Here is a 57,671-nt window from a genome sequence, read left to right as displayed (position 1 = left end):
GTCCTTTTTCGTCGGCGTCCAGCTGATGCCTGATCCGTACGGCGCCGGGTGCGTCCATTTCGGTTCGGTAACGCGAGCTTCTATGCTTAGCTGGAGCCTTTGTAAGTTTGGGGGGCGAGTAGTCGTGAGGAAACCGGTATAGATGAGTAGTGTTCTGACAATCCGCGGTGGCGTCCCGTTGACCGGACGAGTGACCGTTCGCGGTGCCAAGAACCTGGTGCCAAAAGCCATGGTGGCGGCGTTGCTGGGCAGCGAACCATCGGTGCTGAGGAACGTGCCGGAAATCAAGGACGTCGAGGTTGTCACCAGCCTGCTGAAGTTGCATGGTGTGACCGTCGCGAAGGATCCGGTGACGGGTGACCTGACCTTGGATCCCAAGGACGCCAAGACGGCGTCCAGTACAGCCATCGACGCCCATGCCGGGGACTCCAGGATTCCCATCCTGTTGTGTGGACCCTTGATCCACGCCATCGGCGAGGCCTTCATCCCTGACCTGGGCGGCTGCAAGATCGGCGACCGGCCCATTGACTACCACTTGAACGTGCTCCGCCAGTTCGGCGCCGTGGTGGAAAAGCGCCCGGGCGGCATCCACATCTCGGCACCCCACGGCCTCCATGGAGCGAAGATCTCCCTGCCGTATCCGTCAGTTGGCGCCACGGAGCAGGTGCTGCTCAGCGCAACGCGTGCCGAGGGCATCACTGAACTCATTGGGGCCGCAACGGAGCCCGAAATCATCGACCTCATCGCGGTCCTGCAAAAAATGGGTGCGATCATCAGCGTCCAGACGGACCGCACCATCAGGATCGAAGGTGTCAAGGATCTTCGGGGATACAACCACCGGGCTCTGCCGGACCGCAACGAGTCCGCTTCATGGGCGTCCGCTGCGCTGGTGACCCGGGGCGATATCTTCGTCGAAGGCGCGTCCCAGCGCGACATGATGACGTTCCTGAACACGTACCGCAAGGTAGGCGGAGGGATGGACATCGGCGACGACGGCATCCGTTTCTACCACCAGGGCGGCAAACTCTCTCCGCTCGTCCTGGAAACGGACGTACACCCCGGCTTCATGACGGACTGGCAGCAGCCCCTCGTCGTCGCCCTGACGCAGTCCGAAGGCGTGTCGATCGTCCACGAGACCGTCTATGAGAACCGGTTCGGGTTCACGGAGGCCCTGGCCCGGATGGGCGCGAACATCCAGGTGCACCGTGAGTGCCTGGGAAGCGTCCCGTGCAGGTTCGGACAGCGGAATTTCCTTCACTCCGCGGTGATCTCGGGCCCCACCCCGCTTCGGGGCACGGACATCGATATTCCGGATCTCCGGGGCGGCTTCAGCCACCTCATCGCCGCGCTGGCTGCCACGGGCACCTCCCGGGTGACTGGCATCGACATCATTAACCGCGGTTATGAGCGCTTCACGGAGAAGTTGGCCGGCCTGGGCGCCGATTTCGATATCACCACCACCAAGTAGCGGGGGATCCTTTGAAGGAATCGGCCAAGAGCCGTGCCACGTTCATGCTGCTGGCGGGCCTCGCACGCCCGTTGATGAACCTCTTGATGGCGAAGAAATGGGAAGGCGTGGAGAACCTTCCACCCGGTGGCTTCATTGCCGCGCCCAACCACTGCACCGAAATCGATCCCATCGTGATCGGGCACATGGTGTACAACCAGCAGCGTCCGCCCCACTTCCTGGCGAAGAAGGGCCTTTTCAAGGTGCCCGTGCTGGGGGCCTTGCTGCATGCCACCAAACAGATACCGGTCGAACGCTCGACGGCGGGAGCCAACCGCTCGCTGCAAGTGGCCAAAGAGGTGGTCGACGCCGGCGGTGCCATCATCATCTATCCCGAAGGAACGTTGACCCGGGGCCCCGATCTGTGGCCGATGAAGGGACACACCGGGGCGGCCAGGCTTGCGCTGCAGACAGGTGCGCCCGTGGTGCCGATGGCCCATTGGGGTGCGCAGGAAGTCTTCCCTCGCTACGCCAAGCGTTTCCACATCTTCCCGCGCAAAACGGTGCGGGTGCTCGTCGGGAAACCGGTGGACCTCAGTGCTTTTGCCGGCCGGCCCATGGACCGCGCCACACTGACCGAGGCAACTGAAGTGATCATGGATGCCATTACGGGGCTTCTGGCTACGCTGCGCGATGAGCCGGCTCCCGCAGAGCGCTGGGATCCGGCCGTTCACAAACAGTCCAAGCACGGCCGCTTCGTTGAGCGCGGATCCTCTGACGCACCGGAACCTGAGGAAGGTAAATGACCATTCTCCAAAACCCTGTCCAGACGCCGGACATCGTGGCGGTTTTGGGTGCCGGGTCGTGGGGCACCACGTTCGCCAAGATTCTTGCCGATGCTGCAGCGGCGGCCGGCGTCGAACGCACCATCCGGATCTGGGGCCGCCGGCCCGAGGTCGTGGAACAAATCAACTCCCTCCACCGCAACGGGCAATACCTGAAGGACATCGAGCTTCCGGCAAGCGTCGCCGCGTCAACGGATGTGGCGGAGGTGCTCAAAGACGCAACCCTGGTGGTCCTCGCCGTGCCGGCCCAGTCCCTGCGGCCGCAACTGGGTGAGTGGAAGCCTTTGTTGGCCCCCGACGCAGTGGTGGTGTCCCTGATGAAGGGTTTGGAACTGGGCACCGATGCCCGGATGAGCGAAGTCATTGCACAGGAGCTAGGGCTTCCAGCTTCCCGGGTAGCAGTGGTTTCAGGCCCCAATCTGGCCATGGAAATCGCCAGGGAACAACCAACCGCGTCCGTCGTGGCCTGCAGTGATGCAGATACCGCCGCGGCGATTGCTTTGTGCTGCACCGCACCCTACTTCCGGCCCTACACCAGCACGGATGTCGTGGGTGTGGAGATCGGCGGGATCGTCAAGAATGTCATCGCGCTTGCCGTGGGGATTTGCGAAGGCCGGCAGATGGGTGACAACACCAAAGCTTCGGTCATCACGCGAGGACTTGCCGAGACGTCCCGGCTTGCCCTGGCCCTCGGCGGAGAAGCGCACACCATGGCCGGGCTTGCCGGGCTGGGTGACCTGGTGGCCACCTGCTCGTCAGCGTTGTCGCGAAATCACACTGCCGGCCGCTTGCTCGGCGAAGGGCTCAGCCTTGAACAGGTCGCAGAGCAGATGACGCAGACGGCCGAAGGCATTAAATCCGGTCTGGCCGTGCACGAGCTGGCAGGCAAATTGAACGTTGAAATGCCCATCACAGCAGCTGTTGTTGCGGTGCTGGAAGGCAGAATGTCCGTTGATGACCTGGGACCACGATTGTTGGCCCGGGCCCTGAAGTCCGAAGGCGACTACTGATGGCGATAAATAACTCCAACACTGCGTCGGGCCGCCCCCGCGTAGCGGTTCTCTTTGGTGGGCGCTCCAGCGAGCACGCCGTCAGTTGTGTCACTGCGGCAGGTGTCATGGGCGCCATCGACAAAACCAAATACGAGGTCATCCCCATTGGCATCGCCAAGTCGGGGCAATGGGTCCTGGCTTCCGGGGATACCAGTCAGTGGTCCCTGAGCTCCGCGGCGCTTCCCGAAGTAGCGCCGTCGGGCCAGACGGTTACGTTGGCTGAAGTCGGTGGGGAACACCAGCTCATCGTGACCGAACCCAACGCCGTTCCCCAGGAGCTGGGCTCTGTGGACGTTGTGTTCCCGCTGCTTCATGGGCCGTGGGGCGAAGACGGAACCATTCAAGGACTCCTGGAACTCTCCGACACACGCTACGTGGGCGCCGGCGTCCTGGCCTCCGCGGTGGGGATGGACAAGCACTTCATGAAGGTGGTGTTCGAATCCGTAGGCCTGAGCGTCGGCCCGTACGTTGCCGTCACGGACCGCGAGTGGCTGACCGATCCCGAAGCTGTGCGGAAACGCGTGGACAAGCTCGGGTTCCCGGTGTTCGTCAAGCCTGCCCGGGCAGGTTCGTCCATGGGAATCTCCAAAGTGGATTCCCTGGAGGGCCTCGACGCCGCCATTGAAGAAGCCCGCCGACATGACCTGAAGCTGGTCATCGAAGCCGGCATTGTGGGTCGCGAGATCGAATGTGCCGTTCTCCAGGGACGCGGCACCGACGCCCCCCGGACCTCCATGCCCGGGGAAATCGCCGTGGCCGCCGGGGAGCACCAGTTCTATGATTTTGCCGCCAAATACGTTGAGGATGGAGCGGCAGCATTGAGCTGCCCGGCCGAGATGCCTGAAGAAGCCATCAGCCGGGTACGGGAACTGGCTGCAGTCGCTTTTGACGCAGTTGGAGCTGAAGGACTCAGCCGTGTGGACTTTTTCTACACCCCTGCCGGTGAGCTGATCATCAATGAGATCAACACCATGCCGGGATTCACGCCCAAGAGCATGTACCCGCAAATGTGGGCGGCGTCAGGCCTGGCCTACGGCGAGTTGATCGACGAACTCATTCAGCTGGCGCTGACACGCAAGACGGGTCTGCGCTAACCGGCGGGCCTGCAGAACCGCGACTACTTGCTGGTCGGCAGGTTCTGCAGGTCTTCCTGGCCTACGCATTTGCCGGTCGCCTTGATTTTTCCTACCGCAGCCGCGAGCTCGGTCAGGACAGTGGCGGAGCTGATGTTCGCCGCTTCCAGCTTGACTGGATCGATCAGGATCTCGGTGGCTGGTTCGCGGCCAAACGTGGTGAGGGTGTAGACGGGATCGCCTTCCTTGATGACCCAGTCGATGTTGTTGACGCTCACGCAGCGGTCGGTAGTGGGTCCAGGAACATTCACTCCGCACCGAAGGATGACCTGGGAGGGGTCGCCCCATGCCGCCGTGGCTTGGCTGTTGGTCTTGCGGAGCGCGGCATCGCCGATCTGATCGGGCAGGGCAACCATCATCGGCGCGCAGGCAGGATTGGCGGCGTCTGTGGCAGCTGTGACATCAACGGCGGGAGAACAAGCCGACAAAGCAAGGGCGGACGCAGAGGCCAAGCAAAGGGCCACGGCTGTCCGGCGGAACGTCTTTCGGTGCATTCATCCAGCCTATCCCGCGTGGACCGCGGGGCAGATTCGCGTATTCCGGGTCACATTCCCGCACATGCCATGGAACAGGTACGCGGCATTATTCTGTCGGAGGATCGCGATAGCGTAGAGCCGTGCCCGCAGAACACTTGACCGTCCAAGACCTTTCGGAATCCGAGCTCCTCGCCAGGATCTTTCCGCGCCTGAACCACAGCCCCGGAATCCTGCTGGGTCCGGGGGACGATGCTGCCCTGATCGCGTCCCCTGATGGCCGCACCCTGTTGTCCATCGACACCCAAACCCAGGACCAGGATTTCAGGCTGGAGTGGAACAACGGGTACCGGACCACCGGCTACGACGTCGGATGGAAGGCAGCAGCGCAGAACCTGAGCGATATCAATGCCATGGGCGGCAGCGCGACCTCCTTGGTCGTCAGCCTGACCATGCCCCCGGCCACGCCGGTCGAGTGGGTCGAAGCCTTCGCCGATGGCCTTACCGCGGCAATCATCGGGCTGGGCGTCCCGGACTGCTCCGTTGCAGGTGGGGATCTCGGAAGGGGTCGCGAGCTTGCGGTGACTGTCGCCGTCGTCGGGACGCTCGGCGGACTGCCGCCGGTACTTCGATCGGGCGCCAGGGCCGGGGACGTCATTGCGGTTGCGGGGACCTTGGGGCGGGCTGCGGCCGGCTGGGCGCTGTTGGAGAGCGAGGTTCCCATCGACAACCTGGGCCTGGAATTGCGGGGCTTGGTCGACAGCCAGTGCCGGCCGAAACCCCCTCTGGCGGCGGGACCATTGGCTGCCCAAACCGGTGCCACCGCGATGATGGACATCTCCGACGGACTTCTTCGCGACGGCGGCAGGCTCGCTGCGGCCAGCAACGTGATCCTTGATTTCGACCCGGTGGCCCTGAAAGCCCATGCCCTGCCGTTGGAACCAGCGGCTGCCTCGCTGGGCTGTGACGCGATGCCCTGGGTCCTTGGCGGGGGAGAGGACCACGGATTGCTGGCTACGTTCCCGCCCTCAATTCAGCTGCCACGGGGGTTCACTGCGATAGGCTCAGTTCAAGCCGTTGTCGAGCCGCCAGGCAGCGGCGTCCGGATCGCCGGGCAAGCTGCTGACACCGTTGGATGGGATCACTTTGCAGACTAAGATCGCCGCGAATGCGCACGCCATGAAACGTTGGCTCGGCAAGGCGGAGGTGGTCCTTGGCAACCATAGCGATCGCCTGAACGCGATCAACATCTTCCCTGTTGCCGACGGCGATACCGGCACCAACCTGTACCTCACGGTTCGTGCAGCGGTGTCGGCCCTTGATGGCCCCGCGCCTGACTCCACCGAGACCGGCAGCGACGTCGGCGCGGTTTTGTCGCGTGCCGGGCAGGCCGCCATGGAACAGGCACGGGGAAATTCGGGAACGCTGTTCGCCGTCTTCCTGTGTGCCGCTGCCGAGCCGCTGGCAGGTAAATCGCGGCTGAGCGCGCCGTTGCTCGCCACAGCCCTGAACAGGGCCCAAATCCGGGCCTGGTCGGCCTTGAGCGAACCTGTCGCCGGGACCATGCTCTCGGTCCTGGAAGCGGCCTCGGACGCGGCCCAGGCCGTTGATGCCTCCCAAAACTCCGACGACAGCAACCATGCCCTGGGCCTGGCGCTCGACGCCGTCGTGGAAGCGGCCTTCCAAGCCGTCGTCCGCACGGAGGACGAACTCGCGCAGTTGCAGGAAGCCCATGTGGTGGACGCCGGTGGTGTTGGCATGCTGCTGGTCCTGGACTGCCTCCGTGCCGCTGTCCTGGGTGAAGAACTGCAGGACGAACTCCTGGACGGACTGCACGGCTACAAGCTGCAGGACCCCCACATCCATGAGCACATGCCGGCCGATGACGGCGTGGAAGTCATGTGCACCATCAATCTTTCGCCGCTCAATGCAGCCATCCTTCGGCAACGCCTGGACGAGATGGGTGATTCGGTCATCATGAGCCAAGTGGGCGGCGCGCGGGGCCAGGATGACGATGACGATGAATCCACGGTCGAAGCAAGCTACCGGTGGAGAGTCCATGTCCACGTCCCCGATCCCGATCCGGCGGTAGCACTGATTCGTTCGCTGGGGGAGCCTACGGACATTGCCGTCAGCCAATTGGCCCTGCCGCGCGGCGACGACCAGGATCCGGCATCGCAGGAGCCCAGCGTTACAGGCCAGTCACGGCATGATTACTGAGCTGGAACTACCCCTCGAGCGCAGAATCGGCAAGCGGTCCGCAGCAGTCATTGAGAAGCATCTGGGACTCAAAACCACGGGCGCCTTGCTGAACTACTTTCCGCGCCGGTACTTGAGCCGTGGCGAGCTGACGCCCATCAGCAACCTCCCGCTGGACGAGGAAGTCACGCTTATTGCCCGGGTCCTGTCCAACAGCACCCGCCAAATGCGGGCCCGTCGAGGCTCCATCACGGACGTGGTGGTGACAGACGAAGCCGGCGGAAGCAGTGTCCAAGGCACGTTGAAGGTCAGCTTCTTCAATGGTTTCCGGGCCAAGGCGGAACTCCAGCCAGGTCGCCGGGCCATGTTCTCCGGCAAGGTAAGCCGCTATGGCGGGGCACTCGGCCTGACCAACCCGGACTTCCTGTTGCTGGACGAGGACCCGGAAGCCGAGGGCTCCATGGATCCCGAAAAGCTTGCCGCCATGCCCATCCCGGTCTATCCCGCGACCGCCAAGCTGACGAGTTGGTCCATCCACAAGGTGGTCACCGCTTTGCTCGAGACCATGGATCTTGATGCCCTGGAAGATCCCCTTCCGGCAGGCATCGTCCGACGGGATGGGCTGCTGAGCGTGGCCGAAGCCTACCGCCTGATCCATTCACCGGAGACTGCGAACGACTGGCAAAGGGCTCAGGAGCGCTTCCGGTACCAGGAAGCACTGGTCCTGCAAACGGCCTTGGCGCGGCGACGGGCGCAGCTGGCAGCTGAGGAAGCCACGGCACGCCGACCCCGCGCCGACGGCCTGCTCAGCGCCTTTGACCGGAACCTGCCGTTCACCTTGACGGCTGGACAGTCCGCCGTCGGAAAGACCCTTGCTGAAGAACTGGCACGGGACTCGCCCATGAACCGGCTGCTGCAGGGCGAAGTGGGTTCGGGAAAAACGATCGTTGCCCTTCGTGCCATGTTGCAGGTGGTGGATGCCGGTGGCCAGGCTGCACTGTTGGCACCGACCGAAGTCTTGGCAGCCCAGCATTTCCACTCCATCCGCCGGACCTTGGGGTCGTTGGCTCGGGACCATGTTTTCGGTGGAGCAGGAATGCTCGGCGGGGACTCGTCGCAGGAGTCCGTCCAGGTGACGCTGCTGACCGGTTCCATGCCCACCGCGGCGCGCAAGCAAGCCATGTTGGACGCTGCCTCGGGAAACGCCGGCATCGTCATCGGCACCCACGCTTTGCTGAGTGACAAGACCAGCTTCCAGGACCTCGGCCTTATTGTGGTCGATGAACAGCACCGTTTTGGCGTGGAGCAACGTGACGCCCTCCGGGCAAAAGCCCAGCGTCCACCCCACCTGCTGGTCATGACGGCGACGCCTATTCCCCGCACAGTGGCGATGACGGTGTTTGGAGACCTTGAAACCTCCATCCTGGATGAGTTACCCGCCGGTCGGGCCCCCATCACCACGCATGTGGTGGGACTGGTCGAGAACCCCGGCTGGGTGGACCGCATTTGGAAGCGGTCCCGGGAAGAAGTCGAGTCGGGCCATCAGGTGTACGTGGTGTGCCCCAAGATCGGAACGGACGACGACGGCGACTTCAGTCCGGGAGAAGCGGAACCCAGCGACGCGGACCTCGCGGACGAAGGATCGGCACGGGAGCTCGCATCGGTGACGGCCGTCGTCGAAAGCCTCTTGCAGGAGCCGGCTTTGGCCGGCGTGCCGGTAGCGCCACTCCATGGGCGGCAGGACCCGCAGGTGAAGTCCGAGACCATGGCATCTTTCGCGGCCAACCACGTCAAGGTGCTCGTTTCCACCACGGTTATCGAGGTGGGGGTCGATGTCCATAACGCCACGCTGATGGTGATCCTGGACGCCGACCGCTTCGGAATCTCACAACTTCACCAGCTCCGTGGCCGGGTGGGCCGTGGCGGACTGCCCGGCACTTGCCTGCTGGTGACCACGTTGGAGCCCGGACACCCGAGCCGCCGGCGGCTTGAGGCAGTGGCGTCAACCACAGATGGCTTCGAACTTTCCCAGGAAGATTTGAAGCTCCGACGTGAAGGCGACATCCTGGGTGCCTCGCAATCCGGCGGGCGTTCCACGCTGAAGTTGCTCCGGGTCCTGGAACATGCCGAGATCATCGCCCGCGCACGCGCCGACGCCCAAAGCCTGGTAGCCGAGGACCCTGCCCTCCAGCACCAGCCGGCACTCGCGGCAGCCATTGACGAATACTTGAACCCCGAGAAGGAGGCGTTCCTTGAACGCGGTTAGAGTTCCAGCCACCAGCGACCAGTGCGGTGCGTCAGCTACGGACGTGCCCCTGTGAGCCGGATCATTGCCGGGGTAGGCGGCGGGAACCCGCTGACCAGCGTCCCGGGGACCGCTACGCGGCCAACGACGGACCGGGTGAAGGAAGCGCTCTTTTCGCGCTTGGAGTCCCTGGCAGTCATTGACGATGCCCGGGTCCTTGACCTGTATGCCGGCTCGGGGGCCTTGGGCATTGAAAGCGCCAGCAGGGGTGCCCGCAGCGTGGACCTGGTGGAGTTTGACGCCAAAGCGAGTGACGTGTGCCAGCGCAATGCGGATTTGGTGAACCAACTTTTGGGCGCCCGAAAGGTCGCTGTCCACCGTTCCAAGGTGGAGTCGTTCCTGGAACGTGCGCGGGAAGCCGAGTTATGGGACCTGGTGTTCCTTGATCCGCCCTATCCGTTGGAAGAACCGGCCTTGACTGCTGTGTTGGAAAAGTTGGTGCCCCATGTGGACGAAGGCGGCGTGGTGGTCGTGGAGCGCAGTTCGCGCAGCCCCGAGCCCGCGTGGCCCGAGGCTATGGAATGCTTCGCGGACAAGAAGTATGGCGAAACCAAGTTGTGGTTCGCCGAACCGTCCTAGGTCCGGGGCTGCAACGCTAGCCGGCAATCCGATCCAGGTCCATGCCGGTGAGGACCGTCGCTGGATGCGGGCCACGGGCAAGCAACTCCGCCGTCCACTCCGGAGACCACCTCGTGCCAGTACCCACAAGAATGATATTTCCGGGGTATCTGCCGTCGAACATGCCTGTTTCGGCGACGGCGGCGACGTCCGGCATGGCCTCGCGCAGGGCGGTCACCTGGCTGCGCACCAGGGTCAGAGCCGGCTCATCTCCGACATTGACGATCAGGACCCCGCCAGGACGCAGCCGCGCTGCGGCTTCTTCGTAGAACTCCCGGCAGGCAAGATGTGCCGGAGCTTCGGGACCGGAGAAGATGTCGAGAATGACGACGTCGAACGCCGCGCCCGCGTCCAGCTCAGCCAAGGCATCCCGGGCATCGCCGATGTGGGTCGTCAAGTGGGTGCCCTCAGGCATGGGCAATTTCTGGAGCACGAAGTCGAGCAGCTCGCGCTCCAGTTCCACCGCGTACTGGTGGGAGCCGGGGCGGGTCGCCTGGATATAGCGGGCAAGGGTCAAAGCGCCTGCACCCAGGTGCAGGGCGCTGATGGGCGCTCCGGGAGCGGCAGCCAAATCCACCACGTGCCCGATCCTGCGCAGGTACTCGTAGAAGATTTCCCCCGGGTCCGCGAGGTTGACGTGGGATTGCTCAGCTCCGCCGATGCTCAGCACGAAACTGCCCTCAATGAGCGTATCGGCCTCGATGGTGGCGTGTTGTCCCGTGGTCCGGAGGTACCGTGAGGCGACGTGGCGGCCGGGTCCGGTGGTACTCAGAGCCGGTCCTTGAGTGAGGCGAGGCGTCCCGCGGCTTCTTCCAGGACGTCGGTCTTTTTGCAGAAGGCGAAGCGCAGCAAGCTTCGGGTGCGCTCAGCTCCCTCAGGATGGCAGAACACAGGCACTGGAATAGCGGCTACTCCAACCAACCCCGGAAGTCGCCGCGCGAGGTCCACGGAATCGCGGATACCCAAGGGGGAGGTGTCCACGTTGATGAAATAGGTGCCGCTGGGTTGGTATACCCCGAACCCGGCAGCACGCAGCCCATCGGCCAGGATGTCGCGTTTGTGCTGGAGTGTCTCCGCGATGCCTGCGTAGAACTCGTCCGGAAGGCCAAGACCCACGGCAATGGCCCCCTGGAAGGGGGTACCCGAGCTGTAGGTCAGGAACTGCTTGACGGTGCGAACGGCCGATACCAGCTGCTCCGGTCCGCTGAGCCACCCGATTTTCCAGCCAGTGAAGGAGAAGGTCTTCCCGGCGGAGGAGATGGTGATGGTCCGCTCGGCGGCTCCCGGAAGGGACGTGATGGGGATGTGGCGAACGCCGAAGGTCAAGTGTTCGTAGACTTCGTCGCTGACGATGATGGCGCCGTACTTGGCGGCCAGCTCCACGATCTTCGCCAGGACATGATGGGGAAAGACCGCGCCTGTGGGGTTGTGGGGATTGTTCAGGAGCACAAGCTTGGTCCGGGTACTGAACGAGCTTTCGAGAGTTGACAGGTCGGGAAGGAAATCCGGGGCCAGCAGGGGAGCGGTGACATGCGTGGCACCGGTCATACCGATGATGGCCCCGTAGGAATCGTAAAAAGGTTCGAAGGTCAGAACCTCGTCGCCGGGCTGGATGAAGGCGAGCAGGGTGGCTGCGATTGCTTCCGTTGCGCCGGTGGTGACAAGGACTTCGGTGTCAGGATCCGGGGTCAACCCGTAGAACCTTTGCTGGTGCGCTGAGATGGCTTCCCTCAGTATGGGAAGGCCTTTGCCTGGTGCGTACTGGTTCGCTCCGGAGGCAATGGCGGCTCGGGCTGCTTCTTTGATCTCAGCGGGACCGTCCTCATCCGGAAACCCTTGGCCGAGGTTGATGGCACCGGTGGAAAGAGCCAGCGTTGTCATCTCCTCGAAGATGGTCACACCCAGGGTTCCTTCGGACGAGAGCAAATTGGCTCCAGTTGCGGCCCGCTGCCAGGGTGCTGTGCCGCTACCTGGGGTGGTGCCGGCGCTGGTTTCAAGGGAGGGGCTGCTGCCTGCTGATGCCATGGTTGCCATGGTATCCCGGGGAAGCTATGGGGTAGGTTCGAGTCATGAGACGAGCGGTATGCCCTGGATCCTTTGACCCTATCCACAACGGACATCTCGAAGTCATTGCCCGGGCCGCGGGCCTGTTTGACGAAGTCATCGTGGCTGTGTCCACCAACTATGCAAAGAAGTACAGGTTCAGCCTCGAAGACCGCATGGAGATGGCACGCGAAACGCTGGCATCCCTCAGGGGAATCATCGTCGAACCCATGGGCGAAGGATTGTTGGCCGAGTACTGTCGACACCGGGGCGTCTCGGCCATCGTCAAAGGTCTCCGTTCATCGTCCGATTTCGACTACGAACTGCCCATGGCCACCATGAACCGCCAGTTGGCCGGCATCGAAACGGTGTTCCTTCCGGCCGAAGCACATTACGTCCACCTGTCGTCGACACTGATCAAAGAGGTCAACGTTCTGGGAGGGGACATCTCGGACTTTGTCCCTAAATCCGTGCTGAAGCGGCTCCTTGCTGGCGAGCCTGCAACGGAACACCCGCGCAAAGGGTAGGCTTGTCGGGTACCTCGCGCCTTTATGCGGAGTGCCCCAAGCTGAAACCACCGCGCATTTACGCGCGCCCGGCGTCGGTTTGAGTCCTCAAGCGTGATCAGGCTAAGATGGTACGTCGGTCATATGTTCTACAGGAGTTCTCATTAAGCGAGATGCAAGTTCGCCCTTGGCGCTGGTAGTCAAGGACCTTGGACGCAGTCCAGGGACCATGCGGACACTCAACGAGCATGTACCTGCGCCAAGTGACCTTGGTGTGGCGCTCATTGGCGTGAAGGAAGGCTCGGATGTCGAGCTGGATCTTCGCCTTGAGGCCGTACACGAAGGAATTCTGGTATCCGGCAGTGTAATCGTCGAAGTAACCGGCGAGTGCGGCCGATGCCTGGATCCCCTTGCGTATGACCTTGAAGTCAATGTGCAAGAACTTTTCTTCTATGAAGGCGTAGAGCTTTCGGGCGAAGAAGACGATGAAGAGCAACGTCGAGTCGAGTACGATCTGATCGATCTTGAGCCGGTGTTGCGGGACGCAGTTGTCACTATGCTGCCGTTCCAGCCGGTGTGCCGGGAAGACTGCCAGGGTCTGTGCTCCGAATGCGGAGCGCGCCTGGAAGACGAGCCGGGGCACCACCACGAGGTCATTGACCCTCGCTGGGCTGCCCTAGCTGATCTGGCTAAGACTGACCGGCAAACCGATTAGTAAGTGTTCGTCTAAGAGAGAAATGAGATAGCCGTGGCTGTTCCCAAGCGGAAAATGTCTCGCGCAAATACACGCGCCCGCCGTGCCCAGTGGAAGGCAACTGCCCCCAACTTGGTCAAGACCATCGAAAACGGTCAGGTTACCTACAGCCTGCCGCACCAGGCAAAGGTCGTTACTGACTCTGCCGGCACCGCGCTGTTCCTTGAATACAAGGGCCGCAAGGTCGCAGACGCCTAATCTGCCGTACAGGCTGACTAAGGATGTCTTCAACTGAAGAGCTTCTGAAGCGTCTCGGTGTCTCGATTGACACCGAGACGCTTCGTCTTGCTCTGACACATCGCTCATACGCGTATGAGAACGGTGGGATCCCCACCAACGAGCGCCTCGAGTTCCTCGGCGACTCCATCCTGGGATTCTCCGTCACCGATTCCCTCTACCGTGAGAACCCCACCCTGCCCGAAGGCGAGCTTGCCAAGCGGCGCTCCGCCGTCGTGAGTACCCGTGCGCTGGCCGGGATCGGCCGGGCCATCGGCGTAGGCGAGTTCATTTATCTCGGGCAAGGCGAGAAGCTGACCGACGGTAAGAACAAGGCCTCCATCCTGGCCGACACCATGGAAGCGTTGATTGGCGCCACCTACCTGTCGAACGACATGGAGACCGCCCGCCAATTGGTCATGCGGTTGGTTGGTCCGCTGCTCAAGGACGCCGGCGCCCTGGGAGCTGGAACCGATTGGAAGACCAGCATCCAGGAACTGACGGCCAGCCGGCAGCTTGGTGCCATCCACTATGCCGTGGAAGGTTCCGGACCGGACCACGCCCGTACTTTCGAGGCCGTGTTGAACATCGGCGGAACTCCCTACGGACGGGGCTCGGGTCATTCCAAGAAGGAAGCGGAGCAGGAAGCCGCAGCTGATGCCTGGCGTGCGCTGACCGCCTTGGACCCCAGTACTGCCGGCCCCGCTTCCGCCTGAGGTTCCATGCCTGAGCTTCCCGAAGTCGAAGTAGTGCGCCGTGGCTTGGCCCGTTGGGTCCGTGGCCGTTCCATTACAGGCGTCGAGGTCCTTGATCCTCGTTCCATCCGACGCCACGCCCTTGGAACGGAAGACTTCATCGGCAACCTGGAGCACGCCACTGTGCTGGACGTCGTTCGGCGCGGGAAGTTCCTGTGGATGCCCCTCGCCATGACCTCCGCGGGCGGCGGCACGGAAAGCAGCACAGCGATGCACCCCGACCGCTCCCTTCCGAAGGTGGCGCTGATGGCCCATCTGGGAATGAGCGGGCAACTGCTGATGCAGGACCCGGCAGTCCCTGATGAAAAGCACCTCAAGGTCAGGATCACGCTCAGCCCGGCCGAGGACATGCCGGAGCAATTGCGGTTTGTTGACCAGCGGATTTTCGGGGGCCTGTTCGTGACGTCGTTGGTCCCGACGTCCGACGGCGGCCCTGGTGGCCTGGGCGAGACACCCTTGCCGGAGATCGCGGAGGAAGCATCGCATATCGCCCGGGATCCGCTGGACCCGTATTTCTCCTTTGACGCCTTTCATCGAAAGATCAAGAGCCGCAAGACAGGTATCAAGAGGGCGCTGCTGGACCAGTCCGTCATCTCCGGTATTGGCAACATCTATGCGGATGAGGCCTTGTGGCGCGCCCGTCTCCACTACGCAAGGGCCACCGACACCATGCGCCGTCCGGAGGCTGAGCGGCTGGTGGAAGCGGTCAAGGATGTCATGAACGCCGCCTTGGCCGCTGGAGGGACAAGTTTTGATTCCCTCTATGTCAACGTCAACGGCGATTCCGGGTACTTTGCGCGGTCGCTCAACGCCTACGGTCGCGCAGGGGAACTATGCGGCCGCTGCGAAGCAGTCGGCCTGCAGAGCATCATGAAGAGGGAGCAGTTCATGAACCGTTCCTCCTATACGTGCCCGGTATGCCAACCCCGTCCGCGGAACGGACGTTGGTAGGGCCAAAACTGTTCCGGAATCCGGATCGCGATGGCAGACTGTCCCCATGAACAGCTTGGCGCTTCGAATCGCCATCGCAAGGATCAACGCCACCTCAACGCAGGTGGCGTCAGTTCTACCCGCGGCTGTTTTCGACTCCGGATCAAACTGCCCGGTCCGCGGTCCGGCCGGTCCAGGTATGCCATGATGGCGCGGCGGCTGGTCATAGCGGGTATTTGCCTGGCTGTGCTGATTGCCGCCGTGGCCATAGTGCTGGACCAGATGGCGAAGCCTGGGTCCTCTTCCGCGCAAAGTCCGCAGTCCTCCAGTTCAAGCCCTGCCCCAGGTGCCGGTTCCACTGGTGCCGACGCGCCCGCATCGGGCAGTCCGGCGTCGGGCGCCGCCACTACCGGTGGCGTGGGCAGCGGGACCAACGGTCCTGAGAGCAGTGCCGCCGCACCTACGGCCAAACCCCTCGAGGTCCTCCCGCCGGTCACAGCCACTCCTACAGGTTTGCCAGAAGCTTCCGCGCCGGCGCCGCTCATCACTGGTGCACTCCCGCAACCCGGCCGGGCGTCCGGTGAGCTGGTGGACGGTTGGCCCGGGGACATCCTCACGCTGCCCTCCGGGACCACCATTGGATCGACGTCGGTGTCAACGTCCGGGGACATTCTCCAGCTGACGGCGGACGGCATCATTGCCAAACCACAGGCCGAGGTCCTGGATTCCTTCCGGCAATCGTTGGTGTCCCACGGATTCTGGTCCGAGGACGCTCCCGCTGCCGATGGTGCAGTGGCTGCGAGGTTTGTCCGGGGCACAGACACCGTGACGGTTTCGGTGGCGACGACCGGAACGGGCAGCTCACGTTTCCAGCTGTTGGGCAGCCTGCACACAACGGCGGACTAGGGGAACCGATGTACATTTCTCTCTCAGACCGCAGCGGCGGTAAACGGGGCAAGCCACAGGGCAATGGAACGGCACTGGCAACCGAGGTGCCGTTCCGTTTGTCCCCGGTCATCCTGTGGTTGGGCATCGTGAGCATGGTGACCGATGTTTCCTCTGAATCCGTCACGGCCATCCTTCCGTTGTACGTCACAGGGTTCCTGGGGCTGACGACCATCGCCTTTGGCTTCATTGACGGCATCAACCAGGGCGCCAGCGCCATCGTGAGGATCGCGGCTGGTTGGGCAGCCGATCGCAGTGGCCATCCCAAACGGATAGCGTTGGCCGGATATGGGCTGTCCATGCTCGCCAGGATTGGTTTCCTGTTCGCTGGAGGATTCTGGGCTATTGCGGCCATTGTGACCGGCGACCGGATCGGAAAGGGCATTCGCACGGCACCCAGGGACGCGCTGATCTCGGTGTCCGCCCAACCCGAACATTTAGCCCGGTCCTTTGGCGTCCACAGGATGCTGGACAACATAGGGGCCGCGGCTGGACCGTTGATCGCGTTCTTTGTCCTGCTGATGATTCCCAACGGGTTCAGCACAGTTTTTGTGGTGTCCCTCGCTTTCGCCGTGATCGGAGTCGCCGTCCTGGCGCTCGTGGTGCCGGACATCCGCGCTCAAGGCCTGAAAAACCCCGAGGGCAGGGACGGCAAACGGCTCTTCGCTTTGTCCTGGAGGCATTTCAAGGAACCCGGCCTGGGCAAACTGCTCATCGCGGCCGGCCTCCTGGGACTGGTCACCATTGGCGATGGCTTCATCTACCTGGTGCTCCAAGCCCGGGATTCGTTTGCTGTCCAGTGGTTTCCCCTGCTCTTCGTCGGCACCAACGTGGTCTTCCTGGCCCTGGCAATCCCCCTGGGGCGGCTGGCTGACAGGGTGGGCAAAGTGCCGGTCTTCGTGGGCGGCCACCTTGCCTTGCTGGCCACCTACCTTCTGGCCGCGGCACCCTTCGGGGGACTATGGGGCACCGTGGGGTGCCTGATCCTGTTGGGAGCCTTCTATGCGGCAACCGACGGCGTCCTGGCCGCCTTGGCCAGCCAGTTGACTCCACCAGGAAAACTTGCCACCGGGATTGCTTCGGCACAGACAGTAGTGGCACTGAGCCGGATGGCGGCTTCCGCGGGCTTTGGAGTGCTCTGGTACGCCGTGGGTGCACCAACGGCCATGGTGGTGGCTGGTGGACTCCTGGCCTGCGCGGTGGTGGCTGTCGCCGTGATCCTGCGGAACGCCCGGCCTTCGGTGGGCCAGGACGTGGGCAGCGAGGCATGAGCGGGACGCTGACCGGCAGCAGGGTGCGTTGGGGCGTTCTCCTTGCAGTGACGGCGCTTGTGCTGGCGGCGGCCGGAATCTATGCCATTGGGGCGTACCAGCGCTTCGAAGAAAGCCGGATGGCCGCCTCATCAGTGGGTGTCACAGCGGGCCAACCCCTTCCCAATGCTCCCTTCGTTCTCTTCCGGAATACGGCGTCAGGCCAGGGATACGGCAACGCGGCAACTGTGCCGCTGTCCGATCCGGGTGGAACCCGGGCCGTGAGCGAGCAGGAGTGCGACCGCGTCTATGGGACACCGGACAGCGTGGTGTGCCTCAAGACCAACCGGGGGCTGGTGACCGCCTTCGAAGCGGTGGTGCTGGATCGGGACTGGCAACAACAGCGGGCGTGGCCTGTCCCGGGCATCCCGAGCAGGACCAGGATCAGCGCTGACGGGTCCATGATTGCCACCACGGTTTTTGTCACCGGTCACTCCTACGCTACGGCTGGCTTTTCCACAGCCACTGAAATCAGCCTGCCCGGGGGGTCCTCCGGAAACCTTGAGGACTTTGCCCTGATGGTGAACGGGGAGCGCTTGGTTACCACGGACAGGAACATCTGGGGAGTGACTTTTGCTCCCGGCCAGAGTGATGTCTTCTACGCCACCGCAGCATCGTCGGGTCGTATCTGGCTGGTCCGGGGGAGCCTGTCCGCGAAGACTTTGACCGCCATCCATGATCACGTGGAGTGCCCGTCGATCTCGCCTGACGGCACGCGGATCGCCTATAAGAAGAACGACGGCGGGGCGCTGGCTGCCCATTGGAAGGTCGCCGTTCTTGACCTCGCGTCGGGTCAGGAAAGTGTGCTCGCAGAGAAGCGCAGCGTCGATGACCAGATCGAGTGGCTGGACAACCAGAACCTCCTCTACGGCTTGGCGGATGAGGCCGTGGAGGGGGACAGCAACATCTGGCAGTTGGGTACCGAACCCGGCTCGCAGCCGAGCTTGTTCATCGCCCATGCGTGGTCGCCAAGCGTGGTTCGCTGAACGAGCAGGACGATTACAGCGGCAGGTGCCCTCAGCAGGTCCCGAGCAGTCCGCAGAGCAACCCGCCTGACTGCGTTGGACTGGGAGTAGGGCTGGGTGAGGGTGTCGCCGTCGCTGTTGCCGTGGGTGACGGCGTCGGAGTGGCCGTCGGTGTAGCCGTTGGCGACGGTGATGGCGCAGCCACCTGTTGGGAGGGAGCAGCGGTGGTGGAGTACACCACATCCACAAAGTAGTTGGTCGCATTCCAGGAGTTGGCTGGCATAACCCCGCCGGAACCGTACCGGTAGCGGCCATTGTTCGGGCCACTGGCTGTGAATACCCCGCTCGTATAGGTCTGGTTGAAGAACGCCGAGGTATAGGAGTAGCGGCCGTTGGGTGCCCTGTAGGACACCACGTATGTTTGTCCGGTCACCAAGGCCACCGGGGCGGACAACGTAGCGGACTGCCAGCCCGTGGCCGTCTCATTGGTGAACGTCACCTGGGCCAGGCGGGTGCCAGCCGAGTTCCACAGCGATCCGACGTGGGTGCCTGTATTGCCGGCCCCCTTGTAGAAACGTATGCCGGTCACATTTCCGGCCTGCGAAACACTGAAGGCGGTCCCAAGTTCCACTGGCATGACATCTGATGCGGAAACTACCTGCGGTGTCAGCGATCCGAAGATCGTGGACACCTGAACGGTCGGGGCAGCAGTGGTGAACTGCCAGGTGGTGGTGGGGAACGCCTGACCTTGTTGGGAGACGACGTTGGCCACACTGGCAGTAACGACCGTGCTGTTGGGCAGTGCCGCGGCCGGGGTGAATGTTATCGACTTGCTGTCCGCAGACAGTGCGGCCGTGCCGGCAACGGATGCCCCGTTCGCCGTCAGGGTGAAGGACGAACCAGCGTTGATGGCGTTCGAGAAGGTAATGGACGGTTTCACATCCGTTGGAATGCCGGTGGCACCCGGGGCAGGAACCTGTTCTGTGACGGTCAGGGGCTGGGTGGGCGTGGCGAACACTACGTCCACCAGGTAGCTGGCCGTGGAGGAGGAACCCGGGAAGTCCGTGTTGTAGCCGAAAGCACCCGAGTCAGCAGCCGTGCGCAGTGGCCCGCTGGTCAGGCCTGCACCAAATCCGCTGGCGCTGTAGGAGTACTTGCCGGTGGGAGCCTTGTAGGCTGCCACATATTCAGTGTCGGCATCGATACTGACCGGCTGGCTGAACGTTGCGGTCTGCCAGCCAGTGCTGGACTCATTGGTGAAGGTTACGGTGGCCAGGAGTTGTCCGGCCGCCGTGTACAGCGAACCGGTGTGGGTTCCCGTGTTGCCGGCCGCCTTGTAGAAGCGCACTCCCGTGATCTGGCCGGCAGTGTCGCTGGCGAACCTGACGCCGAGGGACAACGAAACTCCGTCGTCGGCATCGGGCGTCGTGGGCGTCACCGTGTCCTGGTAAAGCGTGCACGGGCAGACTCCTGGTGTGCGCGGCGGCGGAACTGTGGTGAAGGTCCATGTTCCGCCGCCGGACATGGGCTGGCCGGAAACAGATGTTGCCGTCACCGTAGCGGTGTACGAGGTACCTGCGGCCAGCGGAGCAGTGGGCGTGAAGGTGACCTTGCGCGTCGCTGAGTCATAGGCCGATGTCCCGGCTATCGCAGCCCCGCTGGTCGCTTTCACGGCCATGCTGACGCTGGAGGCTACTGCAGCTTCGGAGAGCACTGCGGAGATTGCAGTGTTCAGCGGAACGCTTGAGGCGTTCGGCATCGGCGAGTGGGAGCCGACAGTAAACGGCGTATTGGGCACTGTCACCACGACGTCCACCAAGTAGCTGGCCGTCGATCGTGAAGCGGCAAAGTCGCCGCTGTAGGTATAAGCCCCTGCATCCGAAGCTGCCCGCAGTGGTCCGACACTGAGTCCTGACCCGAATCCGTTGGCAGTGGCCGAATAGGTGCCGGTCAGCGACTTGTAGGACACGATGTACTCGGTGTTGGCTGCCATCTGGACTGGCTGGCTGAGCATTGCCGTCTGCCACCCAGAGGCACTCTCGTTCGTGAACGCCACGGTGGCCAGTTGCTGACCTGTCGCAGTATAGAGGGCGCCGTTATGGGTGCCGGTGTTTCCAGCGGACTTGTAGAAGCGGATTCCCAGTACTTCACCTGCGGAAACACTGGAGAACCTGATCCCGAGCGTCACGGGCACACCTTCACGCAGTTCGGCGATGCCCGGTGTGACGGAGTCATCGTAGAAGCTGCAGGGGCAGGCACCCGGAACGGGCAGCGTCGCTGCGGTGGTAAAGGACCAGGTCCCGCCGGCTGTCACTGGACCTCCGACCGAATCGGTGCCGGACAACGTGGCCGTGTATTGCGTACTGAACGCCAACGCGCTCGACGGCGTGAACGTTGCCCGCCGCGTTGCGGCGTCATAGGCCGTTGTGCCTGCAACCGGGCCCGACGCCGACTGGAGCGTCAGCTGGACACTGGCCGCTGTGACGGGCTTGGAGAAGACAGCGCTCACTTTGGTGTTCACGGACACGCTCGACGACGACGGGATGGGGGAGTGGCCCGAGACCGTCATGGGGGAGCTGTCGACGGTGCTGAAGAGCGCGTCCGCGAAGTAGTTGCCACCGTTGTAGCTGGTGGTGGGGAAGCCCTGCGATGTGCTGTAGACACCGGCCGGTTCAGCTCCGAAACCACCAGCGACCTTCAGTGGTGCTTCCGTGGAACCAAAGCTGGCCCATTGGTAGTCCTTGGTGGCGTAGTGGCCGTTGGGCGCCCAGTAGGAAACAGTGTATTTCTGGCCGGCAGCAACAGGCACGGCCTGGCTGAACAGTGCTGTTTGCCAGCCCGATGCCGTCTCATTGGTGAATGTCGTGGTGGCAAGGCGCTCGCCGGTTGAGCTCCACAAGGAACCCGTGTGGGTGCCGGTATTGGCGGTGCTCTTGTAGAAGCGGACTCCGGTAATGAAGCCATCTGTTGACGGTGTGAACCGCAAACCCATTTCGTAGGCGCCGGCGTCGCCGGAGTCCTTGACCACAGGTACCGTTTGGCCGAACACGCTGTAAGGTCCGCTCAAGGTCAGGTTCCTGGTGACAGCCGCACCGATGTTGGCGCTGTCGTCGATGGCCCGGGCCTGGATGGTTGCTGTGGCGAGGCCCTTCTGGATGTAGGTGTAGGTCCAGCTTTGCTTGCCCGTGGCCGGGTGCCAGGTAGCGCCGCCGTCCGTTGACACTTCGACGCCGGCCACCACCCCGCCAACGTCCGTGGCGGTTCCGGTGACGGTGATGCTGCTGCCGTGCGCCACGGTGGCTCCGTTGGCAGGAGCGGAAATGGCGGCGGTCGGCTTGGTGGTATCGCTGCTGGCGACCGCGGCAACCAGCCCGGCCGCCCGGGTGGCTGGCTGGGCGCCCATGTCGGCGAGGATGTTGACCTGCGCCTGCCGCATGCGGACATCGGCTGCCGCGCCATCGCCGTCGTGCTCCTGGTCCAGGCCCCAAGTCCACTGGACGCTGCCGGCTGAGAAGACCAGCGCGCCACTGGCTGCGCGGTAGAGGGTCACGTTGTGGGTGGTACTCCCGGGGGCGACGGTATTACCGAAGTCCTGCAGGTACTCCGGAACGCTGCCCACAGTGGTGGAGAGCCGGATGAGTCCCGCTGGCCGGAAGCCGTTGTCGAGGTCCTCGTTGGATTCATAGCCGACGGTGTGTGGCGCCAGGGCTGCCGAGGAACCCGTCGCCAGCGATGCCAGCGTGGTGTTCCGCCAGAGCCTGGTTTTGCCTTCGTCAGCTTTCACGGTGACTGGCAGGTCGGAGTGGTTGGACATGTACATTGTCCCGGTCAGTCCGTTTTCGGGAAGGCCGCCACCGTTGGCCTGGGACGCGAAGCGGGGGTCCCGCCACGTGCCCGTCCATTGTGCGCTGGGATCGATCTTGGCATTTCCCCAGGTTTCCTTGTAGCAGGTCAGGGTGCGGTTGGCGGCACCGTCAACAGTTGAAGGCTCAAACCTGGTGCGCCAGTACATTTCGTTGCCCGACAGGAACTGGAGGTTCACGCCGGCGTCCCTCGCGGCTGTGACGTTGGCGCGCTGGGGACCGGACCAGTATTCGTCGTGGCCTACCGACAGGAAGACTTTGTGGTTCAGCAACTCGGCGCCGCTGCGGTCAGTATCAAGTCCGCTGATGTAGCTGACGTCGTAGCCGTTCTGCTCAAGGAAACGGACCATGGGGTATTCGTTGGAGAAGTAGAAGTCCCTGCCGCCCGGACCATCCCTGGTTGCCATGGGGCGGTTGTAGCTGACTTTGTAGGACCGGCCGTTTGCGGCCCCTTGGTAGAAGTCCGAGCCGCCATAAGTGTTGTAGGCCTGCCACGTCTGGTCCGCGGTCTGGAAGACGACGGCGGAACGGTTGCCGTCGTTGCGGACGATGAACGTGATGTGGCTCTTCGCTCCTGTATCAGGACGCCGGAGGAGTGCGATGTACACCCCGGACACGGCGGTGGCGGGGACCTGCCAGGTTGCCGACACTGCCCATGTGCCGCAGTCGTACAACTCGGTGGCCACGTCACTGCGGCACGCCGGTTGGTTCTGGCGCAGGACGGAGGGCGTTACGTCTGCGATCTTGCGCGCGCCGTTGCCCGCGTACCAGCCTGTCCGGTAGATCCCGATGGTGTAGCTGGGCGCGTTCGTATCCACCTTGAAACGGATGGGCTGGCCGGCATTGACGCTGATCTCCGTGGAGAAGCCCTGGATGCTGTCGTCGCCTGCACCATTGATGTCCCACTCCGACGGCGGACTGCCTGTCTTGGAGTTCTCACAGGCCACGGCATTTACCACGGGATCACAGGGACCCGCAGCCATCGCCGCTGGTGCGGCAAGCGGCAAGAGAGCCGCCACCATGGCAATCACCAAGGGCACTAAGAAGCCCTTGAGGACTCGCTGGTGTGGGTTAGCTGAAGTACCGGGCATCAGAACTCCTGGGGTGGCGCGCCGAAAATGCGAATGCGGGTCCGCGATTTCACGCACGGTCCCTGCTTGCCGCTCCCCAGCCAGGGTCAAACCAAGATCTTCAGTTATGGAACACGCGGGCTTGGTACCTGGATCGACGTTCCGAAGATCGGGACCGGATCCGGCAGTGGCTGGACCGAAGTTCATGCCGTAGCCGGATCACCGGAACGCGGAGGCCAAGTAGCCCTTGGCAGGAGTGTAGGGGTGTGGCTTGCCGACCACAAGGCGTTCCGGCAACAGATCCGTAGATTTCGCTCAAACCGCAGTAGATTTAGGGATACAACCACCCGGGCCCACCCAGGAGAACCGAAGCGCCTTGCACCTGAAAAGTTTGACTGTCCGAGGATTCAAGTCGTTCGCGTCGGCCACGACGTTCGACTTTGAGCCCGGCGTCACTGCTGTCGTCGGTCCCAATGGGTCAGGCAAATCCAATGTGGTGGATGCCTTGGCCTGGGTCATGGGGGAGCAGGGTGCCAAGACACTGCGCGGCGGCAAGATGGAAGACGTCATCTTCGCGGGCACGTCCGGCCGGCCACCCTTGGGCCGCGCGCACGTTTCGCTCACCATCGACAACGCAGACAACGCGCTACCCATCGAATACAGCGAAGTCACCATTTCCCGGACACTCTTCCGGACCGGTGGATCCGAGTACGCCATCAACGGGGCACCGTGCCGTCTCCTGGATATCCAGGAACTTTTGTCTGATTCCGGGCTTGGCAGGGAAATGCACGTCATCGTGGGACAGGGGCAATTGGACCGTGTTCTCCATGCGACCCCCGAGGACCGCCGGGGTTTCATCGAGGAAGCCGCGGGCATCCTCAAGCATCGCCGCCGCAAGGAAAAAACGGTCCGCAAGCTGGAAGCCATGCAAGCCAACCTTGCACGGCTCGGTGACCTCACCGCAGAAATCCGGCGCCAGCTCACCCCCTTGGGCAAGCAGGCAGAAATTGCCCGGAGAGCCCAGACAGTCCAATTCGACGTCCGGGATGCCAGGGCCCGCCTCCTGGCCGACGACCTTGTGCAGCTGACCACCAGTCTTGAGCAGGATGTTGCCGACGAAGCCGCGCTGAAGGAACGGCGCCAGGTGGTCGAGGCAGGACTCGGAACGGGACGTCGTCGCCAGGCCGCACTGGAGCAACAGGCCGCCGAAGCGACCCCGAAGCTCAACGCCGCGCGTGATCATTGGTACCAGCTTTCCGCCGGCAGGGAGCGGCTGCGTTCTTTGGGCTCCCTCGCTGCTGAACGCCGCCGGCTGTTGGGTTCTTCGGAAGCTGCCGCCGACACCGGCCGTGATCCGGAACAGCTGGAACGCCAGGCAGCCCGGGTCCGCGAGGAAGAGTCGGCCCTGCAGCACGACATCCTGGCGAAGCAAGCCGCGCTGCTCGAAGCTACGGTAGCCAAGGATGCCGCTGAAGCGCTCGCGGCCGCTGAAGACAAGCGGCTCACAGCCATGTTGCGGGCAGCGGCGGACCGCAGGGAAGGACTCGCCAGGCTCGCCGGCCAAGTAGCCGCCGCAAGGTCCAGGGCCGAAGCCGCAGAAGCTGAACGCGGCCGGCTCCGGGAATCCCTGGCGTCCGGCGATGAACGGCGCCGCAAAGCACAAAGCGAATTCACAGCCCTCGAATCACAAGTAGCCGGCGTCGAGGACGGGGAGGAGAGCCTCGACGCAGACTACGAAAACGCGAGTGATGTCCTGGATGCTGTCATCGCCGAAATCGAGGAACTGAAAGCCGCGGAACGGGAGGCCGTCCGTGAGAGGGACGCCTTGACGGCGCGCAGGGATGCCCTCCAACTGGGACTCAACCGGAAGGATGGCTCCGGCAGCCTCCTCTCGGCCGAGGGCGTTCTTGGACCCTTGGCTGCCATGGTGGCCATTGAGCCAGGTTTCGAGGCAGCCGTCGCCGCAGCCTTGGGGAGCGCCTCGGACGCCTTGGTGGTAGCAGATGCGGCCAGCGCAGCAGCAGCCCTGAGATCCTTGAAAGACGACGACGCCGGACGGGCAGCCCTGCTTCTCGCCGGCGGTTTCGCTGCTGACGGGGAAGCTCCAGCCGACGTGCCGCTTCCCGGCGGCGGCCGCTGGGCCACCGACGTCGTGAAAATTTCCGATCCCGCAGCGGAAGGCGTGTTGGCCCTTCTGGCGGGGACCGCCGTCGTCGACGATCTTGACGCCGCGGCGACATTCATCTCCGAACAACCGGACCTGAAGGCGGTGACGAGGGAAGGTGACGTCTTCACATCACTGACAGTCACGGGCGGCTCGGCCACGGCGCCGTCGCTGCTGGAGGTCCAGGCTGCCGTGGACGACGCCGGCGCCCGCCTTCAGGAAGTCACAGCCCGTCTGGAGCGGGGCCGCTTCGCCCTGTCTGGAGCTCAGTCCCGCCGTGCCGAAGCGCAGGACCGGGCCGATGCCGCGCTGGAGCGACTGCACGAGTCCGATGCCCGCCTGGCTGCGGTGGCCGAGCGTCTTGGCCACCTCAATTCCGTCCTCCGCAGTGCTGTGGGCGAAAGCGACAGGCTTGCCGCCTCCATGGCCAAAGCCGAAGCCAACATCGCTGAGGCCCAGCTGGACCTTGAAGTGGCAGCGGAACGGCTCGCCGCTGCGCAAGAAGCTCCGGACGAAGAACCGTCCACCGATCAACGAGATGAACTCGCAGCGCAGGCGAGGATTGCCCGTTCCCTGGAAACTGAAGCCCGGCTGGCCCTGCGGACGGCCGAAGAGCAACTGGGCGCCATCAGCAACCGGGCCGCGTCGCTTGAGCGCGCGGCAGCTACCGAGCGGCGGGCCCGCGAAGAGGCGGCCCGCCGTGCCCAGCGCCGGCGTGCCCAGGCTCAACGCGCTGCCGCCGTGGCGGCGGCGGTGGACCAGGCGCTGCAGTACATCGATGTCTCAGTTGGGGTGGCAGGCTGGGAACGCGACCTCGCGGAGCAGACACGGGAGCAACTGGAGAAGGAACTCACCGGGGTCAGGTCCGGAAACGATGCCTTGGCCCGGGAGCTTGCTGAACTGACGGACTCCGTGCACCGGGACGAAATGGCGCGAACCCAGCAGCGCCTGCGGATCGAAGCCTTGGAGACCCGTTCCATCGAGGAACTCGGCCTCTCCGCCGAGCAACTCGTGGCAGACTACGGCCCCCACCTTCCTGTCCCAGTGCCCGCCGGAACCACCGCCGACAAATGGGCAGAACTCCGCGCCCCCGTGGACGAGAACGGCGATGCGATCGTTGAAGGCATTCCGTTTGTCCGTGCAGAGCAGGAAAAGCGGTTGAAGAAGGCTGAACGGGACCTTGCCGCCCTGGGCAAAGTGAACCCGCTGGCGCTCGAGGAGTTCGCCGCGCTGGAGGAGCGGCATCAGTTCCTCAGCTCGCAGCTCGAAGACCTCAAGTCCAGCCGCAAGGACCTCCTGGACATCATTAAGGAGGTGGACGCCCGGGTCCAGCAGGTCTTCACTGAGGCCTTCGCCGACACATCGGCCCAGTTTGACCATGTCTTTGCCCGGCTCTTCCCCGGCGGCGAGGGCAAGCTGGTACTCACTGATCCAGACGACATGCTGACCACCGGAATCGAGGTGGAGGCACGGCCCGCCGGCAAGAAGATCAAGCGGCTCTCCCTGCTCTCCGGCGGCGAACGCTCCCTTACGGCAGTGGCATTGCTCGTAGCTATTTTCAAAGCGCGGCCCTCGCCGTTCTACGTCATGGACGAGGTCGAAGCTGCACTGGACGACACCAACCTGGGACGGCTCATCACTATTTTCGAGGAGCTGAGGGAGTCCAGCCAGTTGATTGTGATCACCCACCAGAAACGGACCATGGAAGTAGCTGACGCACTTTACGGCGTGACGATGAGGGGTGACGGTGTCTCCACGGTGATCAGCCAGAGGCTCGGTGCTGGGGCATAGCTTTATGAGAAGGTAGGGGAGTGAACGATTTCCTACCCATAATTCTGTCCATTCTCGCTGCCCTCGTGGTGGTCGGCGGACTCGTGCCGGTACTCCTGAAGGCCCGGAAGTCCGGGGCGAAGTACCCCGGAACCCGTGACGCGAACGATCCCGTACAGTCGCCGGCAGCGGGCGGCGGAACCCTTGTGGAGGACCGCCCGGATGCGGTGAAAGCCCCGGCCCCGACGTTTGATGGGGCTGTTGAAGGCGCGGATGTGCCGGATGACGCCGCCGGTCTTGAAACCATTGCCATTGATACTCCGGCGCCGGTGGAAGGCCGCCTGACCCGCCTGCGCGCCCGGCTGGTCAAATCCAACAACATCCTGGGCAAGGGTTTGCTGGCACTGTTGTCGGGCGACAAGATCGACGAAAACGTGTGGGACGAGGTGGAAGAAACCCTCCTGCTGGCCGACCTTGGCACCGAACCCACCTTGCAGCTGGTCGACGCCCTGCGTGAGCGCGTCAAGGTGCTGGGTACCCGCAGCCCGGAGGACGTCAAGGCCATGCTCCGGGAGGAGCTCATCAAGCTGGTGGATCCCGGAATGGACCGCTCGTTGAACGTCGAACGCAAGGGTGACCGGCCCGCCGTCGTACTTGTTGTTGGCGTGAACGGCGTCGGCAAGACCACCACGGTGGGCAAGCTGGCACGTGTGCTGGTTGCCGAAGACAAGGACGTCCTGTTGGGCGCCGCTGATACTTTCCGCGCTGCTGCTGCCGAGCAGTTGGCCACCTGGGGACAGCGCGTGGGTGTGCCCACGGTAAAGTCCGACATCGACGGCGCCGATCCCGCCTCCGTGGCCTACGAAGCCGTCAAGGCCGGCATCGACCAGGAGGTCGACGTGGTCATGGTGGACACCGCAGGACGCCTGCAGAACAAGACCGGCCTGATGGATGAGCTCGGCAAGGTCAAGCGCGTCATTGAAAAGCTCGCCGAAGTCGATGAAGTCCTGCTGGTCCTGGATGCCACCACCGGACAGAACGGCCTCAACCAGGCCCGTGTCTTCGCCGAGGTGGTGAACATCACCGGCATCGTGCTCACCAAGCTGGATGGAACTGCCAAGGGTGGCATCGTGGTGGCCATCCAGAAGTCGCTGGGCGTGCCGGTCAAGCTGATCGGACTCGGCGAAGGCCCGGACGACCTCGCGCCGTTCGACGCAGAGAGTTTCGTGGACGCGCTGCTCAACTAGCAGCCGGACGCCCGGCCCAACTGGCCGGCAGCAGCGGTTGTCCTGAATTCTCAGAGCTCCCCTGCTGCCGGTCAGTTTTTGGTTTTAAGGGGCTCGCGGGCCAGCAGCCAGCCTGCCGCCGTGAGGAGGAGCACGCCGCCAGTGATGCCGAACGCCCAGCCGTAGCCGAGCCGGTCGGCAAGCAGTCCCGCCACGATGGGGCCGATGATCGCACCGGTGTCCGCTGCCATCTGGAAAACGGCGAGGACCTTGCCGCCGGAGCGTCCCCGGCCAATGACATCTGCGACGGCGGCCTGCTGCGCCGGGCCAAGCAAACCGGAGCCGAATCCTGCCACTGCGGACGCGATGAAGAACCCCGTCAGGTCGGTAGTGAGTCCGATGAGGACCGTGGCCGCGCCGGTCATGAGGAGTCCAGGGATCAGCAGCGGTTTCCGTCCCCAGGCGTCGGCCAGGCGCCCGGAGAAGGTCAACGCCAGGGCGTTGCCGGCGGCAAAGACGGCCAGGGCCCAGGCAGCCGTCTCAGGCTTCGACTGGAGGACAGCCACCGCGAACAACGGGATAGTGGCCATGCGGACGCCGAATGTCACCCAGCCGTTGCCGAAACTGGAGAACACCGCGGCGCGGTAAGCGGAGTCGGAGAGTGCTTCCTTCAACGTCATGACCGGTGCCGGCGCAGCGTCTTCTGCGGCGTTGCCTTCGCCGCTCAGCAAGGTCCGGACCACCAACGCGGCCACCAGCAGCGCACCGGCATAGGCAAGGAAGGGAACACGGAGGCCAAAGCCTGCCAGCAAGCCGCCCACCACGGGACCCAGGACGCTGCCGATCAGGAATGCCGAAGCGTACGCACCCGACACCCGTCCGCGCCGTTCAGGGGGCGCGAGGCGGATGAGCAGTCCCATGGCCGCAACCGTAAACATCACGGATCCGGCCCCGCCAAGGCCCCGGAAAATCAACAGCTGCCAGTAGTTCCCGGCGAAGGCGCACGCTGCCGTGGACACTGCCACGATCAGCAAACCCGAGACGTAGACGTTCCGCTCCCCAAAGCGCCCGATCAGGGCGCCACCCGCCGGCGCGAACACCAGGCGCATGAACGCAAAGATGCTCACGATGACAGCGGCGGCGGTAGCGCCGACGTCGAACGTAGTGGCAAATTGCGGCAGGACGGGTGCCACCAGCCCGAAGCCCAACGCGATCAGGAAGGCTGCTGCCAACATCACCTTAATATCGCGGGGCAATGGTGCTTTCTCCTGCCGGATCCTTGGAACTCTGACGGATCGGGGCGACTGGGTCATACGGGTCTGGTCCTTCGAGGTGACAGGGGGCTGCGAAGCGCCGGATGCTCAAAAGCTGGGTATTTCCAGAGAAGTCCGACGCCTGAAACATATCCGTAACACCGGAGATATGCACCATTTACGTTGGGGAGGTTGTTGTAACCAGCGCGCAATATAAAACCCGAGCAGGTGAAACACGGCGGCACAAAACTCTTAAGCAGGACGCAAACGGCGTCAGGACAGCGGTTGAACCGCAGATCTAGCAAGAGAGGAACGTGCACCATGGAACTTACCGCAGGTCACGTATGGGTCATGGTGGCGGCGGCGCTTGTGCTGTTCATGACACCTGGTCTGGCATTTTTCTACGGCGGCATGACACGCGCCAAAGCAGCCCTGAACATGATGATGATGAGCTTTATCTCCATCGGAATTGTCGGAGTTGTTTGGGTGCTGTGGGGCGCCTCAATGAGCTCCGGCGAAGGCTTCTTGGAGATCGTGGGCAACCCGTTCGCCACCTTCGGCCTGGAAGGCATCAGCACTCCTGACGGCTTGATCAAGGTAGGCTACGCAGCCACGTTCGCCATCATCACGGTGGCACTGATCAGCGGCGCCATCGCCGACCGTGCAAAGTTCGGCGCCTGGAGCATCTTCGTTCCGGTATGGGTCACTTTGGTTTACTGCCCGCTGGCCTACATGGTCTGGGGCGGCGGCCTGTTCGGCCCTGAAGGCGCAATCGGCAAGGCCCTCGGCCCGGCCATCGACTTCGCCGGCGGCACTGTGGTGCACATCAACGCCGGTGTTGCCGCACTCGTCCTGGTCCTCATCATTGGCAACCGTCGCGGCTTCGGCAAAGACCCGAACCACCGTCCGCACAACATCCCGTTCGTCATGCTCGGCGCAGCAATCCTCTGGTTCGGCTGGTTCGGCTTCAACGGCGGTGCAGCAACTACTGCCGAGCAGGGCGGGCTGATCTGGGTCAACACCCTCGCGGCCCCCGCGGCGGCCATGATCGGCTGGCTCATTACCGAACGCATCCGTGACGGACACCCGACGTCGCTGGGCGCAGCATCCGGCGTGGTTGCCGGCCTCGTGGCGATCACCCCCGCTTGCGCCAACGTCAGCCCGGTCGGTGCCCTCGGGCTCGGCGTGGTTGCCGGTGTGGCCTCCGCCCTGGCAGTCGGCCTCAAGTTCCGCTGGGGCTTCGATGACTCCCTGGATGTTGTGGGCGTCCACCTCGTCTCCGGCATCATCGGTACCGTGGCACTGGGCTTCATCGCCCTTCCCGTCGACGGCGTCGGCGGCGGCCTCTTCTACGGCGGCGGCATGACCCAGATGTGGGCCCAGCTTGCAGCAGCCGGCATCGCCATCGCTTTCTCGGCCATCATGACGGCCATCATCGCCTTCGCCATCCACAAGACCATGGGCTTCCGGGTTTCCTCGGAACAGGAGAACGTTGGCGTCGACCTCAGCCTGCACGCTGAGACGGCCTACGAGTTCGGTGTCAACGGACACGGTGGCAGCTTCCAGCCGCTGCACGAGGCCATGACCGGAAAGCCGGAGACCGCAGCAGCCAAGACCCCCGCAGAAGGCAAGGAGAGTGTCCAGGCATGAAGCTCATCACAGCGATCGTCCGACCCGAAAAGCTTGAAGCAGTCCGGGAAGGCCTCGAAGCATACGGGGTCCAGGGCCTGACGGTCAGCGCGGCCAGCGGCTACGGCCGCCAGCGCGGCTACACCGAGGTGTACCGGGGAGCCGAGTACAACGTGGACCTGTTGCCCAAGATCCGCATCGAGGTCCTCGCCACGGATGAGCAGGCCGACGACATCCTGGATGTCCTCATCGCCAGCTCGAACACCGGCCGCGCCGGTGACGGCAAGGTCTGGACCGTGGATGTTTACGAAGCAGTCCGGGTCAGGACCGGTGAGCGCGGCGCAGCCGCAATCTAAGCCTTCACCCAAAAGTTAAGATCTTCAACAAGAGCGGGCCGGGTACCAGTCAAGGTACCCGGCCCGCTTGCGCTGTTGGCGCTATGTTTAGCCCACGACGCCGGTGGGCCAGTCCGCCGGCCCCGCGCTGCCGGCGTCGTACTCTTCCAGCGGAACGTCGCCGGCCTCCCAGGCGCGCAGCACCGGTTCAATGATCCGCCAGCAGTCCTCGGCCGTATCGCCCCGGACGGAGAGAAGGGGATCGCCGTTGAGGATGCCTTCCAGCACTTCGCCGTAGGGCAGCATGCCCGGGGCGTTGAGCTCTGCCACCAGGCTGGCGCGGTCCAAGGTGAAGATGTCGCCGGGGCCGTTGACATCGACGTCGAGTTGCAGCACGTCAGGACCGAAGCCGATCCGCAGCTGATTGGGGGAGTCAACGCCGGAAAAACCCCTGGGCAGGTGGGGAACCGGGCGGAACGTGATGACCGCTTCCTTGCGCCGGCGTCCCATGGCCTTGCCGGAGCGGAGGATGAACGGGACGCCCTTCCAGCGCCAGTTGTCGATGTCCACCGTGACCTCGGCAAGGGTCTCGGTATTCCGGGCAGGGTCCACGCCGTCCTCGGCGGCGTAGTCCGGCACCGTCCGCTCCCCGAGCGTTCCAGCCGTGTACCGTGCCCGTCGGGTGGAGGCGCTGAACGGGGCCTTGATGCTGCTTGCCCGCAGGACTGTTGCCACGGCGTCACGCAGGTCGCGTTCTTCGATGGTGGCGGGCGCATCGATGGCCAGGAAGGCCATGATGTGGAGGAGATGGCTCTGGATCATGTCCCGGAGCGCCCCGGCCGTGTCGTAGTAGCGGGCGCGACCCTCGAGGGCGAGGTCCTCGTCGAAGATGATCTCCACCTTTTCGATGTGGTCACGGTTCCACACCGGCTCCAGGAACCGGTTGGCGAACCGCAGGCCAAGGATGTTCAGCACAGTGGCTTTGCCCAGGAAGTGGTCCACGCGGTGGATGTGGTCTTCGGGTACCAAAGCAGCAAGTGTTTTGTTCAGCTGATGCGCGGATTCTGTGCCTGAGCCGAAGGGCTTCTCCATCACCAAGCGTGTCCCAGGCGGCAGTTGTTCCGGGTGGAGGACTTCGCAGGCCTTCTGGCTGACGTGGGGAGGCAGGGCGAAGTAGATGGCAACAGGTCCCTCCAGCCGGCCCAGGAGGTCCGCCAGGGGCCCATCCGCAGTGACATCAAGCTGGTGGTATTCGGTGGATTGAGCCACGGATGCAAGCGCAGCCCGTCCTTGCGCGTCGGCAGCATCCGAGGCTGCAGTGAACGCGCCTGTGACCCGCTCGCGCCACTGTTCCGGCGACCATGGGTCCGAGCCCGCCCCGACCAAGCGCAGTCCTGGAGCGCGTCCGGATGCCAGCAGTCCGGCGAGTCCGGGCAGCAGCAGCCTGCCTGTAAGGTCCCCGGACGCGCCGAGGATGAGCAACGTTTTTACAGTTGTTTTACTGGTCACTGTGCCAGCATGCCATCTTGCAGGTGCGACTTGGTACCCTAGATAGTCGAGTCCCCTAGTCGATTCAGATTTGTTGGGTCATGACATTTTTGCTGGGGGCAATCGTCAAGACTCTGGCGTGCCGCATTGGCCGCCATTCGTAGACCATCGAAAGAAGTGCACGGCGCGTGTTCAATTCACTCTCTGACCGGTTGACAGCAACCTTCAAGAACCTTCGTGGCAAGGGCCGCCTCACCGAGGCTGATGTTGATGCCACAGTCCGGGAGATCCGCCGCGCCCTGCTGGATGCGGACGTTGCCGTGTCGGTAGTCCGCGAGTTCACAGGGCGCGTTCGCGAACGTGCCCTGGGCGCCGAAGTCTCGGGTGCATTGAACCCGAGCCAGCAGATCGTAAAGATCGTCAACGAGGAACTCAAGGAGATCCTCGGCGGCGAGACCCGCCGGATCCGCCTGGCCAAGAACGGCCCCACCATCATCATGCTCGCCGGTCTCCAAGGTGCCGGCAAGACCACCCTCGCCGGCAAGCTGTCCAAGTGGCTCAAGGCGCAAGGGCACAGCCCCATGCTGGTGGCCTGTGACCTTCAGCGGCCCAACGCCGTGACACAGCTCCAGGTCGTGGGCCAGCGGGCCGGCGTCCCCGTGTTCGCTCCGCACCCCGGTGCAACGTCCGAGCTTGAGCACCCCGCCGGTGATCCTGTGGCCGTCGCCAAGGCCGGTGTTGAGGAAGCGCGCCAGAAGCTCCACGACGTCGTGATCGTTGACACCGCCGGCCGTCTCGGCGTCGATGCCGAAATGATGGACCAGGCCCGCCGCATCCGGCAGGCGATCATCCCCAACGAAGTCCTCTTCGTGATCGACTCCATGATCGGCCAGGATGCCGTCAACACGGCCATGGCTTTCGACGAAGGCGTCAACTTCACGGGCATCGTGCTGTCCAAGCTCGACGGCGACGCCCGTGGCGGTGCCGCATTGTCCGTTGCATCCGTGACGGGTAAGCCGGTCATGTTCGCCTCCACCGGTGAAGGCCTGGACGACTTCGAGCTCTTCCACCCTGACCGCATGGCCTCGCGCATCCTGGACATGGGTGACGTCCTCACCCTGATTGAGCAGGCTGAGAAGGCGTGGGATAAGGACGAAGCCGCCAGGATGGCGAAGAAATTCGCCGACCAGGAAGACTTCACCCTGGACGACTTCCTCGCCCAAATGCAGCAGATCCGCAACATGGGCTCCATGAAGAAGATGCTCATGATGATGCCGGGTGCGCAGAACATCCGCCAGCAGCTTGAGAACTTCGACGAGAAAGAGATTGACCGCGTCGAGGCAATCGTCCGTTCCATGACGCCGCACGAGCGCGTTGCTCCCAAGATCATCAACGGCTCACGCCGCGCCCGCATTGCCAAGGGTTCAGGCGTGCACGTCTCGGAGGTCAACGGCCTGCTGGAGCGCTTCGCCCAGGCACAGAAGATGATGAAGAAGCTGGCCCAGGGCGGCGGCATGCCGGGCATGCCGGGCATGCCTGGTCTCGGCGGCCCCGGCGGCGGACGGAAGAACGGCAAGAACGCTCCTAAAAAGAAGGCCCGCTCAGGCAACCCCGCCAAGGCGGCGCAGGAACTCCGTGACGCCGAGGCAAAGCGGGCGAATGCCGCCTCTGCAGCTCCTTCGGGCGCAGCTTTCGGACAAGGCGCAGCGGACTTCGATCCGTCCTCACTCAACCTGCCCAAGGGCTTCGACAAGTTCCTCGGCAAATAACCCGTGCCTGACATCCCAACCGCACCGCAGTTGGGATGTCAGGGCCGTGGAATAGGCTTAATCAATGCATAAGCAGCGCGTAGTCTTCGTTCACGGCCTGGGCAGCTTCGGTGCTGCGGCGTGGCCGAAACAACATGGCATGGCCCTCGCCTATGACGCACTGTTCCTCCGGCGGCACGGCTTTGATGCCGTTGCTGAGCCCATGGAATCCAACGTGGCGGCTGACGTTGCCATCGTCATCAATGCACTGGTTGATTCGGGTGGCGGCCATATCGTGGCCCACGAGCAGGGCGCCATTTCCGCTATGTTGGCGGCCATCGAACGGCCTGAGCTGGTCTATTCGCTCACTCTGGTGGAACCCGCCTGTTTGTCCTTGACGGCAGAGCTTCCGGCTACCGGTTCCCACCGGGCCCTGATGGAGCCATTGTTCGATGCACGGAAGCAGCTCAACGACGCTGACTACCAGCGTGAATATTACCGCCGGGCGTTCTCCGCTGAAACCGGGGGGTTGGACAGTCCCGAAGCACAGCGCTCCGCCCGCAGGCTCAGGCTGCAAGCGCCGCCCTGGGATGCCCCGCTCCACATCGTGCCCGGCGTCCCCACCCTGGTCCTTACCGGTGGTTGGGAACCCCTCTATGAAGAAATCGCCGCCTATCTCCAGGAGACCGGGGCCCTCCGCCGGGTTGCAGCGGGGGGACACCGGCCCCAGGACTCAGTCGACGGCGATCACATCATCCGTTCCTTCGTTGCCGACGTCGGACGGTCCATGTCAGTTCAGGCTTCCTGAGCCGGCTTTCTCCTGGCCTTGCGCGCCGGGGACCTGAAGTTCCGGGAGATATACCTTTCCGCCCGAGGCCAGGAATTCCTCGCTCTTGACCCGCATTCCGCTGTGCATCTCCGCGATGGCGCTCTGTTCCTCCGCCGTGCCGTATTCGTCCCGAATGTCCTGGCTGATGCGCATGGAGCAGAATTTGGGGCCGCACATCGAACAGAAATGGGCAGTCTTGGCCGGTTCCGCAGGCAAGGTTTCATCGTGGAAGGCTTCAGCCGTGACAGGGTCCAGGGAAAGGGCGAACTGGTCACGCCAGCGGAACTCGAACCTGGCTTTGGAGAGGGCATCGTCACGTTGATGCGCAGCGGGGTGCCCTTTGGCAAGATCGGCTGCGTGGGCAGCGATTTTGTAGGTAATCACGCCCGTCTTGACGTCGTCCTTGTTGGGCAGCCCCAGATGCTCTTTGGGGGTCACGTAGCAGAGCATGGCGGTTCCGTACCGTGCGATCTCGGTGGCGCCGATGGCCGAGGTGATGTGGTCGTAGCCTGGGGCGACGTCGGTGACCAAGGGACCCAGGGTGTAGAACGGGGCTCCTTTGCACAGCTCCTGCTGGCGTTCCACGTTCTCGCGGACCAGATGGAACGGCACATGGCCTGGTCCTTCCACCATCACCTGAACGTCGTATTCCCAGGCCCGCTGCGTCAGTTCGGCGAGCGTGTCCAGCTCGGCAAACTGGGCGGCGTCGTTGGCATCGGCCGTTGCGCCGGGGCGAAGACCATCACCGAGTGAGAAAGCGACGTCGTACCGGGCGAAGATTTCGCAAAGCTCATCAAAGTGCGTGTAGAGGAAGTTTTCCTGGTGGTGGGCAAGGCACCAGCCGGCCATGATCGACCCGCCGCGGGACACAATGCCCGTCACCCGGTTGGCTGTCAGCGGTACGTAGCGCAGCAGCACGCCGGCGTGGATGGTCATGTAGTCAACACCTTGTTCGCATTGTTCGATGACCGTGTCCCGGAAGATGTCCCACGTCAGTTTGTTGGCTTCGCCGTTGACCTTCTCCAAAGCCTGGTAAATGGGGACCGTGCCAATCGGAACGGGGGAGTTGCGGATGATCCACTCCCGCGTGGTGTGGATATCGTCGCCGGTGGACAGGTCCATGACCGTATCGGCGCCCCATTGAGTGGCCCACTGCAGTTTGTCCACTTCCTCCGCGATGGAGCTCGTGACGGCAGAGTTGCCGATGTTGGCGTTGATCTTGACCAGGAAGGCCTTGCCGATGATCATCGGCTCGGATTCGGGGTGGTTGATGTTGTTCGGGATGATGGCCCTGCCTGCTGCGACTTCGCTGCGGACCAACTCAACGTCGCAGTTCTCCCGCAAGGCGACGAACTGCATCTCCGGTGTCACCATGCCCCGCTTGGCGTAGTGCATTTGGGTGACGGTTTTACCTTCGACGGCGCGGCGGGGCACGGGGTGGGCGCCTCTCCACTCCGCCGATGCTTCCCCGCGACGAACCGCGGACTTACCGTCGTCGAGCAGGTTCCGCTCGCGGCCGGAGTAGGCCTCGGTGTCGGCGCGGGCTTCAATCCATGCTGCGCGGAATGGCTCCAGCCCCACCACGGGATCGCTGCCCGGGCCTGCCGTTCGGTACACCTGGAAGGGTTCATTGGCTTTGCCGTCGGGAGAAGGTTCCAAAGCGATCTCTGTGACGGGGACCCGGATCCCGCTGTCCGGGTCCTCGAGGTAGGCCAGCGAATGGGACTTCAGCGATTGCGTCACGGTTCCCGACGTGTTTTCGCCTGTAGCGGGCTGCTTTTGGGCAGGGCTGTGCTGTGTTGTGGTGGTGCTCAAGGATTACTCACTTCCTTCGCCGGCATTACCCGGACAGGTTCAACGGTCGCAGACTGCATCAGTCCGATCTCAGCCCCTGCAGGGGCCCCCGTGTGGTCATGACGAAGCTACCACAGCTCCCATGGGGCTCCCAGTCACATCGACGCGCGGGGCTCCACGGCGTGTGCTGCCGACTAGGCTTTTCCCATGCCGACCATCATCGAATTCACCGGGCCAGTGCTCGTGTCAGGGGACGAAGAGCGCCACGGAATGTGGTCCGTGGATGGCAAGCTGACATTCGTGCCACCCACGAAGGCACCCGATCGTGTCCTGGATGGGTGGGTCCTCCCGGGCTTTGTCGATGCGCACTGCCATATAGGCCTGGGGGAGGGCGGAGCCGTTGATCAGCAGACCACCTTGGCCCAGGCCCGTGCGGACCTCGACGCCGGGACGCTGCTGATCCGGGACGCAGGCTCACCCAGCGACACCCGTTGGGTGCAGCAGCGCACCGACTTGCCCCGCCTGATACGGGCAGGCCGCCACATTGCCAGGAGCCGGCGCTACCTCCGCGGTTTGGGCCACGAAATCGAACCCGAAGAACTCGTAGAGACCGTCCGGAAGGAAGCCCGCGATGGAGACGGTTGGGTAAAACTCGTCGGGGACTGGATCGATCGCGGGGCAGGGGACCTGGCTGCCTCGTTCCCGGCGAAAACCGTCAAGGACGCCATCTCTGCCGCCCACGATGAAGGAGCCCGGGTGACGGCGCATTGTTTTGCCGAAGACACCATCGACGACATGCTCGACGCCGGCATCGACTGCATCGAACACGCCACCGGCCTCCTTCCGCGGCACCTTCCCCGGCTGGTGGAGCAATCCGTGCCCATCGTTCCCACCTTGATCAATATCGCTACGTTCCCGGGTATTGCCTCGCAGGCGGCGCCGAAGTTCCCGGACTATGCCGAACACATGGTGCGGCTCTGGGAGCGGCGGCGCGAGCGCGTTGTGGAGGCTTTCGAAGCTGGTGTGTCCATCTACGCGGGAACGGATGCCGGCAGCGTGATCAAGCACGGCAGGATCGCCGATGAAATGAAGGAACTGCACGACGCCGGCCTGCCGCCTTTGGCGGTCCTGGATGCGGCGGCGTGGCGTGCCCGGGAGTGGCTGGGGGCGGAAGGCATCAGCGAAGGGGCGCCCGCCGACGTCGTGCTGTGTTCGAAGGATCCAAGGCTCGAAGTGGAGACTGTTTCCAGCCTTCGGCACATCGTACTTCGCGGTTCTGTGGTCCGTTAGGAATAAATTGAAGCTTCAAGTAATTTAGATCTATAACAAGGTGCCGATCCGCGGTCGCCTCAGAATCGGGAGCTTCACATGACCACACCACTCAGCCAGGATCTTCTGCCTGCCGAACTCACCATGGGCACCGTGATGCTCAAGGTCGGCGACATGAAGATCATGAGCGACTACTATCAGCGAGCCCTTGGCCTGCAAGTCGTGGCCGAGCAGGATGGCGGACTCTATCTGGGGCGGCTGGGCAAGCCCGTGGTGCATCTCGCCCCGGCATCCGGCCTGCAGATCCCCGGGCGCGGGGAAGCCGGCCTGTTCCACACGGCCATCCTGTTCCAGGATCAATCCTCCTTGGCCGCCACCATTGCCACCGCTGCTGAATACGAGCCCCGTGCGTTCGCCGGCAGTGCCGACCACCTGGTCAGTGAGGCCTTCTATTTCACTGATCCTGAGGGCAACGGCATCGAGCTTTACTACGACAAGCCGCGCGAACTCTGGCAGTGGGACGGCAAGAACGTGGTGATGGACAATGTGGCGCTGCCCCCGCAGCGCTTCCTCCAGCAGCACCTGAGTGAAGCGGCGGTCACCGGACAACGCGAGGCCGCGGCCGGCATCGGGCACGTCCACCTGCAGGTAGGGGACGTGGCGACTGCCCAGAAGTTCTACGTGGAAACCCTGGGTTTTGAGCGGACCGCAGGATGGCACGGCCAGGCGCTGTTCGTTTCCGCCGGAGGCTACCACCACCACATGGCCATGAATGTGTGGAACAGCCGCGGCGCGGGCCCCCGCAAGGACACCCTTGGCCTGGGGGAGGTGCTCATTGAGGTCCCCGGCGCCGACGACGTAGCTGCGCTGGCGGATCGCCTGAAGGTCGCCGGCGTGCAGAATCACCACACGGGTGCCGAACTTCAGTTCGAGGATCCGTGGCGGAACAAGCTGCGGGTCGCCGTTCGCTAAGGCGGCGTTCACCAGGCCGCTGGCCGGGCGCCGCCTGTGGGGGCCTTCCCCTGCATTAGGCTGGGCAGTGACGGCATGGAATCCTCGCGGCTCCTGTGCCGCCGCCCCGTCAGCACGAAGGAATGAGAGCACTCTCCATGGGCTTTGCCGAAATTTTTGTAGCCACCCACGATGAAGCACTCAAGCGGGCAGCTGCCCTGGACAAGGGCGCGGACGTCACTGGTCCCGCCGTGAGGATCGACGGCATTACCGACTTCGAAGTCGAACAGTTGGGTGACCTCGCCGGCCAGGCCGTCCATGCAGCGGGCGCCGACTACGAGCTCGCCTTGGTTGACGTCACCAGTGATGCCCTCCTGGGCGTCCCCGAGGCCATGGTGAGGGCGCTGGCCGAACTGCTGACGTACGAGAGCGAAGGTGACGCAAATGTCCTCGACGACGTCGCTGCCGCTTGGGCTGCGCAGGACGACATGCCCTTCGATGCGGTCCAGGCGCGCCAGTACGTCCAGCAACTGGCAGCATTGGCGACGGACGTTGAAAAGGTGGAGCGTTCAGGGCTCTACGTCTGGTCCGAATAAGGCCACCGGCCCGGGTTTGGTACGCATTTCCGCCCTGCTGGTGAGCAACAACACACGGGCCGACGTGGCGTAAGTCGTATTTGCTTCGGGCATCTGGCACAATAGACAGGTACTCGATCGGTGCGGCCCCTCTCTCCGTGCTCGTGTCTTGTCCTTCGAACCGTCCAGTATGGCCCGCCCCACGGGTGCAGAACGTCGGGTTCACCTCGTTTCAGAAACAGGAGTGACCACAAAAGTGGCCGTAAAGATTCGCCTTAAGCGCTTCGGTAAGATGCGCGCACCGTACTACCGCATCGTCGTCATGGATGCCCGCGCCAAGCGCGATGGCCGTGCCATTGAAGAAATCGGCAAGTACCACCCCACCGAAGAGCCGTCGTACATCGAGGTCGCTTCCGAGCGCGCCCAGTACTGGCTTTCCGTTGGCGCCCAGCCGACTGAGCAGGTTGCTGCGATCCTCAAGATCACCGGTGACTGGCAGAAGTTCAAGGGCCTCCCGGGCCAGGAAGGCACCCTGAAGACCAAAGCTCCGAAGGAAGCCTTCGTAGCACCGGAGAAGGGTTCCGTCATCATTCCGGAAGCCATCACCAAGAAGGCCAAGCAGTCGGAAGCAGCAGAAGCTTCCGCTGACGCTGAAGCAGAGACCACCGAGGCTGAGTAAGTTGCTGGCAGAAGCGCTCGAGCACTTGGTCCGTGGGATCGTTGACAGCCCTGAGGATGTCAAGGTCAGTGCCAAGAACAACCGCCGCGGGGAATCCCTTGAGGTGCGCGTTCACCAGGAGGACCTCGGACGGGTGATCGGCCGTCAAGGACGCACCGCACGCGCATTGCGCACAGTGGTTGCAGCCTTGGCAGGTGGCGAGCAGGTCAGGGTCGACGTCGTCGACACCGACCGCCGCCGGTAACGCGCTCAGCACTACTTGTCTTAGATCCGGCCCCTTCACCGAATATGGTGGAGGGGCCGGATTGCTTTATCCACCATTTCATCACCGTGGCTGCCCGGCGGCGCGGTACACAAGAATTCAGAGGAACCCATGCAGCTCCAGGTGGCCCGGATCGGCAAACCCCATGGCATCCGCGGCGAGGTGACCGTCCAGGTACTTACCGACGCCCCTTCCGAGCGTTTTGTCCCAGGAACCGAGTTCATCGTGGAGCCGGCGTCTGCAGGGCCGTTGACGATCCGCAGCGCCCGGTGGAACAAGGACATCCTTCTCCTGGGATTTGAAGAAATCGCCGACCGCAACGCTGCAGAGGTCGTCCGCGGCGCGAAGCTCTTCATCGAGACCGAAGAACTTGACGACGAAGACGACGACGAAGGCTGGTATGAACACGAACTGGTCGGCCTTGAGGCGCGCGTCGGTTCGCAGGTAGTGGGCAAGGTTGCAGCCCTCAACACCATGCCCGTCCAGGACCTCCTGATGGTCAAGACCGACGACGGCAAGGAAATCCTGGTTCCCTTCGTGGAGGAAATCGTGCCCGAGGTCAATGTGGAGGATGGATACATCCTCATCACTCCGCCGGCTGGCCTCTTCGAGGTCAACGACGACACCACCGGTGAACCCGAGGACGGCGCCGGGGATGATGCCTGAATGAGGATTGATGTCGTCAGCATTTTTCCCGAGTACCTCGCGCCGCTGGAGCTTTCCCTCATAGGCAAGGCCCGCCAGGACGGTTTGTTGGAACTCAACGTCCACGACCTGCGCACGTTCACCACGGATAAGCACCGGACTGTGGACGATACCCCGTACGGTGGCGGTGCCGGAATGGTCATGAAGCCGGAACCGTGGGCACAGGCCCTGGAATCCGTGGCCGGCGCGCGCGAAGGATCCAAACCGGTGCTGATTGTTCCGTCGCCGGCGGGGGAGCGGTTCAACCAGGCGCTGGCCTATGAGTTGGCCGAGGAAGAGCAACTGGTGTTCGCCTGCGGGCGCTATGAAGGCATCGACGAACGCGTCATCGACTGGGCGCAGGACCACTTCACCGTGCGGCCCGTCAGCCTCGGAGACTACGTGCTGAACGGCGGCGAAGTCGCCGTTCTTGCCATGGTCGAGGCCATTGGCCGGCTCCTGCCCGGCGTTGTGGGGAACCCCGAATCCTTGATTGAGGAGTCCCACTCGGATGGACTTCTGGAGTACCCCGTCTACACCAAGCCGTCGGCTTGGCGGGACCATGACGTCCCCGCCATCCTGCTCAGTGGAAACCACGGAAAGATTGCTCAATGGCGACGCCATGAGCAGTTCCGGCGGACCGCTGAGCGCCGGCCGGACCTTTTGGAAGCGTTCGACGCCGGTGCGTTGAGCCGCGCCGACCGCAGCGCCCTCGCGGACCTCGGCTACGACGTCGTCGAGGGGCGCCTTCGTCCGCGGCCCGGTGGCGACGCAGCAAGCTAGGGTCCGCAGCCGCCGTCGAACGTTCCAACGGCCGGGAACAGTCCGGCAGTTGGCCCGATGGTCATGCATATGGCAGAATTAACCCTTGTGTCTACTGGGCTGACACCTGCCACAGGGGGAGTTCAGCCAACAGTCGGACAACCCGGTGACGCCAATCAGTGGCGAAACCGGACACTAAGAAACTTCGGCGGAAATTTCCGGACGGCCTTCGTGCCCCGGGCTTGTCTGCCGTAACCCAAAGTGAATGACCTGTGGCGTTCACCAGGAGTGGATTAATGCATATCCTCGATAGCGTAGATGCAGCCTCGCTGCGTAACGATGTTCCCGAGTTCCGCGCGGGTGACACCCTCAAGGTTCACGTCAACATCATCGAAGGCAAGAACTCCCGTGTCCAGGTATTCCAGGGCTTCGTCCTGGGCCGCCAGGGTGACGGCGTTCGCGAAACCTTCACCGTGCGCAAGGTGTCCTTCGGTGTCGGCGTAGAGCGTACCTTCCCGGTACACTCCCCGATCATCGAGAAGATCGAGGTCGTCACCAAGGGTGACGTCCGCCGCGCAAAGCTTTACTACATGCGTGCACTGCGCGGTAAGGCTGCGAAGATCAAGGAAAAGCGCGACTTCGCCAAGTAGGTCCTGCGACTTACGCAACGGGTCCAGGATTCGTGCCCGGTTGTTCCGGAGCAATCCGCAACGCAACAGGGATACGAGTCATGGACACATCAGAACGCCAGCCCCGGAAACAGGGCTGGCGTTTTGTTTTGCTGGCGCTGATCCTTGCCGTGGCGATCAGCGGACTCGTCCGTTCGTTGTGGCTGGACGTCTATTACATTCCTTCCGAATCCATGGAACCGCTCCTTGGCACGGGGGACAGGATCCTGGTGTCGCGGACAGCTTTTGGTTCCGAGCCGATCCGCCGCGGTGACATCGTGGTCTTCGACGGCCGCGGTTCCTTCGCGCCTCTGAGCAGTGGACAGGGCCCCTTTGTTGACGCCGTCTCCGCAGCGAGCCAATGGTTCGGTCTCACGGGCAGTGAGACCACCTACGTCAAGCGGGTCATCGGCGTTGCGGGGGACCGGGTCCAATGCTGCGATGCCAGTGGCCGCCTCACAGTGAACGGTCAGCCGGTTGAGGAACCCTATGTGTATCCGGGAGACGAACCCAGCAAGCAGAAATTCGATGTGGTGGTGCCCAAGGGTCGACTTTGGCTGATGGGGGATCACCGCTCGCGCTCGGCGGACTCCCGTGGACTGCTCGGAGCCCCGGGTGGCGGTATGGTTCCCGTCGAACGCGTTATCGGCAGACCAGTCCAGATCATCTGGCCACTTGATAGATTTGCAGAGGTGCCTCGCTCTACGCAGGCCGAAACATCGAAGAACGGACAATAGATGCCGGACAAAGCTCCAGAGAATCCCGAGCGGTACGACGACGACGCCCGGGTCTCGGACGGAACGGCACCTGCTTCCGGGGTGGCTGATTCCGGTCAACCTGACGCTCCAGCACCTGGCAGCACCGGTGGCAGCGGCGAGGATGGTCCGCGTGAATCCACTGGTGGCGCCCACGCAGTGGAGAAACCCCGCAAGAACCCTGTTCTTGTCTGGGTCAAAGAGATCGTCACCGTGGTGGCCATCGCCTTGGTGCTCTCCTTCCTCTTGAAGACCTTCCTCTTCCGGGCGTTTTACATTCCTTCGGAATCCATGGAGAGCACGTTGGATGTCAACGACCGGATCTTCATCAACCTCCTGGTTCCCGAGCCCTTCGCCCTGCAGCATGGTGATGTGGTGGTGTTCAAGGACTCCCAGAACTGGCTGACTCCCGTGGCCAAGGAACCCGCCGGCCCGATGGACTGGGTAGGGGATGCGCTTGAGTTTGTGGGTTTGGCTGCCGACGACAACGAACAGCACCTCGTCAAGCGTGTCATTGGGCTTCCCGGAGACAGGGTTTCCTGCTGTGATGCCCAAGGGCGGGTCAGTATCAATGGTGTGCCGCTGGACGAGACTTACATCAACCCGGCAGAAGTCCCGCAGCCGAATCCCTTTGACATTGTTGTTCCGGAGGGCAAAGTCTGGGTCATGGGCGATAACCGAAACCATTCCGCTGACTCCCGTGCCCATCAGGAAATCAACGGCGGCTTCATCAATATGGACGACATTGAGGGGAAGGCGACGGTCATTGCCTGGCCCGTCAACCGTTGGACCATCCTTGACAACTTCCAGGACGTCTTCCGCGATGTCCCAGCAGGAACCGCAGGCTAATCATGGCAAGGGCTATCACCGATCCGAAGGGCAAAGCATCAGCCAAGGCGCCGGCGAAGGCCACGGGCAGAACGGCGGCCCGGACCGGGGCGAAGTCCAAGTCCAAGGCGAAGATCCCCGTGGGGTTCCCAACCCTGGACTTTGAACGGTCCTTCCTTTCGTCCGGCGTGCGGTTGCTCGCGGGCGTGGACGAAGTGGGCCGTGGCGCCCTGGCCGGCCCTGTGAGTGTGGGGATAGCGGTCGTCAACCTTGAGGATCACGGTTTGCTGGCCGATGTCCGGGACAGCAAGCTGCTCAAACCCGAGGACCGTGACAGGCTTGAACCCTTGGTCCGTGACTGGGCGGTCGCCTCTGCCGTGGGGCACGCGTCGTCCCGGGAAATCGATGACATTGGCATCATCGCCGCGTTGCGCCTGGCGGGTACGCGTGCGTGGTTCGAGGTCCTTGCCGGTGGCACCACGCCTGACGTTGTCCTGCTGGATGGCAGCCACAATTGGCTCTCGCCGGATGTTCAGGCCTCCCTCTTTGACGAGCCTGCCCTGGGACCATGGTGCGAGGCGCCAGTCCACACCCGGGTCAAAGCGGACATGAGCTGCCTTAGTGTTGCTGCCGCCAGCGTGCTGGCGAAGGTGGCCCGTGACCGCATCATGGTCGACCTCCATGCGGAGGTCCCTGCTTACGGTTGGAACGAAAACAAGGGCTACGCCACCTCTGCCCACAGGAAAGTGATCCGGCTCCAAGGGCCCAGCGCCTATCACCGGACCAGCTGGAACCTGACGGGGCCGGAGGCCGGCTGAAGCTCCCCTTGGACCGGTAGTTCCTGCGCCGCGGTCCGGGTGGCGCGTGCTGCCCGGCAGATAGTGCAAGATGGAACTATGAGCGCCGAGGACCTTGAGAACTATGAAACCGACATGGAGCTGCAGCTCTACCGTGAATACAGGGATGTTGTCGGTTTGTTCAGCTACGTCGTGGAAACCGAACGGCGGTTCTACCTGGCCAACCATGTGGACCTCCAGGCACGCAGCGCAGACGGGGAAGTCTACTTCGACCTGACCCTGCAGGATGCCTGGGTCTGGGATGTTTACCGCTCAGCACGTTTCGTGAAGAACGTCCGGGTTATTACGTTCAAGGACGTCAACGTCGAAGAACTGCCCCGGAACGAGGACCTCGCATTGCCCAAGGATGGCGGTCTGGGAGACTTGGGCGATCTCGGCAACTAGCTCTCCACTCTTCCTCCACAGCAACGATTCCAGAAGGTTTACCCACATAGCCTCATAAGCCCCTGCCGTCCTCCGCCTCCAGCCTGAAGGCTGGTAAGCGGAGGTGATGGTCATGAGGGCAAAAGACCTTTTGGGCCGAAACGGCGAGGCGCTGGCGGCCGGTTTCCTGGAGAACCAGGGGATGCGGATCGTCGACAGAAACTGGCGATGCGCAGACGGTGAAATCGACATTGTGGCGATTGACGGCGACACCTTGGTGGTGGCCGAAGTCAAGACGCGTCGAAGCCTGGACTACGGGCATCCTTTCGAAGCTGTGGGGTCTGCCAAGCTGGCCCGGCTTCACCGGCTCGCATCATCGTGGTGCCGGGAACACGAGCTGAATGCCCCACGCAGGCGCGTCGATGTCGTCTCGGTCATCGATGACGGCGTTGGCGAGCCTGAACTTGACCATCTGCGGGGTGTGGTCTGAATGGGGGTCGGACGCAGCCATTGCGTTGCCCTGGTGGGCCTCAACGGTTACATCGTGGAAGTGGAAGCAGACATCGGCCAGACGCTTCCCAACTTTGTCATTCTGGGATTACCCGACGCCGCACTCAACGAAGCCAAGGAACGAATCCGGTCCGCAGCCCAAAACTCCGGGATACCACTGAGCCGGCGGAAGATCACTGCCAACCTCATACCAGCATCCCTGCCCAAACGGGGTTCGGGATTTGACCTCGCCATCACCATGGCCGTCTTATGCGCGGCGAACGACGTCCGCTCCATCGGCGGAACAGTCTTCATTGCTGAACTGGGGTTGGACGGCAGGTTGAGGCCGGTACGGGGTATCCTGCCGGCAGTGATGGCTGCCGTTCACGCGGGCTATCCGGATGTTGTGGTGGCTGACGCGAACGTCGTGGAAGCGTCGCTGGTGCCCGGGGCAAATGTCCGGGGGTACAAAACACTCGCACGGCTCGCGTTCGATTTTGGTGCCGACCCCAAGGAATTGGCCCTCGACTACGATCCCGGGGACGGCGATGTCCTTGACGATGACGAAGACGACGGTGCCATGGTTCCTGATCTTTGCGACGTCTCGGGCCAGGGCGAGGCGCGGCGGGCGCTGGAGGTCGCTGCCGCAGGGGGCCACCACATGCTGCTGACAGGGCCGCCGGGCGCCGGAAAAACGATGTTGGCCGAACGTTTGCCAGGGTTGCTCCCCGATTTGGCGGACACGGCGGCCATGGAAGTTACGGCCATCCATTCGTTGGCAGCCGTCCAGTCCTCTGCCGTGCGGCTGATCCGAAGGCCTCCCTTCGAGAACCCGCACCACACGGCTACTGCAGCGGCCATCATCGGAGGCGGTTCCGGGCTTCCCCGGCCAGGTGCGGCCTCACGGGCGCATCGTGGTGTCTTGTTCCTTGATGAGGCACCGGAGTATGAACGTCGGGTACTCGATGCGCTCCGGCAACCCTTGGAGAGTGGGGAACTGGTGATTCATCGCTCGGCGGGAACGGCAGCGTACCCCGCCCGTTTCCAGCTCGTGCTGGCAGCCAATCCGTGCCCCTGCGGCAAGGCTTCGGGCAAGGGCATGGATTGCACCTGCACTGCCATGATGCGGCGGAGGTACTTCGGAAGAATATCGGGGCCTTTGCTGGACCGTGTGGACATTCAGCTCCACGTCGAACGGGTGTCCTTGGCCGACTTTGGACACGCAGGAAAGGAAGAGGACACGGGCGCCGTAGCCGCCCGCGTGCTGGCGGCAAGGGGAAGCCAGGTGGACCGCTTAGGGAAACTCGGACTTGAAACGAACTCCCAGGTTCCAGGGCGCACCTTGCGCGGCGAACTGCGGTTGTCGGCAGGCACCACCCGCATCCTTGACGCTGCCCTGGAACGTGGGACATTGACTGCCCGCGGCTACGACCGCGTCCTCCGGTTGGCCTGGACGCTCGCCGACCTCGGACACGGTGGAACACCGAATGCTGATGACATCGGCCAAGCGCTGGGGCTCCGGCAGGCAGCGGCTGCGACATGAGGAACATCGAAACGAAGGGAACCAAACCAATGGCCGCAGCGGGGATGCAGGACAAAGAACGGATTGCCAGGGCGGCGTTGGCACGGCTGATGGAACCTCAGGATTCCGTGGGCCTGGCGTTGGTCCGGGTTCTCGGGCCGATCGATGCTTTGGGAGTTGCCACCGGAGAGGTGGCTACAGGGCCACGCCTTGAGCAGGAAGTATCCACCGTCCTCGGTGAGTCCGGCGGACCGTCCACCTGGGTTGGGCTTCCGGCAACCCTCCGGCGATGGGCACCACGCATCAATGACCTTGCACCGGACCGCGACCTCGAAACCATGCGCCGCCTCGGTGGCAGGTTGATAGTGCCGGGAGATGAGTTGTGGCCGCAGCAACTGGAAGACCTTGGTCTCCAGGAACCGTTATGCCTGTGGTGGCGGGGCCAGGAACAGCCGCTGCCCCCCGTCCGGCAGGCCATCGCCCTTGTGGGGTCCAGGGACAGCACGAGCTATGGCGCGTCCGTCACGGGCGACTTCGCCTACGGCTTGGCGCAGCGCGGATACACCGTGGTCTCCGGTGGCGCTTACGGCATTGACGCCCACGCACACCGCGGAGCGCTGAACGGCGGGATGGCCGATGTGCCCACCATCGCAGTGATGGCTGGCGGCGTGGACCGCTTCTACCCCTCCGGCAATGAGGACCTTCTGAGGGCTGTGTCCACCCAAGGAGCTGTCATCTCTGAAGTACCGCCCGGTTCCGCTCCCACCCGCTACCGATTCCTGCAACGGAATCGGATCATTGCGGCTCTTGCGTCGGTCACCGTGGTGGTGGAGGCGCGGTGGCGGTCCGGTGCCCTCAACACAGCGCACCATGCTGAGTCCATTGGCCGGGTTGTTGCTACTGTTCCGGGGTCCATCCACAGCGCCAACTCGGCAGGCTGCCACCGCCTGCTCCGGGAAGGTGGGGCGGTGTGTGTCACCGATATCGGCGAGATCACCGAACTCGCCGGTGCCATAGGAGAATCCAGCTCCGAGGAGAAGAGCGCGGAGCCGGCAGTGCACGACGGCTTGTCCTTGGAAGACCTCATCCTCCTGGATGCCCTGCCGCTACGTTCCACCTCCTCGGTGGAGAAATTGACCGTGGTAGCGGGCCTTGGCCCGGATACTGTCCGGGCGGGTCTCGGACGACTGGGACTCCTGGGCCTGGCCACCTCGGAACGGGGTGGTTGGAAACGCGCCAGGAATGCCTAGCCGCCTGGAATCCAGGAGCCTCTCCGGAAAGAGCATGTTGATACTGTCTGTTTGCTCCGGCTGCTGGCACAGTGGGAAGGGTGGACGGACAATCATTACCAGCTTCGATGCGCGGCGCTATGGAAGGCTTTCGGCGCTACTTGGAGGGTGAACGTGCCCGGTCTTCACATACGGTCCGGGCCTATCTGGCGGACGTGGAAAGTCTCCTTGGCTTTGCCTTGGCGGAGGGAGTCCAGGAACTCGGGCAATTGGAGTTGGGCAGCCTGAGGCGTTGGCTTGGCGCCCAGAGTGAAGCAGGCATGGCACGTGCGACGCTCGCGCGCCGGGCCGCGACGGCCCGATCGTTCACTGGATGGGCGCTCCGGGAAGAACTCATTGGGACGGATCCCGCAGTTCGGCTGCAGGCACCCAAACGGGACAAATCCCTGCCTGGTGTCCTGCAGCGGCAGCAAGTGACCCGTATGGTGGATGACCTGAACGCTGCGGCTGAGGCGGGCGGCCCCATGGCCATCCGCAACCGGGCCATGGTGGAACTCCTCTACGCCACGGGAGTTCGCGTGGGCGAGCTTGCCGGGTTGGACATCGACGACCTTGATCCGGATCGAAGGACGCTCCGTGTCCTGGGCAAAGGGAACAAGGAGCGCACGGTGCCCTACGGCGTTCCCGCGGCCGTGGCAGTTGATGACTGGCTTCGGCGGGGCCGTCCCGCAGTGGTTACGCCAACGAGCGGTCCGGCCCTCTTCCTGGGAGTGCGGGGCAACCGCGTTGATCCCCGCCAGGTGCGGGCGGTGGTCAGCGGCCTGTTGCAGGCCCTCGGCGACACCTCAGCGACGGGGCCGCACGCCCTGAGGCACAGCGCGGCAACCCACCTTTTGGACGGGGGAGCGGATCTTCGCGCCGTCCAGGAAATTCTTGGACACAGCAGCTTGGCCACCACGCAGATCTACACCCACGTCTCGGTGGACAGGCTGCGGAAGAGCTACCAGCAAGCACACCCGCGGGCATGAGCACGACCGCCACGTCCCGCACTGGCGGAAACCGGCGGGGTACGGCAAAATAAGAGCACCACGGGGAAACCTTCACGTCATGCTTGAGGGTTGGATCTGTGCCAAGATCGTCAGTACGGCAAAACATAACTGAATAGCCTGTCAGGGCCCACATGACTTTTCATGGCATCCCGCAGCAGCAGCAAACATCCAGGCAGAGGTCGTTGGGGAAGACGTACCTACAGCTATGGAGGATGGAATGTCTGTTGCAACAACCCGCGGTGTCTTGTTTGTGCACTCGGCCCCTACGGCACTGTGCCCGCACGTTGAGTGGGCCATTGGATCGGTCGTGGACAAGCGGACCGATCTTGAATGGACCCCTCAACCTGCTGCGCCTGGAATGTTCCGGGCCGAGCTGTCGTGGACGGGAACGCCCGGTACCGGGGCGCAGTTGGCGTCGGCCCTTCGGGGCTGGGCGCACTTGCGCTATGAGGTCACTGAAGAGCCGAGCCAGGGAGTGGATGGAGCCCGTTGGTCCCACACCCCGGAGCTGGGTATTTTCCATGCCGTGACGGACGTCCATGGCAACATCATGGTGACCGAGGACCGCATCCGCTATGCGTACGAATCCGGTGCCGGCGATCCCTCAGCGGTCTATCATGAGTTGTCCCTGGCGCTGGGCGAAGCGTGGGACGAGGAACTGGAACCCTTCCGCCACGCGGCAGAGGGCGCTCCGGTCCGCTGGTTGCACCAGGTCGGCTAGCGACACCCACCGGCTGATTGCCCCAGGTTCGCTGACCGCACCCAGCATCAGCGCCTCCCATAGCAATGAGAAGGGCCCCACCAACAGGTGGGGCCCTTCTCACGTCTCAATGAGGCGGTATCCTTCGACGCTGTCAGACGTTCCTGACTGCGATGACGGCGTTGTGCCCTCCGAAGCCAAAGGAGTTGCTCAGCGCCACGATGTCGCCTGCAGGCAGATCGCGGACCGATGTCACGACGTCGAGGGGGATCTCAGGATCCTGGTTCTCAAGGTTGATCGTGACCGGGGCCTTCCGCTCGTAGACAGCCAAGACGGTCAGCACTGCCTCAACGGCGCCTGAAGCGCCCAGGAGGTGTCCCATCTGCGACTTGGTGGCAGATACCGCCACGTTATCCACGTGGGTGCCCAGGGCGGCACGGAGGGCCGTGTACTCGGGCTTGTCACCAACCGGCGTCGATGTGGCGTGGGCGTTGACGTGGACAACGTCCTCAGCCTGGATCCGGCCATCAAACATTGCAGCCTTCAGGGCCCGGGTTGCGCCAAGGCCTTCGGGGTCCGGTGCCGTGATGTGGTAGGCATCAGCCGTTACTGACGTGCCGGCCAGCTCGGCATAGATGCGGGCGCCACGGGCAATTGCGTGCTCTTCGGCCTCGAGGACCAGGGCGCCTGCGCCTTCACCCATGACGAAACCGTCACGGTCGATGTCGTAGGGGCGGGATGCGCGCTCCGGCTCGTCATTACGGCGGGACAGGGCCTGCATGGAGGAGAAGGCAGCCAGCGGCATTGGGTGGATGGCAGCTTCTGCTCCACCACAGACAACCACATCCGCTTTGCCGGAACGGATCAGGTCCAGGCCAAGGTGGAGGGCTTCGGTACCTGAGGCGCAAGCCGAAACAGGGGTGTGCGCTCCGGCGCGGGCGCCGAGGTCCAGGCTGACCGCAGCTGCCACGCCGTTGGGCATGAGCATGGGAACCGTCATGGGCAGGACCCTGCGGGGTCCCTTGTCCCTCAACGTGTCCCAAGCGTCCAGCAGGGTCCAGACGCCGCCGATGCCTGTGGCGAAGGCAACTGCCAGGCGATCGTGGTCGATCTCTTCAATCCCGGAGTCGGACCAGGCTTCACGGGCGGCGATGACACCAAACTGCGTGGAAGGGTCCATGCGCTTGGCCTCAACGCGGCTCAGGACCTCAAGTGCCGGGGTTGAGCAGCGGGCAGCAAAGTGGACGGGGAGGTCGTACTTGGCCACCCACTCATCCTCGAGCGTGCGGGCGCCGGAGACCCCTTTCAGCGCGTTCTGCCACATTGTGGGTACGTCGCCGCCGATGGGAGTGGTGGCCCCCAGACCGGTTATGACTACTTTGCGTGCCATGCGATCACTCTCTGTCGGATCAGCCGTCCTACCTGCAGGTCTCACAGGGGGAGGCAAGAAAATCTTTGGGCGTTACTGCGGCTGTGCCGGGCCACGGGATGGAAATCCCGGCCCGGCACAGCTTTTGACAGGACTAGGCCTGGGCGTTGGCGATGAAGCTGACGGCGTCGCCGACGGTCTTGAGGTTCTTGACCTCTTCGTCGGGAATGCGAACGCCGAACTTCTCTTCAGCGTTGACAACGATGGTCATCATGGAGATGGAGTCGATGTCCAGGTCCTCCGTGAAGGACTTGTCGAGCTCTACGGCTTCGGTGGCGAGGCCCGTCTCTTCGTTGACGATTTCAGCCAGGCCGGCCAGGATTTCTTCGTTGCTAGCCATTGTTGGCTCCTTTTCTTGTTGTACCGGCTACTGCCGGAAAGGGGGCAAACCGCGGTTTACGGTTTGGGTTTGAAAGTCGTATTCAGTTGGCTGGAGGCCACGGGGCCACTCCAGGTCTACGGCAGAACCACTACCTGGGCGCCGAAGACCAGTCCGGCGCCGAACCCGATCTGCAGGGACAGGCCGCCGCTCAGTTCAGGATTTTCCTGAAGCAAGCGGTGCGTTGCCAGCGGAATGGACGCCGCGGAGGTGTTGCCCGCCTGGGCGATGTCGCGGCCGATGACAACGGATTCGGGAAGCTTGAGCTTCTTGACCATCTCGTCGATGATGCGCATGTTGGCCTGATGCGGAACAAAGGCGGCGAGATCGCTTGCTTCGATACCGGCCGCATCAAGGGCTTGCTGGGCTACCTTGGCCATTTCCCAGACGGCCCAGCGGAACACGGTCTGGCCATCCTGGCGCAGCGTGGGCCACACGTCCTGGGTCGCCGAAAGGATGGCGGGGTCGTCGATTTCGTCGGAGTGCCGGGCGGATTCGCCCAGCTTCTTGACGTCTTCGAGGGAGTGGGTCATGCCAATGGCGTCCCACTTGCTGCCGTCCGAGCCCCAGACGGAGGGACCGATCCCAGGGGTGTCGGAGGGGCCGACTACAACAGCGCCTGCGCCGTCGCCCAAGAGGAACGAAATGGTGCGCTCGTGGTTGTCGATGACGTCGGAGAGCTTTTCCGCGCCGACCACCAGGACGTACTCAGCTGCACCGGAGCGGACCAAGGCGTCAGCTTGGGCTACGCCGTAGCAGTACCCTGCGCAGGCGGCCGAGATATCAAAGGCGGGTGCCGGCGTCGCGCCCAAACGTTCGGTGAGTGCAGCGGCAGCCGACGGCGTCGCGTACGGGTGGGTCACGGTGGAGACGATCACTGCACCCAGTTGTGACGCTTCGATGCCCGCCTGCTGGAGGGCTCCCCGTGCTGCGCCTTCGGCCATGTCGATCACGCTGACGTCAGCGGCGGCGCGGTGCCGGGTGATGATGCCCGTGCGCTGGCGGATCCATTCGTCCGAGGAGTCAATCCACTGACAGACGTCCTCGTTGGTGACGATGACATCGGGACGGTAGGCGCCGATGCCGAGGATGCGCGAGTTCTCGTTGACCGCGGCCTTGTTCAGTACGGGAGTGCTCATGCCTGTCCCTCCAATTCTGCGAAGAGCGCGAGAGCCGCGGACAGGTCATCCGGGGTCTTCACGGCAACTGTCTTGACGCCGGGCATGCCACGCTTGGCGAGTCCTGCGAGGGTACCGGCCGGGGCAAGCTCGATCACGCCGGTGACGCCGCGTTCAACGAGCGTTTCCATGCACTTGTCCCAGCGGACGGGGCGGGAAACCTGGGCGATCAAGCTGTCGACGGCGGCAGTTCCTGAAGTGACTTCCTTGCCGTCATAGTTCGACAGCAGGGGAACCGCCGGGTTCTGCGGCGAAAGCGACGGTTTGAGGGCCTCGAGCGCGCTGACGGCCGGGGCCATATGGGAAGTGTGGAACGCGCCTGCGACCTTGAGGGGGATCACGCGCGCTTTTGCCGGCGGGTTCTCAGCCAGTGCCTTGAGTTGTTCGAAGGTACCTGCTGTCACTGTTTGTCCTGCGCCATTGACGTTGGCGGGGGTGGCCCCGGATGCTTCGATGGCGGCCAGCACCTCGGCGGGATCGCCGCCCACCACTGCACTCATTCCGGTGGGGGTTACCGCAGCTGCTGCGGCCATGCTGTTGGCCCGTTCCCGCACGAAGGTCATGGCTTCGGCCTCCGTGAGCACACCGGCAAGGGCGGATGCGGTGATTTCGCCGACGGAGTGGCCCGCGAGGATGACCGGAAGGGTGCTGAGCTCAACGTCGAACAACGACGTGGCCGCGATGAGTCCTGCCGCAACAATCAGCGGCTGGGCCACCGCGGTGTCCTTGATGGTTTCTTCATCCGAGGTGGTGCCGTGGGCCTTGAGGTCAATGCCTGCGATCTCGCTCAGGGTGGCCAAGTGGCCTTCGACGGAGGGGAGTTCCAGCCAGGGGGCCAAAAATCCAGGGGTCTGGGAGCCCTGTCCAGGGCAGACGATTGCAAGCACGTATCCAGCTTTCCAAATTGCCACGTGATCCACTGGTGTTTTGGTACACCAAGCTCACTGGGTCAGTTTGTAGGAAGTCTACAACGGTTCAGTTCTGTGAACGCGACGTGTGACGTTCGGGAGCGGCCTTCGGCTGGGCCGAAAGCCGGCCCACCACCAAGGCAGTTTGGAGCACGAAAGCCTCCCGGGGGAGGAGCGGATCCCAGCCTGTGACGTCGCAGACACGCTTCAAACGGTAGCGCACAGTGTTGGCGTGGACGAACAGTTCGCGGGCCGTGGCTTCCAGTGAATGCCCCAGCTCCAGGTAAGTCCCCAAGGTCTCCACGAGGCCGTTCGAAGCGGCCAGCAGTGGGCGGTAGATGTTTTTGATCAACGACCTCCGGGCGGCGTCGTCGCCGGAGACAACGCGTTCGGGAAGCAGGTCGTCGGCCGCGACGGGGCGGGGAGCGGAGGGCCATGCCCGGGCGGCCGTGAGCCCAGCGAATGCTGCCTGGGCTGAGCTGCTTGCTTCCACCAGTGATCCCGCTTCCGGCCCGTAAACAACGGCCCCGGGGGCGAAGAGTTCGCTGAGTTTGACGTAGGCGGTGTCACGGTCCTGAACGCCGCCAAGGATCAAAATGAGTCGATCACCTTGGATTCCCACCAGGGCATCCTCTGCGAAACGACCGGCGGTCCGGCGCAGTTCGCTGACGTAGCTGGCGCTGGGTTCCGACGGTGAATTGCCTACCATCACGGTGAAGCGCTCCTGGGCTTTCCAGCCGAGGGCGGCGATCCTGGACCGCAAAGCATCCGTATTTTCGCCACGAAGGATGGCATCAACGATCAACGCTTCCAGCCGGGTGTCCCAGGACCCGCGGGACTCGGCGGCGCGCGCATAGACATCTGCGGCCGCGAATGCCACTTCCCGCGAATAGCGCAGGACAGCCTCGCGCAGTGAAGGCTGGTCCGATTCCGGCGCGATGACGGGAACCTGGTCCTCCACCACTTCCACGACGATGCGGATCAGTTGCAGGGCCTTTTGCAGGCTGATCGAACGGGTCAGCTCGGTGGGGGCGTTGCCGAACACGTCCGTGAGGATCCACGACGGCGAACTGGGCCGTTCGTACCAGGTCACGAACGCGGCGATGCCGTTTTGGGCGACCAGGCCCAGCGCTGACCGCTCATCGGAGCTCAGCCGGCTGTACCAAGGCAGTGACTTCTCGAGCTGGCGCATGGTGCTGGTGGACAATTGACCGACGTTGGCGCGGAGTTGCCGCAGAGTCTCGGCCTTTTCCGGCGACAATGCCTGGGTTGCTGCCTTGCGCTTGGAAGTTGTTTTGGTCGGCTCTGCCATGGAATGAGCATACGGCCCATCCCGGACAAGCTCCATTTGTGAGAAGGCTACAACTTGCGTTGTTGCTGGTCACATGGTTGGGATGCATGGTCCCGCCCGGTTAAACCACGACGGCGGCCGCCACCGTGTGGTGGAAGCCGCCGCTGCGGTTATTGCTGGTTCTGCCGTTGAGGCAGGGCTGCCTTCGGCAGCTGTTTAGGCGTCTCCGCCTGCTCCGCCGGTGGTGCCGGCGTTCACATCCAGGAGCCGGTACTTCTCGATGGCCTTTTCCAAGGCGCCTTCTTCAACTTCTCCCTTGGCGGCGAGGAGTTGGAGGGTTTTGGCGATGATGGAGTGGGTGTCGTTTTTGAAGTAGCGGCGGGCGGCTTGGCGGGTGTCGGAGAAGCCGAAGCCGTCTGCTCCGAGGGAGGCGAAGTCGTTGGGGATGAATTGGCGGATTTGGTCGGGGACGGCTTTCATGTAGTCGGATACGGCGATGACGGGTCCGGTGGTGCCTGCGAGTTGTTCGGTGATGAACGGGGTGCGGGCGGGTTGGCCGGGGTTGAGGAAGGCGTGTTCTTCGGCGGCGAGTCCGTCGCGTCGGAGTTCGTTCCAGGAGGTCACGGACCAGACTTCGGCGGCGACGTTCCAGTCTTCGGCGAGGATCTTTTGGGCTTCGAGGGCCCAGGGGACGGACACGCCGGAGGCGAGGATGTTCGCTGTGGGGCGGTTCTCTGCTTTGGTGCCGTCCGCGGTGGGGGCTTCGGCGAGGCGGTAGATGCCTTTGAGGAGCCCGTTGATGTCGAGGTTTTCGGGTTCGGCGGGTTGGGTGATGGGCTCGTTGTAGACGGTGAGGTAGTACATGACGTTTTTATCCGTGGAGGCGTCGCCGTACATTTCTTCGAGGCCGTGGCGGATGATGTGGCCGATTTCGTAGCCGTAGGCGGGGTCGTAGGTTTTCACGGCGGGGTTGGTGGAGGCCAGGATGGGGGAGTGTCCGTCGGCGTGTTGGAGTCCTTCGCCGGTGAGGGTGGTCCGTCCTGCGGTCGCGCCGATGATGAAGCCGCGGGTCATTTGGTCTGCTGCGGCCCAGAACGAGTCCCCGGTGCGTTGGAAGCCGAACATGGAGTAGAACACGTAGATCGGGACCAGGGGTTCGCCGTGGGTGGCGTACGCGGT

At 63.5% G+C, this 57,671-nt stretch carries 52 protein-coding genes and 1 riboswitch; of the genes, 39 read left to right on the top strand and 13 right to left on the bottom strand.

The window, feature by feature from the left end:
- Positions 1–142: 142 nt before the first annotated feature.
- The 4 genes from murA to QF015_RS09120 are packed head-to-tail and all read left to right on the top strand — an operon-like array spanning position 143 to position 4,438.
- Positions 143–1,468, top strand: coding sequence for a UDP-N-acetylglucosamine 1-carboxyvinyltransferase (gene murA, locus QF015_RS09135; RefSeq protein WP_310208697.1), 1,326 nt, complete (start codon positions 143–145; stop codon positions 1,466–1,468).
- An 11-nt stretch (positions 1,469–1,479) separates the two neighbouring features.
- A complete protein-coding gene (locus QF015_RS09130) occupies positions 1,480–2,253 on the top strand; it encodes a lysophospholipid acyltransferase family protein (protein WP_429388531.1) in 774 nt (257 codons plus the stop codon).
- Entirely contained in the window at positions 2,250–3,302 is a 1,053-nt protein-coding gene (locus QF015_RS09125) for an NAD(P)H-dependent glycerol-3-phosphate dehydrogenase (RefSeq protein ID WP_429388529.1), read from the top strand. Before QF015_RS09130 ends, QF015_RS09125 begins: the two co-directional genes overlap by 4 nt.
- A complete protein-coding gene (locus tag QF015_RS09120) occupies positions 3,302–4,438 on the top strand; it encodes a D-alanine--D-alanine ligase family protein (RefSeq protein ID WP_310208691.1) in 1,137 nt (378 codons plus the stop codon). The genes QF015_RS09125 and QF015_RS09120 overlap by 1 nt, the downstream gene beginning before the upstream one ends.
- A 23-nt stretch (positions 4,439–4,461) precedes the next feature.
- Here QF015_RS09120 and QF015_RS09115 read toward each other — a convergent pair whose 3' ends face one another.
- Entirely contained in the window at positions 4,462–4,971 is a 510-nt protein-coding gene (locus QF015_RS09115) for a DUF3515 domain-containing protein (RefSeq protein ID WP_310208689.1), read from the bottom strand.
- Between the two features lie 122 nt (positions 4,972–5,093).
- Between QF015_RS09115 and thiL the strand changes: the two genes are divergently transcribed.
- Genes thiL through rsmD form a run of 4 tightly spaced genes read left to right on the top strand, consistent with a single transcriptional unit; the run spans position 5,094 to position 10,033 of the window.
- The gene (thiL, locus tag QF015_RS09110) at positions 5,094–6,107 is read left to right on the top strand and encodes a thiamine-phosphate kinase (protein WP_310208687.1); all 1,014 of its coding nucleotides are present in this window, start codon (positions 5,094–5,096) and stop codon (positions 6,105–6,107) included.
- 22 nt (positions 6,108–6,129) lie between these two features.
- Positions 6,130–7,170, top strand: a complete 1,041-nt coding sequence (locus QF015_RS09105; protein ID WP_310208685.1) for a DAK2 domain-containing protein — start codon at positions 6,130–6,132, stop codon at positions 7,168–7,170.
- A complete protein-coding gene (locus QF015_RS09100) occupies positions 7,160–9,415 on the top strand; it encodes an ATP-dependent DNA helicase RecG (RefSeq protein WP_310208683.1) in 2,256 nt (751 codons plus the stop codon). Before QF015_RS09105 ends, QF015_RS09100 begins: the two co-directional genes overlap by 11 nt.
- Before the next feature lie 51 nt (positions 9,416–9,466).
- On the top strand, positions 9,467–10,033 hold the full coding sequence (gene rsmD, locus QF015_RS09095; RefSeq protein ID WP_310208682.1) for a 16S rRNA (guanine(966)-N(2))-methyltransferase RsmD: 567 nt from the start codon (positions 9,467–9,469) through the stop codon (positions 10,031–10,033).
- Between the two features lie 16 nt (positions 10,034–10,049).
- Here rsmD and QF015_RS09090 read toward each other — a convergent pair whose 3' ends face one another.
- Complete coding sequence (locus tag QF015_RS09090) at positions 10,050–10,844, bottom strand: spermidine synthase (protein ID WP_429388991.1); 795 nt, start codon at positions 10,842–10,844, stop codon at positions 10,050–10,052.
- A complete protein-coding gene (locus QF015_RS09085) occupies positions 10,841–12,106 on the bottom strand; it encodes an aminotransferase class I/II-fold pyridoxal phosphate-dependent enzyme (RefSeq protein WP_429388526.1) in 1,266 nt (421 codons plus the stop codon). The genes QF015_RS09090 and QF015_RS09085 overlap by 4 nt, the downstream gene beginning before the upstream one ends.
- Positions 12,107–12,141: 35 nt before the next feature.
- Between QF015_RS09085 and coaD the strand changes: the two genes are divergently transcribed.
- The 8 genes from coaD (at position 12,142) to QF015_RS09045 (ending at position 18,517) form a co-directional block, all read left to right on the top strand.
- Positions 12,142–12,642: a pantetheine-phosphate adenylyltransferase gene (gene coaD, locus QF015_RS09080; protein WP_310208678.1), complete on the top strand. Its 501-nt coding sequence runs from the start codon at positions 12,142–12,144 to the stop codon at positions 12,640–12,642.
- A 166-nt stretch (positions 12,643–12,808) separates the two neighbouring features.
- Positions 12,809–13,336 (top strand): YceD family protein, encoded by a 528-nt coding sequence (locus QF015_RS09075; protein ID WP_310208676.1) that lies wholly within the window; start codon positions 12,809–12,811, stop codon positions 13,334–13,336.
- Between the two features lie 33 nt (positions 13,337–13,369).
- Positions 13,370–13,573, top strand: coding sequence for a 50S ribosomal protein L32 (rpmF, locus tag QF015_RS09070; protein WP_011775139.1), 204 nt, complete (start codon positions 13,370–13,372; stop codon positions 13,571–13,573).
- Positions 13,574–13,596: 23 nt separating this feature from the next.
- Positions 13,597–14,307 (top strand): ribonuclease III, encoded by a 711-nt coding sequence (gene rnc / locus QF015_RS09065; protein ID WP_310208674.1) that lies wholly within the window; start codon positions 13,597–13,599, stop codon positions 14,305–14,307.
- A 6-nt stretch (positions 14,308–14,313) separates the two neighbouring features.
- Positions 14,314–15,297 carry a bifunctional DNA-formamidopyrimidine glycosylase/DNA-(apurinic or apyrimidinic site) lyase gene (gene mutM, locus QF015_RS09060; protein ID WP_310208672.1) on the top strand — a complete coding sequence of 328 codons (984 nt, stop codon included), beginning with the start codon at positions 14,314–14,316 and terminating at the stop codon, positions 15,295–15,297.
- 183 nt (positions 15,298–15,480) lie between these two features.
- A complete protein-coding gene (locus QF015_RS09055) occupies positions 15,481–16,182 on the top strand; it encodes a hypothetical protein (protein WP_310208671.1) in 702 nt (233 codons plus the stop codon).
- A gap of 8 nt (positions 16,183–16,190) precedes the next feature.
- The gene (locus QF015_RS09050) at positions 16,191–17,492 is read left to right on the top strand and encodes an MFS transporter (RefSeq protein WP_429388522.1); all 1,302 of its coding nucleotides are present in this window, start codon (positions 16,191–16,193) and stop codon (positions 17,490–17,492) included.
- Positions 17,489–18,517, top strand: coding sequence for a TolB family protein (locus tag QF015_RS09045; protein WP_429388520.1), 1,029 nt, complete (start codon positions 17,489–17,491; stop codon positions 18,515–18,517). Before QF015_RS09050 ends, QF015_RS09045 begins: the two co-directional genes overlap by 4 nt.
- 31 nt (positions 18,518–18,548) lie before the next feature.
- On the opposite strand, the gene QF015_RS09040 is transcribed toward QF015_RS09045, so the two are convergent.
- Positions 18,549–23,450, bottom strand: coding sequence for a DUF4082 domain-containing protein (locus QF015_RS09040; protein WP_429388517.1), 4,902 nt, complete (start codon positions 23,448–23,450; stop codon positions 18,549–18,551).
- Between the two features lie 355 nt (positions 23,451–23,805).
- Between QF015_RS09040 and smc the strand changes: the two genes are divergently transcribed.
- Both smc and ftsY read left to right on the top strand, forming a co-directional pair.
- The gene (smc, locus tag QF015_RS09035; RefSeq protein ID WP_429388515.1) at positions 23,806–27,384 is read left to right on the top strand and encodes a chromosome segregation protein SMC; all 3,579 of its coding nucleotides are present in this window, start codon (positions 23,806–23,808) and stop codon (positions 27,382–27,384) included.
- A gap of 20 nt (positions 27,385–27,404) precedes the next feature.
- The gene (ftsY, locus tag QF015_RS09030; protein ID WP_310208662.1) at positions 27,405–28,610 is read left to right on the top strand and encodes a signal recognition particle-docking protein FtsY; all 1,206 of its coding nucleotides are present in this window, start codon (positions 27,405–27,407) and stop codon (positions 28,608–28,610) included.
- Positions 28,611–28,681: 71 nt separating this feature from the next.
- Here ftsY and QF015_RS09025 read toward each other — a convergent pair whose 3' ends face one another.
- Entirely contained in the window at positions 28,682–29,902 is a 1,221-nt protein-coding gene (locus tag QF015_RS09025; protein WP_429388514.1) for an MFS transporter, read from the bottom strand.
- 261 nt (positions 29,903–30,163) lie between these two features.
- Between QF015_RS09025 and QF015_RS09020 the strand changes: the two genes are divergently transcribed.
- Positions 30,164–31,492, top strand: a complete 1,329-nt coding sequence (locus QF015_RS09020; RefSeq protein WP_310208658.1) for an ammonium transporter — start codon at positions 30,164–30,166, stop codon at positions 31,490–31,492.
- The gene (locus tag QF015_RS09015; protein WP_017199639.1) at positions 31,489–31,827 is read left to right on the top strand and encodes a P-II family nitrogen regulator; all 339 of its coding nucleotides are present in this window, start codon (positions 31,489–31,491) and stop codon (positions 31,825–31,827) included. The genes QF015_RS09020 and QF015_RS09015 overlap by 4 nt, the downstream gene beginning before the upstream one ends.
- A gap of 87 nt (positions 31,828–31,914) precedes the next feature.
- On the opposite strand, the gene QF015_RS09010 is transcribed toward QF015_RS09015, so the two are convergent.
- Positions 31,915–33,315, bottom strand: a complete 1,401-nt coding sequence (locus QF015_RS09010; RefSeq protein WP_310208657.1) for a glucose-6-phosphate dehydrogenase — start codon at positions 33,313–33,315, stop codon at positions 31,915–31,917.
- Between the two features lie 167 nt (positions 33,316–33,482).
- Between QF015_RS09010 and ffh the strand changes: the two genes are divergently transcribed.
- Both ffh and QF015_RS09000 read left to right on the top strand, forming a co-directional pair.
- On the top strand, positions 33,483–35,063 hold the full coding sequence (gene ffh, locus QF015_RS09005) for a signal recognition particle protein (RefSeq protein WP_310208656.1): 1,581 nt from the start codon (positions 33,483–33,485) through the stop codon (positions 35,061–35,063).
- A 64-nt stretch (positions 35,064–35,127) separates the two neighbouring features.
- Positions 35,128–35,850: an alpha/beta fold hydrolase gene (locus QF015_RS09000; RefSeq protein WP_310208654.1), complete on the top strand. Its 723-nt coding sequence runs from the start codon at positions 35,128–35,130 to the stop codon at positions 35,848–35,850.
- Here the strand turns inward: QF015_RS09000 and thiC are convergent.
- Complete coding sequence (gene thiC, locus QF015_RS08995) at positions 35,833–37,686, bottom strand: phosphomethylpyrimidine synthase ThiC (RefSeq protein WP_429388510.1); 1,854 nt, start codon at positions 37,684–37,686, stop codon at positions 35,833–35,835. The genes QF015_RS09000 and thiC overlap by 18 nt on opposite strands.
- Positions 37,681–37,788, bottom strand: a riboswitch (TPP riboswitch). (Overlaps the previous gene by 6 nt.)
- 84 nt (positions 37,789–37,872) lie before the next feature.
- Between thiC and QF015_RS08990 the strand changes: the two genes are divergently transcribed.
- From QF015_RS08990 to QF015_RS08910, 17 genes are all read left to right on the top strand, one after another.
- The gene (locus QF015_RS08990; protein WP_429388509.1) at positions 37,873–38,955 is read left to right on the top strand and encodes an amidohydrolase family protein; all 1,083 of its coding nucleotides are present in this window, start codon (positions 37,873–37,875) and stop codon (positions 38,953–38,955) included.
- 78 nt (positions 38,956–39,033) lie between these two features.
- On the top strand, positions 39,034–39,906 hold the full coding sequence (locus QF015_RS08985) for a VOC family protein (protein ID WP_429388507.1): 873 nt from the start codon (positions 39,034–39,036) through the stop codon (positions 39,904–39,906).
- A gap of 122 nt (positions 39,907–40,028) precedes the next feature.
- Positions 40,029–40,481 carry a hypothetical protein gene (locus QF015_RS08980; RefSeq protein ID WP_429388506.1) on the top strand — a complete coding sequence of 151 codons (453 nt, stop codon included), beginning with the start codon at positions 40,029–40,031 and terminating at the stop codon, positions 40,479–40,481.
- 235 nt (positions 40,482–40,716) lie between these two features.
- Positions 40,717–41,139 (top strand): 30S ribosomal protein S16, encoded by a 423-nt coding sequence (gene rpsP, locus QF015_RS08975; protein WP_310208645.1) that lies wholly within the window; start codon positions 40,717–40,719, stop codon positions 41,137–41,139.
- A 1-nt stretch (position 41,140) separates the two neighbouring features.
- Positions 41,141–41,383, top strand: a complete 243-nt coding sequence (locus tag QF015_RS08970) for an RNA-binding protein (protein WP_011775119.1) — start codon at positions 41,141–41,143, stop codon at positions 41,381–41,383.
- A 129-nt stretch (positions 41,384–41,512) separates the two neighbouring features.
- Complete coding sequence (gene rimM, locus QF015_RS08965; RefSeq protein WP_429388504.1) at positions 41,513–42,067, top strand: ribosome maturation factor RimM; 555 nt, start codon at positions 41,513–41,515, stop codon at positions 42,065–42,067.
- Positions 42,068–42,868 (top strand): tRNA (guanosine(37)-N1)-methyltransferase TrmD, encoded by an 801-nt coding sequence (gene trmD, locus QF015_RS08960; RefSeq protein ID WP_429388503.1) that lies wholly within the window; start codon positions 42,068–42,070, stop codon positions 42,866–42,868.
- Positions 42,869–43,143: 275 nt separating this feature from the next.
- Positions 43,144–43,497 carry a 50S ribosomal protein L19 gene (rplS, locus tag QF015_RS08955; RefSeq protein WP_144649543.1) on the top strand — a complete coding sequence of 118 codons (354 nt, stop codon included), beginning with the start codon at positions 43,144–43,146 and terminating at the stop codon, positions 43,495–43,497.
- Positions 43,498–43,577: 80 nt separating this feature from the next.
- Positions 43,578–44,252, top strand: a complete 675-nt coding sequence (lepB, locus tag QF015_RS08950; RefSeq protein ID WP_429388500.1) for a signal peptidase I — start codon at positions 43,578–43,580, stop codon at positions 44,250–44,252.
- Complete coding sequence (lepB, locus tag QF015_RS08945) at positions 44,253–45,119, top strand: signal peptidase I (RefSeq protein ID WP_310208639.1); 867 nt, start codon at positions 44,253–44,255, stop codon at positions 45,117–45,119.
- Between the two features lie 2 nt (positions 45,120–45,121).
- The gene (locus tag QF015_RS08940; RefSeq protein WP_429388498.1) at positions 45,122–45,916 is read left to right on the top strand and encodes a ribonuclease HII; all 795 of its coding nucleotides are present in this window, start codon (positions 45,122–45,124) and stop codon (positions 45,914–45,916) included.
- Positions 45,917–45,994: 78 nt separating this feature from the next.
- Complete coding sequence (locus QF015_RS08935) at positions 45,995–46,339, top strand: DUF2469 domain-containing protein (protein WP_216923842.1); 345 nt, start codon at positions 45,995–45,997, stop codon at positions 46,337–46,339.
- A gap of 103 nt (positions 46,340–46,442) precedes the next feature.
- Positions 46,443–46,808, top strand: a complete 366-nt coding sequence (locus QF015_RS08930; protein WP_310208635.1) for a YraN family protein — start codon at positions 46,443–46,445, stop codon at positions 46,806–46,808.
- A complete protein-coding gene (locus QF015_RS08925) occupies positions 46,809–48,350 on the top strand; it encodes a YifB family Mg chelatase-like AAA ATPase (protein ID WP_429388496.1) in 1,542 nt (513 codons plus the stop codon).
- Complete coding sequence (gene dprA / locus QF015_RS08920; RefSeq protein WP_429388494.1) at positions 48,347–49,579, top strand: DNA-processing protein DprA; 1,233 nt, start codon at positions 48,347–48,349, stop codon at positions 49,577–49,579. Before QF015_RS08925 ends, dprA begins: the two co-directional genes overlap by 4 nt.
- A 107-nt stretch (positions 49,580–49,686) precedes the next feature.
- The gene (locus QF015_RS08915; protein WP_429388493.1) at positions 49,687–50,586 is read left to right on the top strand and encodes a tyrosine recombinase XerC; all 900 of its coding nucleotides are present in this window, start codon (positions 49,687–49,689) and stop codon (positions 50,584–50,586) included.
- Positions 50,587–50,824: 238 nt separating this feature from the next.
- Positions 50,825–51,328 (top strand): DUF3145 domain-containing protein, encoded by a 504-nt coding sequence (locus QF015_RS08910; RefSeq protein ID WP_026005636.1) that lies wholly within the window; start codon positions 50,825–50,827, stop codon positions 51,326–51,328.
- A gap of 133 nt (positions 51,329–51,461) precedes the next feature.
- Here QF015_RS08910 and QF015_RS08905 read toward each other — a convergent pair whose 3' ends face one another.
- The 6 genes from QF015_RS08905 to QF015_RS08880 form a co-directional block, all read right to left on the bottom strand.
- Entirely contained in the window at positions 51,462–52,697 is a 1,236-nt protein-coding gene (locus QF015_RS08905; protein ID WP_310208627.1) for a beta-ketoacyl-[acyl-carrier-protein] synthase family protein, read from the bottom strand.
- Positions 52,698–52,830: 133 nt separating this feature from the next.
- The gene (locus tag QF015_RS08900) at positions 52,831–53,076 is read right to left on the bottom strand and encodes an acyl carrier protein (RefSeq protein ID WP_011692310.1); all 246 of its coding nucleotides are present in this window, start codon (positions 53,074–53,076) and stop codon (positions 52,831–52,833) included.
- Positions 53,077–53,192: 116 nt separating this feature from the next.
- Positions 53,193–54,254: a beta-ketoacyl-ACP synthase III gene (locus tag QF015_RS08895; protein ID WP_310208624.1), complete on the bottom strand. Its 1,062-nt coding sequence runs from the start codon at positions 54,252–54,254 to the stop codon at positions 53,193–53,195.
- On the bottom strand, positions 54,251–55,180 hold the full coding sequence (locus QF015_RS08890; RefSeq protein WP_429388490.1) for an ACP S-malonyltransferase: 930 nt from the start codon (positions 55,178–55,180) through the stop codon (positions 54,251–54,253). Before QF015_RS08890 ends, QF015_RS08895 begins: the two co-directional genes overlap by 4 nt.
- 88 nt (positions 55,181–55,268) lie before the next feature.
- The gene (locus tag QF015_RS08885) at positions 55,269–56,513 is read right to left on the bottom strand and encodes a PucR family transcriptional regulator (protein WP_310208621.1); all 1,245 of its coding nucleotides are present in this window, start codon (positions 56,511–56,513) and stop codon (positions 55,269–55,271) included.
- 195 nt (positions 56,514–56,708) lie between these two features.
- Positions 56,709–57,671 (bottom strand): transketolase-like TK C-terminal-containing protein (locus QF015_RS08880; RefSeq protein WP_429388488.1); only part of this gene is annotated, 963 nt, incomplete at its 5' end.

This window comes from Paenarthrobacter sp. TE4293, assembly GCF_050435325.1.
GTDB lineage: Bacteria > Actinomycetota > Actinomycetes > Actinomycetales > Micrococcaceae > Arthrobacter > Arthrobacter nitroguajacolicus_C.
This window is presented reverse-complemented; position numbering and strand designations above follow the sequence as displayed.

Excerpts from the sequence above, each read along its gene's own strand:
- murA (WP_310208697.1), top strand. The coding sequence starts at position 143 with ATGAGTAGTGTTCTGACAATCCGCGGTGGCGTCCCGTTGACCGGACGA.
- QF015_RS09125 (WP_429388529.1), top strand. The coding sequence starts at position 2,250 with ATGACCATTCTCCAAAACCCTGTCCAGACGCCGGACATCGTGGCGGTT.
- QF015_RS09120 (WP_310208691.1), top strand. The coding sequence starts at position 3,302 with ATGGCGATAAATAACTCCAACACTGCGTCGGGCCGCCCCCGCGTAGCG.
- QF015_RS09115 (WP_310208689.1), bottom strand. The coding sequence starts at position 4,971 with ATGCACCGAAAGACGTTCCGCCGGACAGCCGTGGCCCTTTGCTTGGCC.
- QF015_RS09105 (WP_310208685.1), top strand. The coding sequence starts at position 6,130 with ATGAAACGTTGGCTCGGCAAGGCGGAGGTGGTCCTTGGCAACCATAGC.
- QF015_RS09100 (WP_310208683.1), top strand. The coding sequence starts at position 7,160 with ATGATTACTGAGCTGGAACTACCCCTCGAGCGCAGAATCGGCAAGCGG.
- QF015_RS09085 (WP_429388526.1), bottom strand. The coding sequence starts at position 12,106 with ATGGCAACCATGGCATCAGCAGGCAGCAGCCCCTCCCTTGAAACCAGC.
- coaD (WP_310208678.1), top strand. The coding sequence starts at position 12,142 with ATGAGACGAGCGGTATGCCCTGGATCCTTTGACCCTATCCACAACGGA.
- rnc (WP_310208674.1), top strand. The coding sequence starts at position 13,597 with ATGTCTTCAACTGAAGAGCTTCTGAAGCGTCTCGGTGTCTCGATTGAC.
- mutM (WP_310208672.1), top strand. The coding sequence starts at position 14,314 with ATGCCTGAGCTTCCCGAAGTCGAAGTAGTGCGCCGTGGCTTGGCCCGT.
- QF015_RS09055 (WP_310208671.1), top strand. The coding sequence starts at position 15,481 with ATGATGGCGCGGCGGCTGGTCATAGCGGGTATTTGCCTGGCTGTGCTG.
- QF015_RS09050 (WP_429388522.1), top strand. The coding sequence starts at position 16,191 with ATGTACATTTCTCTCTCAGACCGCAGCGGCGGTAAACGGGGCAAGCCA.
- QF015_RS09045 (WP_429388520.1), top strand. The coding sequence starts at position 17,489 with ATGAGCGGGACGCTGACCGGCAGCAGGGTGCGTTGGGGCGTTCTCCTT.
- QF015_RS09040 (WP_429388517.1), bottom strand. The coding sequence starts at position 23,450 with ATGCCCGGTACTTCAGCTAACCCACACCAGCGAGTCCTCAAGGGCTTC.
- QF015_RS09025 (WP_429388514.1), bottom strand. The coding sequence starts at position 29,902 with ATGACCCAGTCGCCCCGATCCGTCAGAGTTCCAAGGATCCGGCAGGAG.
- QF015_RS09020 (WP_310208658.1), top strand. The coding sequence starts at position 30,164 with ATGGAACTTACCGCAGGTCACGTATGGGTCATGGTGGCGGCGGCGCTT.
- QF015_RS09015 (WP_017199639.1), top strand. The coding sequence starts at position 31,489 with ATGAAGCTCATCACAGCGATCGTCCGACCCGAAAAGCTTGAAGCAGTC.
- QF015_RS09000 (WP_310208654.1), top strand. The coding sequence starts at position 35,128 with ATGCATAAGCAGCGCGTAGTCTTCGTTCACGGCCTGGGCAGCTTCGGT.
- QF015_RS08990 (WP_429388509.1), top strand. The coding sequence starts at position 37,873 with ATGCCGACCATCATCGAATTCACCGGGCCAGTGCTCGTGTCAGGGGAC.
- QF015_RS08985 (WP_429388507.1), top strand. The coding sequence starts at position 39,034 with ATGACCACACCACTCAGCCAGGATCTTCTGCCTGCCGAACTCACCATG.
- QF015_RS08980 (WP_429388506.1), top strand. The coding sequence starts at position 40,029 with ATGAGAGCACTCTCCATGGGCTTTGCCGAAATTTTTGTAGCCACCCAC.
- rimM (WP_429388504.1), top strand. The coding sequence starts at position 41,513 with ATGCAGCTCCAGGTGGCCCGGATCGGCAAACCCCATGGCATCCGCGGC.
- trmD (WP_429388503.1), top strand. The coding sequence starts at position 42,068 with ATGAGGATTGATGTCGTCAGCATTTTTCCCGAGTACCTCGCGCCGCTG.
- rplS (WP_144649543.1), top strand. The coding sequence starts at position 43,144 with ATGCATATCCTCGATAGCGTAGATGCAGCCTCGCTGCGTAACGATGTT.
- lepB (WP_429388500.1), top strand. The coding sequence starts at position 43,578 with ATGGACACATCAGAACGCCAGCCCCGGAAACAGGGCTGGCGTTTTGTT.
- lepB (WP_310208639.1), top strand. The coding sequence starts at position 44,253 with ATGCCGGACAAAGCTCCAGAGAATCCCGAGCGGTACGACGACGACGCC.
- QF015_RS08940 (WP_429388498.1), top strand. The coding sequence starts at position 45,122 with ATGGCAAGGGCTATCACCGATCCGAAGGGCAAAGCATCAGCCAAGGCG.
- QF015_RS08935 (WP_216923842.1), top strand. The coding sequence starts at position 45,995 with ATGAGCGCCGAGGACCTTGAGAACTATGAAACCGACATGGAGCTGCAG.
- QF015_RS08925 (WP_429388496.1), top strand. The coding sequence starts at position 46,809 with ATGGGGGTCGGACGCAGCCATTGCGTTGCCCTGGTGGGCCTCAACGGT.
- dprA (WP_429388494.1), top strand. The coding sequence starts at position 48,347 with ATGAGGAACATCGAAACGAAGGGAACCAAACCAATGGCCGCAGCGGGG.
- QF015_RS08915 (WP_429388493.1), top strand. The coding sequence starts at position 49,687 with ATGCGCGGCGCTATGGAAGGCTTTCGGCGCTACTTGGAGGGTGAACGT.
- QF015_RS08910 (WP_026005636.1), top strand. The coding sequence starts at position 50,825 with ATGTCTGTTGCAACAACCCGCGGTGTCTTGTTTGTGCACTCGGCCCCT.
- QF015_RS08905 (WP_310208627.1), bottom strand. The coding sequence starts at position 52,697 with ATGGCACGCAAAGTAGTCATAACCGGTCTGGGGGCCACCACTCCCATC.
- QF015_RS08900 (WP_011692310.1), bottom strand. The coding sequence starts at position 53,076 with ATGGCTAGCAACGAAGAAATCCTGGCCGGCCTGGCTGAAATCGTCAAC.
- QF015_RS08895 (WP_310208624.1), bottom strand. The coding sequence starts at position 54,254 with ATGAGCACTCCCGTACTGAACAAGGCCGCGGTCAACGAGAACTCGCGC.
- QF015_RS08885 (WP_310208621.1), bottom strand. The coding sequence starts at position 56,513 with ATGGCAGAGCCGACCAAAACAACTTCCAAGCGCAAGGCAGCAACCCAG.